Source organism: Streptomyces piniterrae (assembly GCF_005048155.1).
GTDB classification, from domain to species: Bacteria; Actinomycetota; Actinomycetes; order Streptomycetales; family Streptomycetaceae; genus Streptomyces; species Streptomyces piniterrae.
The window spans coordinates 1-57,671 of record NZ_SUMB01000003.1 but is presented as its reverse complement, the minus strand read 5'-3'; the positions used below and the strand labels follow the sequence as shown (position 1 = coordinate 57,671).

Below are 57,671 nucleotides of genomic sequence, written 5' to 3'. Positions count from 1 at the left end.
TGGACGCGCCCGACGGCGTACTGGCCTTCCGCCGCCCCGGCGGCCTGATCTGCACGGTCAACACGACCGACGCCCCGGCCCGGCTGGACCGGGTCTACGGGCGGCTGCTCCTCGCCTCCCGCGAACTGCCGCTCGCCGAGGGCGAGTTCACCCTTCCCGCGGACACCGCCGTCTGGTGGGAGGCGTGACCCTGCCCGCTTCCCGCACCACCCCGCGGCTGGCCGACATCGCCGGTCAGGCGCGGGTCAGCGAGGCGACCGCCAGCCGCGTCCTGAACGGCAAGGCGGGCGTCGCGGCGAGCACCCGGCAGCGGGTGCTCGCCGCCCTCGACGTCCTCGGCTACGAGCGCCCGGTACGGCTGCGGCGGCGCAGCGCGGGACTGGTCGGGCTGGTCATTCCCGAACTGACCAATCCGATCTTCCCCGCCTTCGCCCAGATCATCGAGCAGTCGCTGGCCGGACACGGCTACACCCCGGTCCTGTGCACCCAGATGCCGGGCGGCGCGACCGAGGACGAGCTCGTCGAGCAGCTGGAGGAGCGCGGTGTCACCGGCATCGTCTTCCTGTCCGGGCTGCACGCCGACACCGGCGCCGACCCGGCCCGCTACGCCCGGCTGACTTCCCGCGGCGTCCCTTTAGTGCTCATCAACGGCTACAACGAGCACATCGCCGCGCCCTTCGTCTCGCCCGACGACGGGGCGGCGGCCCGGATGGCCGTACGCCATCTGGCCGAGCTGGGCCATGAGCGGATCGGCCTCGCCGTCGGGCCGGCCCGCTACGTGCCCTCGCGCCGCAAGGCCGAGGGGTTCATGGCGGCACTGGGCGAGTCGTTCGGCCTGTCGAGGGGGCAGGCCGAACGGCGTGTCCGGCACACCCTGTTCAGCGTCGAGGGCGGCCATGCGGCGGCCGCCACTCTCCTCGACGAGGGCTGTACCGGCATCGTCTGCGGCAGCGATCTGATGGCGCTGGGCGTGGTGCGCGCGGCCCGGCAGCGCGGTCTCGGCGTACCGGACCAGGTGTCGGTCGTCGGCTTCGACGACTCCCAGCTGATCGCCTTCACCGACCCGCCCCTGACGACGGTGCGGCAGCCGGTCCAGGCCATGGCCTCCGCGGCCGTCGGCGCCCTGATCGAGGAGATCCGCGGCCGCGCGGAAGGGTCGACGGCGCCCGTGCAGCACACCGAGTTCGTCTTCCAGCCGGAGCTGGTCGTCCGCGGCTCCACGGGGCCCGCCCCGGGGTGACCGCCGCCTCGATGACGGCATGAGGCGGGGGAGTGGAGGCCGGTCCGGCCGGCCGGGCGCGTGGGGTCCGGCGGATGGTGCGCGAACCCATCGGCCGGCCGGACCGGTTCGGATCGAACGTAACACCGTTGCAATGTCTTGCGTAAGGTCTTGCAAGGAGGAATTCGGGCGACTAGAACGATCAACGGCCCCCAGAGCAAGGCGCGTTGCCGGGCCATGCCACTCCGTCCCCCGTCTCAGGAGGAGCCATGTCCCCGACCGCACACCGGACGCGCAGACGCGCGGCCGCCGCACTCGCCCTGATCGCGGGCGCGGCCGGCCTGCTCGTCCCGCCACAGCAGCGGGCCCAGGCGGCCCCGCCGGGACCGGCCAAGGCCGCGGCGCAGTGGATCGACCGCGACACCGTCGTCTGGAAGGGCGCCGAACACGCCCCCGCCCAGCTGGAGTTCGGAACGGGAGGCGGCCGCATCCGCCTCGCGCCCGGCTCCCTCAGCCCGTCCGAGCAGGCCGCCTATCCGCACCTCAAGGACTTCCCGGCCTTCACCGTCGACCCGCGCGACCGGGACCTGGCCCGCACGGCCCTACGGGAGCCACTGCTCGCCACCCAGCGCGCGGCGGACGGCCACCGCGCCACGACCGGAGTGCAGATACCCGGCGTACTCGACGATCTCTACGCCCCGGCCGCCCGCAAGGCATCCCTCGGACCGGTCTTCCACAACGGCCTCCCCACGCTCTCCGTCTGGGCGCCCACCGCCCGCACCGTCGCGCTGGAACTCGACGGCCGCAGGGTCGCCATGCGGCGGGACGACGCCAGCGGGGTGTGGCGCGTCCGCGGCACCCGCGACTGGGCCGGAAAGCCGTACCGGTACCTGGTGACCGTATGGGCGCCCAGCATCCGCAAGACCGTCACCAACAAGGTCACCGACCCCTACTCCACCGCGCTGACCGCGAACTCAGGACGCAGCCTGCTCGTCGACCTCGCCGACCCGAAGCTCGCCCCGAAGGGCTGGGACCGGCTCCGCAAGCCCGCCCCGGTGCCTCTCCGCGACGCCCGCATCCAGGAACTGCACCTCCGCGACTTCTCGATCGCCGACCGCACCGCCCAGCACCCCGGGCAGTACCTGGCCTTCACCGAACGCGGCTCGGCGGGCATGAAACACCTGGCCTCGCTGGCCCGCAGCGGCACCTCGTACGTCCATCTGCTGCCGGCCTTCGACCTCGGCACCGTCCCCGAGCGCCGGGACCAGCAGGCGGAACCGGACTGCGACCTCGCCTCGTACCCTGCCGACTCCGAGCGGCAGCAGGAGTGCCTGGCCAAGACCGCCGCGAAGGACGGCTTCAACTGGGGCTACGACCCGCTCCACTACACCGTCCCCGAGGGCTCCTACGCCTCCGACCCGGACGGCCCCGCCCGCACCGTCGAGTTCCGCCGCATGGTGCAGGGCCTCAACCGCACCGGCCTGCGCACCGTCATGGACGTCGTCTACAACCACACCGTCGCCGGCGGCCAGGACCCGCGGTCCGTCCTCGACCGCATCGTCCCCGGCTACTACCAGCGGCTCCTGGACGACGGCGGCATCGCCACCTCGACCTGCTGCGCCAACACCGCGCCCGAACACACCATGATGGGCAAACTCGTCGTCGACTCCCTGGTCACCTGGGCCCGCGACTACAAGGTCGACGGCTTCCGCTTCGACCTCATGGGCCACCACCCGAAGGCCAACATCCTCGCCGTGCGCAAGGCCCTGGACGCCCTCACCCCGGAAAAGGACGGCGTCGACGGCAAGTCGATCGTCCTCTACGGCGAGGGCTGGAACTTCGGCGAGGTCGCGAACGACGCGCGTTTCCCCCAGGCCACCCAGAAGAACATGGCCGGCACCGGCATCGCCACCTTCGACGACCGCTCGCGCGACGCGATCCGCGGCGGCGGCCCCTTCGACCCCGACCCCCGCGTCCAGGGCTTCGCCTCCGGCCTCTACACCGACCCCAACTCCTCACCGGACAACGGAAGTTCCGCTGCGCAGCGGTCCCGTCTTCTCCACTACCAGGACCTCATCAAGGTCGGCCTGAGCGGCGGCCTCGCCGACTACACCTTCACCGACACCAGCGGCCGCACCGTCAAGGGCTCCCAGGTCGACTACAACGGTGCGCCCGCCGGATACGCCGCCGCCCCCGGCGAAGCGCTCTCGTACGCCGACGCGCACGACAACGAAACCCTCTACGACGCACTGGCCTTCAAGCTGCCGCAGCGCACCAGCGCCCCCGACCGCGCCCGTATGCAGGTGCTGGCGCTGGCGACCGCCACCCTCACCCAGGGCCCCGCGCTCTCCCAGTCCGGCACCGACCTGCTGCGCTCCAAGTCCCTGGACCGCAACTCCTTCAACAGCGGCGACTGGTTCAACGCGCTGCACTGGGACTGCGCGGACGGCAACGGCTTCGGCCGCGGCCTGCCGCCGGCCGCCGACAACAAGGACAAGTGGCCCTACGCCCGCCCGCTGCTCGCCGACCCGGCACTGCGCCCCGGCTGCACCGAGACCACCCGCGCCTCCGCCGCGTACCGGGACCTCACCCGCATCCGCGCCACCGAACCGGACTTCGGCCTGGCCACCACGGCCGAGGTGCAGCGCGCACTGTCCTTCCCGCTGTCCGGCCCGGACGAGACCCCCGGCGTGATCACCATGCGCCTGGGCCGCCTGGTCGTGGTCTTCAACGCGACGCCGCACCAACAGCACCAGACCGTCGGCACCGTGGCCGGCGAGCGCTTCACCCTGCACCCGATCCAGGCCCACGGCGCGGACCCGGTCACCGCGACCGCCTCGTACGCCCGGGAGTCGGGCACGTTCACCGTCCCGGCACGCACGGTCGCGGTCTTCGAGCGGTACTGACACCGGCCCGTGGGGGCGTGCGCGGCCGCGCTCCCACGGGCTACCCGGCCAGCCGCTTCTCCAGGAGGGTGACGGCGTACGGACTGCCGCCACCGTCCTTCTTGTCGGACCGCTCCCCGACGACGGTGTATCCGGCACCCTCGTAGTACGTACGCAACCGGGGATTGGCCGCGATGCAGTCCAGCCGGGACCAGGCCCTGCCGACCTCCGCGATCCGCCGCTCGGCGTGCGCCAGCATCGCCCGCCCGGTCCCGGCCGGCGCATGGGCCCGGTCCACCATCAGCCGGTGCACATACCCCGCCTCCGGCGGCTGCGGCCCCCACGCGGGCTCGTCCTCCCACCACAGCTCGAAGGCCCCCGCTATGCGCCCGCCGGCCTCCGCCAGCCAGACCTCGCCCTCCTTCATCCGCCGCCGGAAGTGCTCCGCACCCTTTCCGCCGGGCTTCCACTGATCGATGCCGGACGCCTCCATCCAGCGCGCCGCACCGTCGTACAGGGCGACCAGGGCGGGCAGATCGTGTGCGTCGTCGGCGAGCCGGAAGGTGATCACGTTCATGGCGGGAATTGTCCTACAGGAGGCCCGTCCACCGGGCAGAGCGCAGCGGATCCGGCTACGCCCGCACCGGGGGAAGCGCCATCAACCGGCCCACGAGATCCGCGAACATTCCGTCCTCGGGTTCGTCCGCCAGCATCCGGCGGACCACCGCCGCCATTTCCTCGTCGTACGCCGCGCTCACCGCGGCCAGCGCCACGAAGTCGTGGACGAGCTGCCGTTCCAACTCCGCGCGCGGAACCCGCTCGGCGCGCAGAACCGCCTCGGCGCGGGGGACCCCCCGCCCGTCCAGCCAGAGCAACGCCGTCGTCTCGGCCAGGGAGATCCACGAGCGGACCACCAACTCCAGCCGCGCGGCGGGCCGCGGGACGTCGAGATGCGCGAGGATCTGCTCGTAGGCGGCCTGGCGCACGTCGTCGATCATCGCGCCGGTGCGGCCAGCGGAGCCCACCGCCGGGCCGCCCCGCATCAGCGCGGAGAAGCCGGGGCCGTGTTCGTCCACGAAGTCGAAGAACCGCTCCATGACGCGCAGCAGCCGGGCGCCCAGCGGGCCCTCGTGCGGTTCGACGAAGCGGGTGGTGAGCTCCTCGGCGGCGCGTCGCAGTGCGGCCTCGTAGAGCTGCTGCTTGCCCGGGAAGTAGTGGTAGACCAGCGGCCGGGAGATCCCGGCCGCCTCGGCTATCTCGTCTATCGACACATCCTCGGGGGAACGGTGGCTGAAGAGGTCGAGTGCGACGGCGATGAGTTGCTCGCGTCGTTCCTCGACGCCCATCCTGCGGCGCGCCCCGGTCGTCATGCGCACCACCCTAACGACCTGGGGCGCCCCACGGAACCGAAGAAATTACGGCCGACGGGCAGAACGGGCGGACGGGGTCACAGGTCGAGGACGAGCCGGTCGCCGCGCGCCCGTGAGACGCAGATCAGCAGCGAGTCGTCGCGCTCGGCGTCCGTCAGCAGGTCGTCGCGGTGGTCCACCTCACCGGCCAGCACCCGCTGTTGGCAGGTTCCGCAGAAGCCCTGTTCACAGGAGTACGGCAGGTCCGGCAGCGCCTGGTCACGGATCGCCCGCAGCACGCTGGTGTCCGACGGCACGCTGACCGTACGGCCGGTGCGCCGCAGTTCCACCTCGAACGGCGCACTGCCGCCGGCCGGCGCCGGCGCGGCCGGCGCGAACCGCTCCGTGTGCAGGGTCGGTGCGTCCGGTCCGTCGGGCAGCAGCGCGGCCACCGCGTCCATCAGCGGTTCGGGCCCGCAGCAGTAGACGGCGGCATACGGGGGCGCCCCGGCGAGTACCGCGGCGAGGTCGGGCCGGCCGTCCTCGTCCTCGGCGACCACCGTGACCCGGTCCGTGCCGGCCCCCGCCAGCTTCTCGATCTCCGCCAGGAACGGCATGGAGGCCCGCGACCTGCCGCCGTACAGCAGCCGCCATGGCACCCCCTCCCGCTCGGCCTGCCGCAGCATCGGCAGGATCGGGGTGATGCCGATACCGCCCGCGATGAAGACATAGGCGTGGCTGTCCCCGAGGGGGAAGCGGTTGCGCGGGCCGCGGACCTCGACCACGGTCCCCTCGTGCAGCTGCTCGTGCACCTCGCGCGAGCCGCCCCTGCCGTCCTCGATCAGCCGGGTCGCGATGGTGTACGAGCCGGGCGTCGCCGGCTCCCCGCACAGCGAGTACTGGCGTACCGTCCCCGACGGCAGCACCAGGTCGATATGCGCGCCCGGTTCCCAGGACGGGAGTTCCGTGCCCTCCAGGCGCAGCCGCACCACGCCCTCGGCCTCCTCCGTGCGCTCCGTGACCGTCAGTTGCCGCGCCTGAGAGCCCTTGCGGCCGCGCCCCGAGGTGGGGTTCTCCAGTGCGGGCATCGGCCACAGCGGGGAGGCCGCGACCCGGCTGCGCAGCGCCCGCCGGGCGAGCAGGGCGGCACCGGCGACCACGAGGAAGGTACGCATACGGGGCATCTCAGGCACCTCCGGCCGTACGGGCCTCGGCCGCGGTCGCGGCGGGGGATCCGGCGAGATAGGCGACGGCCTGCTCGGTGCTGCCGTGCTGGGAGGGGTGGTAGGTACGGCTGAGGTACTGCGGGATCGAGCGGGCCATGGCTCCGGTGGTCGGCAGCACCCCCTGCCGTCCGGCGCGGAAGAACTCCCGGAAGCTGGCTTTCCCGTCGACCAGCGACGGGTCGTGCGTCATGAAGAACCGGACGCCGCGCTGCCAGAGGAAGACCAGGGCGGTGAAGGCGACCGCCCAGGTGCGTGCCCGCCGCCGGTAGCCGCCGTCCAGGTGCATGAAGAGGTCGAAGGCCACCGAGCGGTGCTCGACCTCCTCCGCGCCGTGCCAGCGCAGCAGATCGAGCATCGTCGGGTCGGCGCCCTTGGCGTCCAGTACCTCGGCGTTCAGCACCCAGTCGCCCAGGAACGCGGTGTAGTGCTCGATCGCGGCGATCGTCGCGACCCGCTCCAACAGCCACCACTTACGGGCCCGGCCGGGCGGCAGCGTCCGGTCGCCGAGCAGCTTCTCGAAGAACCAGTCGACCTGCGCGGTGTACGGCGTCGGGTCGAGGCCCTGCTCCTTGAGGTGCGGCAGGACGTCGTCGTGCGCCTTGGAGTGCATCGCCTCCTGGCCGATGAACCCGATCACGTCCTCGCGCAACCGGGCATCGCGGATATGCGGCAGCACCTGCTTGTAGACGTGCACGAACCAGCGCTCGCCGGCCGGCAGCAGCAGGTGCAGCACATTGATCGTGTGGGTGGTGGACGGGTCGCCGGGGATCCAGTGCAGCGGGGTGTCGGCCCAGTCGAAGTCGACGTTGCGGGCCTTCAGCGGTATGTGTTCGGACGCGACCGGCTGGGGCCGCAACGAGGCCGTGTTAGACATGGCGTCAATGTACTGACGGGTAAGGAATGCCGATACCCCTCGTGCAAGGAAATCGGGTGAGGAATCCGGGGAGGCGGGGGCGGGAGGCCAAAAGAGCCTGCCGCAGCTCCTACCGCAGCGCCTCCACCCTGCCGCCGTCCGCCAGCCGTCCCACCAGCTCCGCCCGGTCACCCGCGGCCGCCCGGACCGCCAGCAGCCGACCCGACGCCTCGCCGCGCACCCCGCCGGTCGCCCTGATCGAGGTGATCTGCTCGCTGCCCGCAGCCAGCAGCCACCACTGCCCGTCCGAGGCCTTCCACAGCACCCCGGCCAGCGCCTCCGGCGCACGCGGCCCGCAGGCCGCACCGCCCTCGGCACGCGCCGCCACCGCCCCCGGCGCGTACGGCTGCCCGGCCGGCGGCGGCGCCTGGAACAACGCCATCGTCCGGCTGCCGGACCCGCGCCAGGTCTCGGCGCGGGTACACACCCACTCCGCGCTGCCCGCGCCCCCGGGCAGCGGCTGGTCCGCGAACTCCCAGGAGTTCACCTCCCGCACGCCCTGCCCGCGCACCGCCGGCAGCTGGCAGGCCGCCCGCGCCCACGCCGCCCTGCCCTGCGGGCCGTCCACCTCGCCCCCCTGGCTCCCCTCGCGCGGCGCGCCGTACGCCAGCCGCGCCGGAGCCAGCTCGCCGAGATCGGTCAGCAACTCGCCGCCCAGCCGCAGCGCCGGCCACGCCGTGCACTTCCGCTCGGGGCGCGGCGACGGCACGGGGGAGGTCACACCGTTCGCGCCGATGTGCAGCTCCTGCCCCGCGGCCGCGGGCTTCAGCAGATCGACCAGCCGCGCCGACTTCACCCAGGGAGCCGTCAGATACCGGACGTTGCCCGTCGTACGGCCCACCACCAGCGCACCCGCCGACGCCTCCGACGCCCCGTCCGTACGCGCGAAGTCCAGCGCCGCGCCGGAGCCGTCCTCCTGGCCCTCGCCGTCCGCGGACTCCGCGTACCGCACCACCCGCAGACCGTCGTGGAACAGCACCACCACGGAGTGGTCGACGACGCCCGCGAACAGCAGCTGCGGCGGTCCCGCCGCGGGTCCGGTCGCGGTGCCGGGGGTCGCCGTGACGGCCACCTTCGCCCCCGGCCGGGCCCACACCGCCAGTGCCCGGCGCAGCAGCGCCTTGTCACCGACCCGGTCGCCGCGCGCCGGCCAGGCCGCGAAGTCCGCGCGGGCCGCGCGCTTCCAGGCGCTCGCCGGCGTCAACGTCAACTTGCCAGGATCCAGGGCCGCTTCGGCCGCCTGGTTCTTCGCGTACGGCGGTGCGGCCGCGCCGTCCGGGCCCCAGCCGCCGTCCGGCAGCGCCAGCATCGTCCCGCACACCAGCGCCGCCGCGGTCGCCGCCAGCGCCGCCCGTACGTGCTGCCGCCGCCGGATCAGATCCGTCGGCCGGGCCTGCAACGCGCACGGGTCGAACTCCGCCGACTCCAGCAGCGACCGGTCCCGGCTGCCGGCCGGCGCCGCCGCCCGGCCCGCCTCGTCCAGCGCCTCCCGGGCGCCCTCCACCCCGGCGGCCTCCAGCACCCGCCGTGCCTCCTGCGCCGTCAGCCGCTCCAGATCGCGCAGCACGTAGGCCGCACGACCCGGCCCCGACAGCGCCGACAGCGCCTGGTCCAGGGCGAGTTCATCGGCACCGCCGGACCGGGGGAACAGCCGCAGCCCCCACACCTGGGGCAGCGGCGGCGGCAGTGCGGGCAGCCGCCGCGGCCGCCCCGCGGCCAGCGCGGCCCGCAGGACCCGCAGCCGCAGGAAGGCATAGGCGGGATCGGTGGACGCGTCCGCGCCGCGGCGCCGGTCGGGCAGACCGAGATCGCGGGTGGCGGTGCGCTGGCGCGGCAGCGACCGCTGTGTCACCGCGTGTGCGGTCAGCACCCGCCGGTTGCGGCCCATGCCGGGCGGAAGGACGAGATAGGCCAGTCGAACCAGCCGGGGATAGTGCTCGACCAGCGCCGCCTCGGCCTGGTCGACGTCGATGCCGTCGCCCTCATCGGGGCTGCCGGCGCCGACGGCGCCGTCAACAAAGGTGCGGTCCGGACGCGGGGTTGTCGCCTGCTGCTGCTCCACGTTCGGTGAAACGAGTGAATACTGTGATGGTCACCCGCAGCACACAAGTACGCCACGGGTGACCGATCAGGCCGTCAGGGCGTCTGCCCCTGCAGGTCGAACTCGCCGTCCCGCGCGCCCTTGACGAAGGCGTCCCACTCCGCCTCCGTGTAGCGCAGCACCACCTCAGGGTCCTTGGAGTTGCGCATCGCCACCGCGCCGCGCTCCAGGAAGGCGATCTCCACCGCCTCCTCGGCCTTGCCGGGCGCCCGCTTCCAGGTGGCGCCGGAGATGTCGAGGGCGTAGAGCCACTCCTTGTCAGCTGCGGCACTCATACCGTGATCCCCTCGCTCGTGATCCGTTCCCGGTCAGCGTACGCCGCGGCTCAGGTGACCTTCCAGCGGTCGAACTCGGCCGTGCCCCGCTCACCGGCGTTCCCCGTACCGGAGTTGGCCGCCGAGTGGTGCAGCCCGGCGTCCTGTCGGGCGGTGGCGCCGGGGACGGTGACGGTGGCGATGTCGCGCCAGGTGCCGCCGCCGTCGGTGGAGCAGGCGCCGGTGTACGTGGCGGACCCGGTGCCGCCGGACCGGGTGCTGTCCTGGCCGCGGGTCAGCCGGAGCAGGACCGGTGCGGTGATGCCGGTGAGCCGGCGGTAGGTGTCCAGGGCGCCGTCGCCGTCGGAGTCGTAGGACAGCACGACCCCGTTGCCGGGCGTCACCGAGAGGTTGACGAAGCCCAGCGCGTCCGGCGAGTCGGGCGCGGGGGCCGCGAGCCGGTTGCGGACGATCAGGCCGGCGCGGGCCCAGGGGCCGGTCGGGTCCAGCCGCTTCACCCCGACCGTCATCGATCCGCCCGGGGCGAGCGCGTCCGGGCGGTAGACGGTGCCGAACTCGGCGGTGGTCCGCCACAGGTCCCGGCCCGCGCCGTTGATCGCGAAGCGGTCGGCCAACTGGCCGAAAACCGCGGCGTTGTTGGTGGCTGTCTTCAGGCCCGGGTCGAGCGGACCGGCGAGGTACAGGGTGCCGTGCCGGACCGTGCGGACCCGCGGCTCGCCCTTCGGGCCGTACTCGACCGTGAGGTCGTACGGCAGCGGCCGCAGCGGTGACGTCGGCGGGGCGCCGGGGGCCTGGACCCGCCACCGGGCCTCGCCGGTGCCACCGGGCGGCAGGGACGGCAGCGACACCGGCCCGTTGGCGGTCGCGTCGACGCCGCCCAGCGCGAAGTCGACGCGCCCTGTGGCACGCAGCCCGTTGACGTTGCGCAGCGCCGCGGTCACCTCGGCGCGGCCGCCCGGCGGCATCGCCGACGGCACCGCGGTGACCTTGACGGTGCCCTGGTAGGGGGCCTTGGCGAGGGTGTCGTGGACCCGTTGCGCGGTGCGGTACGGATCGGCCGTCGGGCGCAGCGGATAGTCGTTGCGCGCCCGTGTCCAGGGCTCCTCCAGGGCGAACCAGTCGAACGGCTTGGGCGCCCTGCCCGCCGCCAGTGCGTCCGTCAGCTCGTCCAAGTACGCCTGCCACTGCGGGAGATGGACATCGCCGATCAGGCCGTGCCAGTCGCGGTTGGCGTAGTTGGCGAGCGAGCCGCCGTCGGCGGTGGACCGGTCCGCCCAGGTGGTGATCAGTGCGCGGGCGCTGTGCTCCAGCCGCGCCTCCTCCTCGGCGCCGGACGCCCCCGCCCTGGCGTCCGCCAGCCACGGCCCGAGCAGAAACCGCCGGTGCGTACCGGTGACCTCGTCGCTCAGCCGCATCAGCCGCAGCCACAGCCCGGACAGCGCGCGGAACGTCGCCAGGTCCTGCCGCCGGTACGCGTCGTAGAGCTGGGGGAGCAGCTGCCAGGACCGGTTGGCGAGGGACTGCCGGGCGGCGTCCGTCAGGTCGTGGCGGTAGGCGTCGCTGCCGCGCAGCGCCGGGCGGACGGTGAGCAGCGCGGCGAAGGCGGTGTCGAAGGCGGCCGGGTCGAAGGCCGGGGTCTGGGTGGCGTAGGTGGTGCCGGAGCGGGCGGTCAGGCTGGGGCGGGCGGCGAACAGCGAGTCGTGCGGCCGGCCGTCCTCGCTGCTGATCTCGTACGCGCTGGTGCGCAGCGCGTCGAAGGCGGCGCGGGCGCCCTCGTCGCGGGCGCCGTACCGGGCGTCGGCATAGCGCTCGAACCATGTGGTGCGGTTCACCGGCCGGTCCCGCCAGGCCAGTTCGCTGAACAGCTCGAAGGCGGCCGGGTCGCGTTCGGCGGCCTCCGGCATATACGCGGTCCCGGCGAGCCTGCTGCCCGGTTTGTCGCGCCAGGTGGCGAAGCGCCCGGCCCACATATGCGTCTTGGCGCCGATGGTGGTGCGGCCGCCGAAGTTGGGGATGCTGCCGAAGGCGTAGGGCACCCCGCCCCAGTCCTTCTCCCGGTCGGTGACGGTGTCCAGGTCGCTGAGCCCGTCCACGATCAGCATCCGGTCGTGGTCGACGGCCTCCAGGAGGTCGCGCCGCGGATTGCGCTGCCAGCCGAGGATCACCCAGGTGGCGTCCGGGTGGGCGGTGCGCAGGGCCTTCTCGACGGCGCGGGCGGCGTCCGGCACCGGCACATCGCCCGGTTTGCCGCCCTCGTGCAGCAGATCCATCTTGAAGAGACCGGCCGGGCCCAGCAGCCGGCGCTGGTGGCGGTAGAACGCGGCGGCGACATCGGCGAACACCGCCGTGCGCGGATCGAGCCAGTCGGGGCGCTTGAGACCCGACCAGTTGCCCTGCGGCACCGTCCTGGCTCCGGGGTTGCGGTCGGCGAACCCGTCGGGGACGGTGCCGAAGTAGCCGGGCAGCACCGGGCGCATGCCCAGGGAACGCAGCCGTTCGGTGATCCTGCGCCCCAACTCGGCCCGCTGCTCGATGAGTTCGGTGCTGGTCGGGCCGTCGTAGCCGCTCATGTTCTGCAGCAGCCACCACGGCTGGTGCGAGGGCGCCGGGATCCAGGCGCGGGCCTCGGCGTCGGAGTAGCCGAAGTCGGTCAGCAGCCGGTGATAGACCGCCTCGGACCCGGGCGTGACCAGCACCTCGTTCATCCCGTGCAGCGCGAGGACGTCGATCAGCCGCTCCCAGCGGGCCCAGTCGGCGTACGGGGCGGTGTAGCCGTCGTGGGTGTCGTTGAGGGCGAAGCGGTGCGGGAGCGCGGTGGCGCGTTCGAGGGGCGCGGCCGGTGCGGGCAGCCGGGCGGGCAGCTCCAGCTGGTCGCCGGCCCAGGACAGATGGGCCCGGCAGGTGTACTTGAGATACCAGTGGACGCCGGTGAGCAGAGTGGCGGGGGTGGTGGCGGCCACCGTGATGCGGCCGCGCGCGCCGTCGACCCGGAAACGGTCGCCGGTGCCGTCCCCGGCGAGCGGCACCAGGCGGAACTGGTCGGCGTGCCGGGGCAGCAGCCGGTCGAGCGCCGCCCGCGCGGGCCCGGTGTCGTACGGCGCCGCCCGCGCGCGCCGCAGGACGGGCGCCCCGGCCGCGGCGGCCCCGCCCAGCGCGGCCCTGGCACCGATCGCCCCGGCGGTTCCCAACAGCGCGCGCCTGCTGCGGTTGCGCTCACGCTCTGCGGCCACGGTGTGCCTCCGTCCGTTTTCGGCTGTCCCGTCGTTGTGGTCGTTCGCCGTTGCGCCTGCGGCGGGCGTGGTTTTGTCGGGTGCGGGGACTGCCCTCACGACTCCGTCCTGATGGCAGTCCCCTCCCGTGGGTGGGTGGAAACTGAGTGGGGGTGCGTGTTGAGTGTCCGGTTCCCACGCTGTCGGGTCCACTGGGCGCGCCTGATCGATTACGCCGACCCGCACCCTCTGATTCCCCACTCAACGGGAGGGGCCGGGCCTCCGGACGGAGTCCTGAGGCCCGGAACCGCACCCGACAGCCCCGCGCAGCGGCAACAGCCCGCCGCATGGGGGCACCTCCCACGCCCTTTAGGCAGTGGGGGAGCAACGGCGAGAAGCCCTCACGGCCGGGCGGCCGAAAACGGCGAGCAACCAAGCCGGCCCAAGCCAAACGCAGTGTTCGGCGGAGCCTCACCCGTTCGCCCCCTCCGCTTCACGCGCACGGGCGGCGGGCACGGGAACAGTCTGCCGAGTAGAGAAGGCCAGGTCATTGGGTTCCGCACCCCCGGCCGGGGGTGTCCCAGTACCACCTCCCCACTCCCCATGGAGGGCTCTCATGAGCATGGCACCGACCGCGTCCGCCGCCGTTCACGGCAGCCGCAGCGCTCCTCCCACCACCGATCCGGCGGCCGCCCCCGGCTACACCGCCGTGATCGCCGACACCGAAGAGCAGATCCGCGCCGCGCAGCGGCTGCGCCACCAGGTCTTCGGCGAGGAGATGGGCGCGACCCTGCACTCCCCGCTGGCCGGCCATGACGTCGACGCCGTCGACGACCTCGCCGACCACCTCGTCGTCACCCACACCGCGACCGGCGACGTCGTCGGCACCTACCGGCTGCTGCCGCCCGGCCGCAGCACCCGGCTCTACTCCGACGGCGAGTTCGACCTCACCGCCCTGGACGCGCTGCGCCCCTCCCTCATCGAGGCCGGCCGCTCCTGCGTCCACCCCGACCACCGCGGCGGCGCGGTCATCAACCAGATGTGGGCCGCCCTCGCCCGCTACACCCTGCTCTCCGGCCACCGCTACCTCGCCGGCTGCGCCTCCGTCCCGCTCGCCGACGGCGGCACCGCGGCCGCCCACGCCTGGGCACTGGGCACCACCCGCTACGCCGCACCGCCCGAGCTCCAGGTCACCCCGCACCACCCCTGGCGCCCCACCGTCCCCGTCCCGGACCGCGCCAGCGCCGCCCAGCTCCCCCCGCTGCTCCGCGGCTATCTGCGGATCGGTGCCTGGATCTGCGGCGCGCCCGCCCACGACCCCGAGTTCGACGTCGCGGACTTCTTCGTCGTCCTGGACATGGAACGCCTCGGCGACCGCTACCGCCGTTTCTTCCTGGGGGAGCGGTGAACGGTCCCTGGGACGTCTGGTCCGCCTGTACGCCGGACTGCGCCGGCCACGCCGTGCCGCGGGTACGGGCCACCGAAACCGCCCTGCGCTGCGCCGCGTTCGCCCACGCGGTGCGCCGCGCCCTGACGGACGGCGAGCGGATGGCCGATCCGGTACGGCTGCGCTCGCACGCCCGCGCGCTGCTCACGGCGCTCGGCATACGCAGGGAGGGCGACGCGCGGAGCCTGGCCGCGCCGCTGTCCCCCGGCGGCCCCGGCACCCTGATCGTCGTCAACCACATCTCCTGGCTCGACATCCCCGCGCTGCTCGCCATCGAACCGATGACCCTGCTCGCCAAGCGCGAGGTGGCCGGCTGGCCGGTGGTCGGCGGCCTGGCCCGCCGCGCCGGCACGCACTTCATCGACCGCACCAACCCCCGCCAACTCCCGTACTCCATAAGGGAATTGACCGACCTGCTGGCCTCCGGCCGGTCGGTGGCGGTCTTTCCGCAGGCCACCACGTGGTGCACCGCCGACCAGGGCACCTTCCGTCGCGCCACCTTCCAGGCCGCCATCGACGCGGGCGCCCCCGTCCGCCCGGTGACCATCGGCTACACCCAGCACGGCCTCCCCAGTACGGTCGCCGCGTTCTGCGGCGAGGACACCTTCGCGGCCTCGCTGCGCCGGGTGCTCACCGCCCGCGCGCTGACCATCCGCGTCACCGCACATCCCACGCTGGACGCGGACGGCGACGGGCTCGACCGGCGGTGGCTGGCGGCCCGCGCGGAGACCGCCGTACTGGGCGGACGGATCCGGACCGAGACCGCCGGCGGTGCGCCGGCCCGGGGCCTGCCGGCTCCGCGGCGGGTGCGGGAACCGGTGGCCGGCCGGCATGTTTGAGCAGCTCGACCGGCTCATCGAGCCACTGCTGGGCATGCTGGACTCGCCCTGGCTGTGGCTGATCGTCCTGCTGGTGTCCGCCCTGGACGCGTTGCTGCCGTTCATGCCGAGCGAGAGCACCGTCGTCCTGGTCGCCGTGCTCATCGGCCCCGACCTGCCGCTGCTCGCCCTGCTGGTGGGGGTCGCGGCGGCCGGGGCGCTGGCCGGCGACTGCCTCGGGTACGCCGTCGGGCGGTACGCGGGCCCGCGCGCCACCGCCCGGCTGGTGCGCGGCGAACGCGGCCGGGCCCGTCACGCCCGCGCCCGCGCGATGGTCGAACGGCATGCCGCGCTGCTCGTCGTCGCCGGCCGCTTCGTGCCCGGCGGGCGGGTGGTCTCCGCGCTGTCCACCGGCAGCGTCCACTACCCGCTGCGCCGCTTCGTTGCACTGGACGCGGTGGGCGCGGGGCTGTGGGCGCTGTTCAGCTGCGCGCTCGGCGGTCTCGGCGGTGCGGCCCTCACCGACTCCCCGGCCGAGGGGCTGCTGCTGGTTTCCGGGATCGGGCTGGTGGTGGCGGGCGGTGTGGCCGGTCTGCACCGGCGGGGCGAGCCGGCACGAGGGGGCTCCGGCGGGGGAGCGGCCCCGGGCCGGGCGGCGGACCGCGTCCCCGCCCGGCCGGAGCACTAGGGCCTGTCCGAGATGCGGCTTCGCCCTCGGCCTTCGTCAGGCGCTCGGCACGTACTTGTAGCCGACCCGCCGCACCGTCACGATCGACGCCCGGTGCTCGGCGCCCAACTTGCGGCGCAGCCGGGCCACATGGACATCGACGGTACGGCCGTCGCCGACATGCCCGTACCCCCACACCGTGGTCACCAGCTGGTCGCGGGTGTGCACCCGGTGCGGGTTGCCGACCAGATGGGCCAGCAGCTCGAATTCGAGGTACGTCAGATCCAGCGGCCGGCCCTGGACCTGGACGGTCCGGCGCTCGGGGTCGATCCGCACAATCTCGTCACCGGCCGTCGCTGCTGCTGTCGTTGTCGCCGGCGCCGGGGGCGCCGTCGGCTCGGCGGCCGGCTGTGCGGCGGCGGTCTGTTCGGCCGGTACGAGCACCAGGTAGCCGACCATCGGCGGCTGGCCGGGCAGGGCGGGCAGGCTGTGCGCCGGCGCGGGCAGCCAGGTCGCGCCGGAGTTCAGCAGCTCGGAGACGGGCGGCACCTCGTCGGGAGATACGGCACGCAGTCGGTGGCGGTGCGGGGCCGGAATCTTGGGCGGGACTGCGGTGGCCGTCGCGGAAGGGGCAGGGAGCGTACGGAGGTTCGTCATCAGGGTCAGCTCTTTCGCGCAGTGGGGCGTCGGTCGGGGACGTCGTGCGCGCGGGCAGGGCTGGAGACGCCGGTCAGCGGCGTCGGTGAGGCATGTGCGGGCCCGCGCTCAGTGCGCGCGGCAACACAGACGGTCGAATGCGTGCGCCTGCCGGGACGGCCAGAAAGGCTCGAGGTCGCTGCGACCTGTCGCGGTATCGGTGAGGCTGGCCATGCCCCTATTGAACCAGACAGTCGCTGACCAGGGGAACGGAGTTGCGCGCGTCACTCGTTCCGGCAGCCGGCCGCGACCCCTCCCGGCGCCCCTCACCGTGCCCGTCCCGCCCTCGCCACGCGCGATCCCGCTCCTATCGCGACGCCGAGTGCGAGCGCCGTCACATGGCCCGCGTCGGTGAACGTCCGCCCGGGGCGCAGCACCGGCCGGATGCCCAGCGCCAGCAGCCCGGCCGTCGCCGCGGCCCGCGCGCCGCGGTGCGGGACCGTCGAGGCCAACGCGCCGAGCGTGGCGTAGAAGCCGTAGCTGGCCCCGACGTCGACGGCCCGCGCCGTCGCGTCCGGTGGGCTGTCCCGCACAGCCCTGAGGGCAGGGGAGGCGCTCTTGTGCATCCGGCCGCGCAGGCCCGCGTAGACCAGCAGGCTCGCGCCTATGTGCCCGGCCGCGAACACCCCGGCGGCGCGCCCCGGGCCCCAGCGCACCTCGGCCGTACCCAGCGCGGCGAGCAGTGCGGCGCCGTACGGCAGCGACAGCGGCTCCTCGACGAATGCCGCGCTGGTGACCAGCGTGTGCCATCTGCCGGCCCGCAGACTCTCGACGTTGGTGGAGTTCGCGCGCAGCAGCTCCGTGCGCCGCGCGCGGGGCAGCCGTGCGGTGGCGAGGGCACCCGCCTGCACGGCGCCGACATACAGCGGCGCGACCCAGGGGATCCGGCGTGAAAGGGCGCCGAAGCGGGCGCTCCCGGGGGACTTCGGCGGCATGTCAGGCTCCCGTCGGCAGTCGCTTGCGCCAGTCCAGCGGCGTGATCTCGATGACCTTGTTCGGGTCGCCCTCCCACCGCGCCGGCAGGCCCGCGCCGGTCAGCGCGGCCACCACCGTCCGTCCGACCTCGGCCCACTCCTCGTCGGAGCCGTCATAGGCGCCGTACCGGACCGAGAGGCCGTGGCCGGCGGCGGCCGCCTCGGTGTCCTGGTAGTGGAAGAAGGCGAAGCCCCGGTCGCTGTCGGCGCGCTCGCCGTGGATCTCGGCCAGCCCGCAGCCGCTGCAACAGGTGAAGTTCATCCGCGCCGTCAGCCCTTGGGCGTCGAGGGCGGCGAACGCCTGGGCCACCCGGTCCGCGTCCGTCACCTCGGGCCACTCCGCCTGCTCGGCGAGCCGCTCCTCCCACAGCGGTGCGACGATCCGCCGGGCCTCCTCCATGGTGACCGGGGTTTCGTCCGGATCGAAGGCGTCGCTCACCCCCTGGGCGACCTTGTGGAAGTCCCAGAACCCGGACCGTATTTCCTTACGGGCTGTCTCCTCGGCCCGCGCACGGGTCTCCGGATCCAGACCCGGGGTCGATGTCAGATCCGCCGGCTGCCAGTCGAGCGCCGTACGCCAGGAATCCGCGCCCCGGGCCCAGGCCAGGAACACCTCCACGACCTGCCCGGCATCGGCGGTCTCCGCGCTGAAGTGCCGGTCGGGGCCGCCGTCGCGGTACTCCACCGCGAACGCTCCCGTGCCCTCGCGCCAGGTCTGCACGAACCTGTGGTCCTCTTCGGGGGTCCGCTCGACGACCACGAAATGGTCGTCGTCGGCGCCGATCCGCCGGAGCAGGGCGGTCAACTCGGCTGCGGTCGGACGCGAAAGAACCGGCCCGGTCTCGGTCTTGACGGTGATCGGAAGCATGCCCACAGCGTGCCACCCGCCACTGACAATCGGCGTCGGGCCGGCGTGGTCCGTGCACGCGAAGGGGCCGGACCACACCGGCCCGGCCCCACTCACGCTCTACAACGGAAGGTCTCCGTCTCAGACCTGGCCGCGCCGCTCCAGCTCCGTGCAGCAGGTGTCCACGATCAGCCGGGTGACCACGTACGGGTCGACGTTGGCGTTCGGCCGCCGGTCCTCGATGTAGCCCTTCTTCTCCACCTCGACCTGCCAGGGGATACGCACCGAGGCGCCGCGGTCCGAGGCACCGTAGGAGTACTGGTCCCAGGGGGCGGTCTCGTGCGCGCCGGTCAGCCGGTCCTCGATGCCGGTGCCGTACTGGCGCACGTGCTCCAGCGGCTTGTCGCCCTCGCCCAGCGCCTCGCAGGCCGTGATGATGGCGTCGTAGCCCTCGCGCATCGACCTGGTCGAGAAGTTGGTGTGCGCGCCCGCGCCGTTCCAGTCGCCCTTGGCCGGCTTGGCGTCCAGCGACGCGCTGACGCCGAACTCCTCCGCCGTACGGTGCAGCAGCCAGCGCGCCACCCACATGTGGTCGGAGACCTCCAGCGGCGCCAGCGCGCCCACCTGGAACTCCCACTGGCCGGGCATGACCTCGGCGTTGATGCCGGACAGGCCCAGACCGGCGGCCAGGCACAGGTCGAGGTGCTTCTCGACGATCTCCCGGCCGAAGATCGCGTCGGCGCCCACACCGCAGTAGTAGTCGGCCTGCGGGGCCGGGTAGCCGCCGCCCTCGGGGAAGCCGAGCGGACGGTCGCCCTTGAGGAAGGTGTACTCCTGCTCGATGCCGAAGATCGGCTCCTGGCCGGCGAACTTCTCCGCCACCGGGCGCAGCAGCGCACGGGTGTTGGAGGCGTGCGGGGTGAGGTCGGTGTTCAGCACCTCACACAGGACCAGGACGTGGTCGCCGCCACGGATCGGGTCGGGGCAGCTGAACACCGGCTCCAGGACGAGGTCCGAGGAGTGGCCTTCGGCCTGGTTGGTGCTGGATCCGTCGAAGCCCCATCGGGGCAGCTCGGCGCCGTCCGCGAGGATCTTGGTCTTGGAGCGGAGCTTGGCGGTCGGCTCGGTGCCGTCGATCCAGATGTACTCGGCCTTGAAGGTCACGGGGTCCTCTTACTACGGGTAGGTGCGGGCACGCGTGCGGACGTGCAGCCGCACTCTCGCAACCGGCCGTTTCTCGTCCGTTGCCCGTATGTGAACCGCAGGTTACTCAGTCGGACATGCCCGGTTTGCGCATCTGTTCGACCCTCTATGCCCCGTTAAATCTCCCTGTGACGTTCCCCTGTCCCTCCTGTGACGCTCCTCTCCGCCCGCCCCGTGCCCGCCCCCGTACACGGACCGGCGGCCCGGACCGCGGCGGGGCAGCCCGTCCCCCACTCATGCCTCAACAGCCATGGCTTCATGGCGATTTTGGTCGTGGAAGGCATGAGTGAACCGCTCTAGCGTCAGGGCCATGACCGAGCCGCACGGCAGAACCGACCCGCACCCGCCGCACACCGAACCGCTGTATGTCGACACCCTGCTCACCGCCCTCGCCCGCGATCCGGCCCACCCCGCCGTGATCACCCCGGACGGCGAGACCGTCACCGCCGAGGCCCTGCACGCCACCGTCCACCGCATGGCCGCCGAACTCGCCGAACGAGGCATCGGCCGCGGCCGCACCGTCTCCCTCCTCAGCGGCAACCGCCCCGAAGTCCTCGCCGCGCGCTATGCCGTCAACCTCCTCGGCGCACGCGTCGTCTTCCTCTACGACGGCATGGCCCCCGAGACCCTGGCGCGGGTCGCGGAGAGCGTGGAGACCGCCCTGCTCCTCGTCGACCCCGCCCTGCACGACACCGCCACGGCCCTCCTCGCCCACCTCCCCGGCCCGCGCCCGGAGGTGCTGACCCTCGGGCCGGTAGCGGACGACGAGGTGTCCGCCCTCGGCCCCGACCTGTCGGCCGCCAGCGCCGCCCGCCCGGCCATCCCCGTCCCGAACGCCGCCCGCCCCGAGGACGACTGGTGCATCCGGCACACCGGTGGGACGACCGGTATCCCCAAGGGGATCCGGATGGCGCACGCCCCGTACGCCCGCCTGCTGCGCACCCAGACCCTGGAAGCCGCCGGGGGCCCGCCCCGCTTCCTCGCCTGCACCCCGCTCGCCCACCTGGCCGGGATCATCGCCGACTTCACGCTCGCGGCCGGTGGAACCGTCGTCCTGCACCGCGGCTTCGACCCCGCCGCCGTGCTCGCCGCCATCGCCCGGCAGCGCATCACCCACCTCTGGCTGCTGCCGCCGCTCCTCCACCGTCTCCTCGACCATCCCGACCTCGCCGGCACCGATCTCGGCTCCCTCACCCGCATCACCTACGGCGGCTGCCCGGCCGCACCGGACCGGCTGCGGCAGGCCATGGAGGTCTTCGGCCCGGTGCTGTACGGGTGGTACGGCCAGTCCGAGGCGATGTCGATCACCGAGGCGCGCCCGTCCGACCACACCGCGGCCGGCCCCGGCGGCCGGATCTCCGTCGGCCGCCCGCTGCCCGGAGTGGAGCTCGCCATCCGGGACCCGGACGGGCGGACGCTGCCACCGGGGGAGCGGGGCGAGATCCATGTACGTTCCGCCGGCGTGATGACCGGCTACTGGAAGCAGCCCGAGCGCACCGCCGAAGTGCTGTCCGACGGCTGGCTGCGCACCGGCGACGTCGGTTTCCTGGACGCGGACGGCCGGCTCCACCTCGTCGACCGGCTCAAGGACGTGATCATCGTCGTCGGCGGGCATGTCCCTCCGGCGGAGGTCGAAGACCTGCTGCACACCCACCCGGCGGTCGCGCACTGCGCCGTCTACGGGGTGCGTACGGCGGACGAGACCGAGGAGGTGCACGCCGCCCTCGTCCCCGCCCCGGGGCACCGCGTCGACGCCGCCGAGATCCGCGCGTTCGTCACCCGCCGCAAGGGGGCGATGTACGCGCCGGCCGTGGTCCGGATCCTCGACGACATCCCCCTCACCGCCGTGGGCAAGCCCGACAAGACCCGGCTCCGGGCCGCTGCGGCGGCCTCCTGAAACCGGGCCGCCACGGGGCGGTACCCGACTCGGCGGGCGGGGTCGCCGGAAGGCTTTGCTTCGGGCCCCAAATACCGCCTGGCCAGGGGCTTTTGTCAGTGGTGGCCAGTAGAATGGGAACCAGTCAGTGAGGGTTCACCGTTGCTACAGGAGGTTGCCGATGGCCGCTGCCACACTCATGACGAAACCTCTCCCGACCCACCCGCTGCCCAAGAAGCCACTGCCCGCCGGATGGCCCCGCGAGCGGTACGAATCCCACAACCGCCGGCTGAAGGCCATGCGCCTGGCCATAGCCCTGATGGACACCGGCTGCTACCGCCCCGAGCAGGCGCACAACCGTAAGATCCGGGCCACCGCGGCCGAAATAGGGGTACATGTCCCGTCCGACACCACCTGCCGCCTGGTCCGGGCCCTGATCTACGACAACTGCTGACGGCGCGTCAGCGTTCGTTGAAACGGACCGGCCGGCTCCGGGGGCTTCCCCGGGGCCGGCCGAGGCCGTAGCGCCACTTGAGCCGCACCAGCGCTCGGGCCGGGCCGACGCGTGCCACCGCTCAGGCGGAGGCGTCCCCCGGCGCGTCCGGGCCCCCCGTATCGGCCCCTTCCGCCACCTCGGCCACCTCGGCCGCGCCCACCTCGGCCACTTCCGCCAGTGCCTCCGCCAGCCACTCCACCCAGAACGTCTCCAGGCTGATCCCGGCCCGGAGCACCAGCCGCCGCAGCCGGTCGTCGGCCGATGCCGGGGCCGCGAAATCACGCCGCTCGATCTCGGTGTACTCCGCCAACTGCCGCTGGTGCAGGGCGAGATGCCGTCGCAGCTCGTCATCGAGCCCCTCGCACCCGACCACCGCCGCCGCGCGCAGCCGCAGCAGCAACGCGTCCCGTTGCGGTTTGGGGTCGTGCCTGCCCGACGCCCACTGCGTCAGCTCCGCGCGTCCCGCGGGCAGCACCTCGAACTCCTTCTTCTGCCCGCGGGCCGGCTGATCGCTGGGCAGCGCGCGGATGAACCCGGCCTGCTCCAGTTTGCCCAGCTCGCGATAGATCTGCTGATGCGTGGCGGACCAGAAGTAGCCGATCGACCGGTCGAACCGGCGGGTCAGCTCCAGCCCCGACGACGGCTTTTCGAGCAGGGCGGTCAGGATCGCGTGCGGCAGGGACATAGCTGAATCCTAGGCACGCCGCTCACTCACCGGACGTGCCAGGTCATCCGATGCCGCAGGTCACCCGACGTGCCGGCGCCCCCCGGCGCCGGGTCACAGGGTGGCCGCCAGCTCCGTGCCCTGCTGGATGGCGCGCTTGGCGTCCAGCTCCGCCGCGACATCCGCACCACCGATCAGATGCACGGCCTGCCCGGCGGCAAGCAGCGTCTCGTACAGGTCGCGACGCGGCTCCTGCCCGGCGCACAGCACCACCGTGTCGACCTCGATGACCTCGCGCGTGCCGTCGACCGTCACATGCAGCCCGGCGTCGTCGATCAGGTGGTACTCGGCGCCGGCGACCATGGTGACCCCACGGTGCCGGAGCTCGGTCCGGTGGATCCAGCCGGTGGTCTTGCCCAGCCCGGCGCCGACCTTGGTCGGCTTGCGCTGGAGCAGATGGACGGTACGGGGCGGGGCCTTCCGGCTCGGCGCCTGGAGCCCGCCCGGCGCTCCGTAACCGGTGTCCACGCCCCACTGCCGGAAGAACGCCTCCGGATCCAGGCTCGCCGCCTCCCCGTCATCCGTCAGGAACTCCGCGACGTCGAACCCGATCCCGCCGGCCCCGATGATCGCGACCCGCTCGCCGACCGGCGCCCCGTCCCGCAGGACGTCCAGGTAGCTCACGACCTTGGGATGGTCGGTCCCCGGGATCTGCGGGCTCCTCGGCGTGACACCGGTCGCGAGCACCGTCTCGTCGAAACCGCAGGCCGTCAGCGTCTCGGCGGTGACCGCGGTGCCCAGCCGGACGTCGATCTTCCAGTGGTCGAGCCGGTTGCGGAAGTAGCGCAGCGTCTCGTTGAACTCCTCCTTGCCCGGCACCTTCCGGGCGATGTTGAGCTGCCCGCCGATCCGGTCCGCCGCGTCGAACAGTGTCACCTCGTGCCCGCGCTCGGCCGCGGCCACGGCGCACGCCAGCCCCGCCGGCCCGGCGCCGACCACTCCGACGCGCTTGCGCCGCCGGGTCGGCGCGAGCACCAGCTCGGTCTCGTGGCAGGCGCGCGGGTTGACCAGGCAGGAGGTGATCTTCCCGCTGAAGGTGTGGTCCAGGCAGGCCTGGTTGCAGCCGATGCATGTGTTGATGGCGTCGGCGCGGCCGTCCGCGGCCTTGGCGACGAACTCCGGGTCGGCGAGGAACGGGCGGGCCATGGACACCATGTCCGCGTACCCCTCGGCGAGCAACTCCTCCGCCTTCTCGGGTGTGTTGATGCGGTTGGTGGTCACCAGCGGGACGGTGACCGCGCCCATCACCTGCTTCGTCACCCAGGCCCAGGCGCCGCGCGGCACCGAGGTCGCGATGGTGGGGATCCGGGCCTCGTGCCAGCCGATGCCGGTGTTGATGATCGTCGCACCGGCCGCCTCGATCTCCTTGGCGAGCGTGACCACCTCGGGCAGGGAGGAGCCGCCCGGCACCAGGTCGAGCATCGACAGCCGGTAGATCAGGATGAAGTCCGGGCCGACCCGCTCCCGGACACGGCGGACGATCTCGACGGGGAAGCGGATCCGGTTCTCGTACGAGCCGCCCCAGCGGTCGGTGCGGTGATTGGTCGCAGCGGCGATGAACTCGTTGATCAGATAGCCCTCGGAGCCCATGATCTCGACACCGTCGTAGCCGGCCAGCTTCGCCAGCCCGGCGGCCCGTACGAAGTCCTCGATGGTCTGCTCGACCTCGGCATCGCTCAGGGCGTTCGGCACAAAGGGGCTGATGGGGGCCTTGATGGCGCTCGGGGCGACCAGGTCCTCGTGGTACGCGTACCGGCCGAAGTGCAGGATCTGCATCGCGATCTTGCCGCCCTCGCGGTGCACCGCGGCGGTCACCGCCCGGTGCTGCTCGGCCTCGGCCTCGGTGGTCAGCGCGGCGCCGCCGGACCAGGGGCGGCCGGTCTCGTTCGGGGCGATGCCGCCGGTGACGATCAGGCCGACGCCGCCACGGGCGCGCTCGGCGTAGAACGCGGCCATCCGCGCGAAGCCGTTCTCGGCCTCTTCGAGCCCGATGTGCATGGATCCCATGAGCACACGGTTCGGCAGCGTCGTGAAGCCCAGGTCGAGGGGGCTCGTCAGGTGCGGGTACGGGCTCATCCGGGGGCCTCCTTGCGCGGCGGTCGTCAGGGAAGGTTCTAGACCACCCGGCCGCCATTCTGCAACTAGTTGCATAAGGACGTCGCCGGTCGCGACGAAGGTCACATCGCCGGGGTGCGGGCAGGGGGCGCGGGCGCGGGGTGCGGGCGGGACGCGGGGAGCGGTCGCGGCGGGGAGCGCCGGGGAGACCGGATCCGCTCCGGGCCTGGCAGCGCCGTCGCCACTTGACCACTCCGCGGCCCGACTATGCCGCCCGGCCGGGTGTGACGTATCACAGACAACACGTCACCGCTATGGGAGCTTCAACTGTGCTTCAACTGTGGTTGCCGGTAAGGGAGTTACCGGCGGTCGGTCCGGTACGTGGAGAGGAACGAATGAGCACCCTGGAAGCCCTGACGCTTGATCACGTGGTGGACACGGATCGGTACCCCCTGTCGGCACTCGACGGCGCCGAAGGACAGGCGGTGATCACCCGCGCCCGGCGCGAGCTGTCGACACTCGGCTGCACCGTCCTCCCGGACTTCATCCGCCCGTCGCTCCGCGATGTCCTGCGGCAGGAGTGCTCGGCGATCGCCCCGCGCGCACACTTCGACGTCGAGACCGTAAATGTCTACAACATCGCGGTGGACGAAAATCTGCCCCAGGACCACCCGGGCCGGCTGCCCTTCGAACGCGGCAACGCATTCGTCGCGCGGGACCGCATCCCCGCGAACTCCCTCATCAGCCAGCTCTACTCCGCCGAGGTGTTCCAGCGCTTCATCGCCCGCTGCTTCGCTCTCCCGCAGCTGCACGAACTGGCGGACCCGCTCTCCGGCCTGGTCCTCAACGTCGTCGAGCCGGGCAAGGAACACCCCTGGCACTTCGACACCAACGAGTTCACCGTCAGCATGCTCACCCAGGAGCCGCAGGACGGCGGCGACTTCGAGTACTGCCCCAACATCAGGTCAGCACAGGACGAGAACTTCGCCGACGTACGGGACGTACTGGCCGGCCGCGGCGACCGGCTGGTCCGGCGCCTTCCCCTCCGCCCCGGTGATCTGCAACTGTTCAAGGGCCGCTACTCGTTGCACCGGGTGAGCCCGGTACGGGGCGAGGCCGCGCGCCACTCGGCGATCTTCGCCTACAGCGAGCGCCCCGGCGTCATCGGCAGCGTGGCCAGGACCCACCAGCTGTTCGGCCGCGTACTCCCCGAACACCTGGCGGCCGAGGGCCGTTCCGTACGGGGTGACCAACTGCTGGATTAGCGACACCGGCCACGAGCCATCCACACCTACAGGGCCCTGTGCCTCCAGGACCCTGTGCCTCCAGGGCCGCACGGCCACGCCCCCAAGAGCCAACCCACACATCCCGCCCACATCCCGCACCCAGCCGAATCGAGACCGTACGTGAACAACGCCCAGGGATCAGCGCCCACGGCCACCGACCCCACGTCCTCCGGCCCCACCTTCAGCCACGAGAACACCCTCCCGCGCGTCCCCCTGCCCACCCTGGAGGCGAGCTGCGAGCGGTTCCTCGCCTGGTGCGCGCCGCTGCTGACGGCCGACGAGCGGGCGGCCACCGAGGCGGAGGTGGCCGCCTTCCTCCGCCCCGACGGCGCCGGCCGGATGCTCCAGGCCGCGCTGGAGGCGTACGACGCCACCGACGGCGTGCACAGCTGGCTCGACACCTTCTGGCCGTACCGCTACCTGGGCCGCCGCGACCGGATCGCCCTCAACGCCAACTTCTTCTTCCTCTTCCAGGACTCCGGCCAGTCGCAGCTGGAGCGGGCGGCCGGCCTCGTCGCCGGCGCCGTCCACTACAAGAAGCAGCTCGACCAGGAACTCATCCCCCCTGTCGTGCAGCGCGGCCGGCCCCAGACCATGGAGCAGAACAAGTACCTCTTCTCCACCACCCGCATTCCCGGCCCGCAACAGGACACCGTCCGCGCGCCCTACACCGAGGAGCAGCCCGGCCCGTCCGACGCCCGCCACATCGTCGTCTTCTTCCGCGGCGCCATGCACAAGCTCGACGTCCTGGGCACGGACGGCGTACCGCACAGCCTGGACGACCTGGAGGCGGGCCTGAACGCGGTCATCAAGGCCGGCGCCGAGCCCGCCGACGCGGCGTCCTCCGTCGGCCACCTCACCACCATGGCAAGGGCGGAGTGGGCAGCCACCCGCGAGTCCCTCCGCACGTACGACCCCCGCAACGCCACCACCCTCGACGACATCGAAACCGCCCTCTTCTGCGTCTGTCTGGAGGACTTCGCCCCCGCCGACACCCAGGAGGCGTGCGACAACCTCCTGCACGGCGACCGGGGCAACCGCTGGTTCGACAAGGCCGTGTCCTTCATCGTCTTCGCCGACGGCCGCGCGGGCATCAACGTCGAACACTGCGAACTGGACGGCACCACCGTCCTCAGCTTCGTCGACGCCCTCCTGGGCACCCCGGCACCGGAGCACTCCCGCCTGTCCGGAGCCCGCTCCCAGGGCCTGCCCGCCCTGGAACCCCTCACCTTCACCCTGGACGACGACCTCCGCGCCCAGGTCCGCTCCGCCGCCGAAGCCTTCGCCGCATACGGGGAGGCCACCGCCACCACCACCGTCTCCTTCGACGACTTCGGCGCCAACACCGCCAAGGCACTCCGCGTCTCCCCGGACGCCTTCGTCCAGCTCGCCTACCAACTCGCCCACCAGCGCGCCAAGGGACACCTGGGCGCCACATACGAATCGATCGCCACCCGCCAGTGGCGCCGCGGCCGCACCGAGGCCATGCGCGTCGTCACCCCCGAGATCCAGGCGTTCGTGGCCGCGATGGAGGACCCGGCGGCCGACCCCGACACCCGCCGCACCACCTTCCGCGCCGCCGCCGAAAAGCACGTCGCCCGCGCCAAGGAATGCCAGGCCGGTGACGCCCCCGAACAGCACCTCTGGGAACTGGAACTCATCCAGCGCCGCCGCGGCGCCGAACTGGGCGTCACCGAACAACCGGCCCTCTACCGCACCCCGGGCTGGCTGACCATGCGCGACGACTACCTGAGCACCAGCTCCGCCCCCTCGGCCCACATCCAGTACTTCGGCTTCGGCTCCACCAGCAGCCGCTGCATCGGCGTCGCCTACGTACTCCTCCCCGAACGCTTCAACGTCTACCTGAGCACCCCCCTCCCGGTAGCCGCCCCAATGCACACCTTCGCCGACCACCTCCGCGCCGCGGTGACCGAACTCCGCGAACTCCTGGCATGAGCAACGAGCCCCGTCACCGCCGCAGGGGCGGTGACGGGGCTCGCGGCCGGGCAGCCACAGACGTTGGGGCCTTGGCCCCTGTCAGGCGAGGCTTTCCAGGCCGAGCTTGGCCAGTCGCGAACGGATGGCGTTGGGCTTCCGGCCGAAGTGCTTCCCGAGGGTGTCGAAGTCCCGCTCCCCATCCTGGTAGAGCGCCAGGAGACGAGCGTCGTCCTCCGGTGACCAGGGATGCCCCATCCGCGGATAGCGCGCACGCAGCTCTTCCGGCGACGCCCGCCTCCTGCCGGGCTCGCCCTGAGGGCAGACGGACTCGATGATGTCCAGCGGGAACTCTCCGACGTGGGTGCCCGCGAGCCAGAGGTTCAGGTGGTCGTCGTCGAACGTGATCCGGTCGGCCTGGACAGTGGCCGCCCGTCGAAGGACGTCGTTGTCGTTCGGGTCCTGGTGATAGTCGGTGAACGTCAGACGGAACGTGGTGCGCACAGTGGAATCCCCCATAGCACCATCCTGACGCGACCGTTGCCTACCCGGAAGATCGTTTTTCGCCGTGCCCGCCGCGGCAGCGCGGCATCAGGACCGCCCGACCACAACACGACGGCGACGGCGGAGAGACGCCGGCCGCAGCCCGACCCGCCCCACAGAAAAGGCCGTCGGCCGCGCCTTCCGAGAGCGGAAGAACACGGCCGACGGCCCAGAGCCTGCCAGGAGAGCGAAAACCCGCTCTGACCTGTGGGGTTCTTAGATGTCGAAGTATGGCTAGAGGAAAGCGTTGACCTGGGCAGATGCATATTGATCGACCAGGCCGGTGCACAACCGGTGCACACCGCGGTGAGTGGGCGCCAGGGCCAGGGTACAGACGACCTCGCCTGGTTCAAGTTCAAGAGCAGCTACAGCATGGGTTACGGGGTGATGGCGTCGCGGGCGCCGGGAGCGCCGGCTCGGTCCACGTCCGGGACGCAAAGGACACCCAGCGGGAAGGATGGGTGCTACGCCTCGCGGCCTGGTCGAGTTCGTAGGGTTCGCTCGCCACGGATAGTGCCACCGCATGGGCCAAGTCATGTGCCTGCGGTCCACTTGCGATGGACTGCGGGACGCCGATGTCAGGACCCGGACAGCATGGCCGCGGCCTGGTGGCGGATCCACTGGTCCACGCCGGAGCGCAGCGCGGTGTTGTCGGCCAGGATGTGCTCGAACTCCGGCCAGAGTGCCCGTGTGCGTTCCACGGTCTGCGCGGCGATGGAAGGGAGGTCCGCATGGGTGTACCCCATGTGGTGGTCCAGGCGGGACTGGAGCCGTTTGAATGTACTGACCCCTACGTCTTCGAAGCGCTTGCTGCCGCCGAACTTCAGGCCGAGGTCCTCGGGTTCGTCGGCGGGGGCGTAGGGGACCGTGGACACGAGGTCGTAGACGGGGGAGAGGGCCGGCACTCGGCGGTCAGCGTAAATCAGTGACCAGTTCTTCAGGTGGGCGTCGCCGTTCCCGACGGCCGTCGAGAAGGCGATGCGTCGGACGGCCTCGCGCAGGCCCGCGGAATCCTGGCCACGGTAGGCGAGAGCGGCGATGCTCTCGAAGGTGCCCTCGTACTTGGCCTGTGGGTACTTGTCCCGGATCTGGGCGAAGTCCTCAATGTGGACCGGGGTTCGGTGTGCGTCGGGCAGTCGGTCGAAGCGGCGTACCGCGTATGCCCACTCCTCGTCGTTGGGCCACATGCGCGGTGGCACTCCGTCGAGCTCGTCACGATGTATGAGGCGTACGTCGGGGGCGTCGACGCCCACGGCCCGGGCCAGGGACATAATGGCGAACTCGTTGCGCGGCACGTCGGGATGGCGGTAGTCGGGGAACTTGACTAGCCAGTCGCCGTGCTGACCGGCGGCGGGCACGGTGAGGCGGTCGCCCTGGGCCAGCATGGAGAACTTGAGCGCGACGCCGGCCAGGGAGAAACGCCAGGGTGAGTCGGAAGGAAGGGAGTAGGCCCCGCTGCCGCTGCCCTCGCTTTCGACCCACTCCCAGTCCTCGTCCGGACCGTCGGCCAGCATGACCTGGACCGCGCCCGGAAGGTCGTGGCCGACCTGGACGAGTAGCTCCATTTCCCGGTCGAGTGACACCCCGCGGTCGTGGGCGATCCACTCGCGTAGCGGGCCCTCGGGGAGCAGGTTGGAGAACCACTTCGGCAGGCGGAGGGCGGAGGCGTACGGCTTGGTCAGTCCCTCCTCGAAGCGCAGGCCGAGTACGGGCCGCAGCGGGGAGTCCAGGTACGACTCGCTGAGGACGAAGCGCGTGTGGTCGCCCTTCTGGCAGAGGGTGCCGATGCGGCGCCCGTGCAGGAGGACCGCGAAGAACTTCTCCGGCAGTGGTGTCATTCGGCCAAGTCGTCCAGTTCGTCCAGGTCGAGAGAGTCCAGGGAGGGGGTGTCCTCGTAATTCCACTCGGCCATGCGGTTCAGGAATTCCTGCAGATGCTTGGTGATCGACTCCTGACGCTTAGTCAGGAAACTGTTCCGGTTGTCGTTCAGTATGTCGTCGATCATGGAGTCGTCGAGGCAGTGGGAGGCCAGGACCGCGTTCCACGTCCTGTCGTCCAGATCAATCGGCCTCTGCCCGAGCAGTATCGGAATCTCGTCGACGGGATCGGTGGAAGTGGGCAGGAACAGTCGGTTGGAGGCGAGGAGCTGCTGCTGCGGTGTGAGGCCGCGAGGGTAGATCCGGTGGGCGGCCATGGCGGCGGTCGATTGGTCGCCGAGCAGGGTAGCGAGGTCCTGCGCGTCGAACCGTTGGCCGGTGACCAGAGAACGTGGACCGAGCGACCACCATGCGCTGAGTACCACCTTCGCGGTGGCTTCGTTGGTCTTGAAACGTACGGCGTTGGGCGGAGAGGTGGGGGCGTCGGCCATCGCTGCGATGAGTCCATGGATGGAACCGCGCTCGTCGCCCTGCTTGATTCGGGCCGAAAGCACCCGGCCGACCTGGGTGAAGCTGCCCTTGAACACAGCCGGGCCGGCCACCGCCACACGCCAGTACAGCCGGCGCAGAAGGCGCAGGGTGTTCTCCTGCGGTTCGGGGAAGTGGGCGAAGAAGCGGGTGAGGACGACGAGGAGGGCCCGATAGGCGAGGAGTGAGAGGTGCGGCACGCCGGCGTGCGTCTGCAGGAAGCCGACGGCGCGGACGAGAGCCTCCTCCCCCTCGGCATACGCGGTGTCCCGCTCCTCGCCGGGGAACTCTCGCACCGCACGCCGCCCACTTTCCTCGAACTCGTTGCGGATGTCCCGGGCCGGGTCGGGCGCCCGCCGGGCGAGGATCGAGGCGAGCACCGTGTCGTCGTCGATCGTGCCGAAGCCGGTGCGGTCGGCGACGCGGTCGGCGATGCGGGAGAGAGACAGGCGGTTCTGGTGACCTTCCTCGGGACCGGCGAAGAGAGCGGAAAAGATCTCGGCCCGGCTCAGCCGCTTTCCGTAGTTGTTCATCCGGTCAAAGATGTCGGTCAGGATCTTCTCGTCGTCCTGCCGGACTAGGTACGCCGGAACCTTGAACTGCCGCAGGATCTTGGCCACCCGTTCGGCCTCGTCGAAGTACTCGAAGGCGGCCTGTCCCTCGCCGCGGAACCAGCCGATGAGGACCTTGAGGTCAAAAAGGACGGGGAGCGGGATGTGCTGCGGCTCAAGAGTCTTGGGCTGGGGTACGAACTCCTTCGCCGCGAGGTCGTAGTACACGGAGAACGGGGTGTGTGGGTTGCCCTGCGGGGACAGGGCGTTGGCCAGACTGGTGATGCGCTGCTGGCCGTCGACCACCCAGAGTGTCTCCTCCGAAGCGGGGGCTTCGATCTTGAGCCGGCCAAGGGTCAGGGTGTCCGCGGGCGAGCGCCTGACCCAGAGGAGGAGGCTGCCGATCGGATAGCCCTTGATGATGCTGTCGAAGAGCCGGATGACGTCCTGTGTCCCCCAGCGGAAGTCCCGCTGGAAATGCGGAACGCGGATTTTTCCGCTCCAGGCGTGAGTGATCAAGTCTTCGAGGTCGTACGTCGTCGCGCTGGGCTGTGTTTCGAGACCCGCGGTGCCCATGCTCATCGCCCCTCCGGCTAACTGTGTGTCATTAGCGTGACCGAACTACCCATGATCGGCAATCGAGTTGGCGTTATTGATCCAGTTCCGGGGGGCGTGGGCGCAGGGGAAGCAGGCCGGGCCCGGCCATGTGGTCCCGCAGATAGGGGGCCGCCGATGTACTCCGTCGCTGGCCACGGCTGCAGGGCCCTCCGGATCGGCATCCAGGAACGCGGCGATTTGCGGCCCCCAGATCGTCTTCAGGGCTCTCCGTCTCCTGCGCCAATCGCAGACGGCTCTCGGAGTCTCGGAGTGACGGCTTGATCACCTTCACGACGCTCGACCCGCCGCCCCGCGACTCCCCGGAAGACACCTGGTGGGTCCCGCCATGACCGATCCTGTCGAGCAGTTCGACGTCGCTGAGCTCAGTCGGATTCTCGGGGCTCAGCAGGGCCACTTTCACGTGAGTAATGTCCCTTCGGTCAGATCGGCCACATGTTTCTGACTGAACGGTAGTAGGCCGAAGGCCCATGCATGCCTGTTCCAGCATGACGGGGTCTGACGTGTCCGTCGGCGCCTACGCGGAAGCGATGAGCCGGTCACGCCCTTGTCCGCAGCTGCCGGCACTCCCCACCAACAGGCGCGCCCGGGGCTTCTCCCCGTGGCCGCCGGGGGACGCGTGCGGTGAGGTTGGGTACGCGCGGGGCCGAGCCCACTCCTCAGCCTCCTGCCTTTCGTCGCGGGGGAGGCCGCCGGGTACTCGCTTCCACAGGAGTGCCTCGGCATCGCACGCGGACGGCAGAAGCATGGTGCCGCGATCAGCCCGCGTTACAGTCACCTGTGCCGAGCTGAGCGCGTCGTGGACAGCCACCCGCCTTTTGCTCCAACCGGGGGAGCGGCTCACGGAGAACCTCGTCCGCCATGTCGGATTCCAGGGTCAGCTTCAAGCCCTGACTCTCTGGCTGTGCTTGTGCCACACCAAGAAGGGCGCTATTGAGCTGACTCTCCTGGAAGCTGCTTGCCAACACATGGGCTACGCGCGCTTCTAGACGGCGCTGGTGGGGGGTTGGGGAGTCCTCGACAGAGGACGCAAGAAGACCACCGCCAGCGCCTTTCATCGCTACCTCAGCGGCAGGCAACAAGTCTCGCTTGACGGCTGGAAGGAGGCGCGCCTCCCTGTTGGGTAACGCGCGACAACACCGGATCCAGCCGCTGCTGGCACGGTGGTCGGTGGTTGTGCCTACAGTGCTTGTTACAGCTGAGAGAGTTCCGGGGGTTTTTGTGCCGCGTGTGGTGGGGGTGCACGGGATTGGCAAGCAACTGTTAGGTGAGGGCACGCTGTTGAAGGAGTGGCAGCCTGCTATGGCCGATGGGTTGCGCCGCGCGGGGGTCGGCGACGCCGTGTCCGAGTTGGATTTGGCGATGGCGTTCTATGGGGACTTGTTCCGACCGGCTGGGCAGTATCTCGCGGTTGGGGATCCTCGCTTCACGGCCGCCGATGTGGACGAGGGTTTCGAGCAGGAGCTGCTGCTGGCTTGGTGGCGTGCGGCGGCCGAGACCGACCCCGGCGTGGTGCCTCCTGGTGCGGACACTCTCGTTGCGACGCCACGCTCGGTGCAGGCTGCGTTGCGGGCCCTGTCGGGGTCGCGGTTCTTCGCCGGTCTCGCCCTGCGCTCCATGGTCTTCGACTTGAAACAGGTCCACCGTTACCTCCTCGACGCCGAGTTGCGGACCCAAGCCCGTACTCGGGTGATCGATGCCATCGGGGAGGACACCCGGGTGGTGGTGGCGCACTCCCTGGGCTCGGTGGTCGCCTATGAGGCGCTGTGCGCCCTGCCCGGCCATCGGGTGCGGGCCTTGGTGACCCTGGGGTCTCCGCTGGGCATCCCGAACTTGATTTTCCATCGGCTGGAGCCCCGGCCGGTCGAGTTGGGCCGCGCGGCGCAGGGGGTGTGGCCGGGTGGGCAGGGCCTGGTGTGGACGAACATCGCTGATGAGGGCGATGTGGTCGCGCTGGTGAAGGAGCTGCGTCCGGCGTTCGGTGAGGGCCTGCGTTCGGCGCGGGTGCACAACGGTTCCCACGCGCATGATGCGACCATTTATCTGACCGATGAGTTGTGCGGGCGCGCGATCGCGGAAGGGCTGGCATGACCGCTCTGCACAGCGACGGTGCGGGTACGGAGGAGCCGCGCCGGTTCCTGATCGCCACCGCCGTCTCCCGGTACCCCAATTCCCCTGATTTGGACCGGCGGGAGCTGGTCGACGCCCGTGAGCGCGTCATCGAGCTGTTCACGGGCGAGCTGGGCTACCAGCACTACACCGGCCTCGGGCTGGACCCCACCGGCACCCAGCTGACCGGCCAGTTGAACGCGTTCTGCGCGTCTCCGGACCGTCGCGAGGACGACGTGATCGTGGTCTACCTGGCATGCCATGGCGAGGTCCTCGACGAGGGCGGCGAGTACGTCTTGTTGACCGCCGAGAGCGACGGGGACAATATCGCCGGTACCTCATTGCCCGCCGTAGAGCTGGCCCGCAAAATGCTGGTCGGAACGAAGGTACGGCGGCTGATGCTGTTGCTGGACACCTGCTACTCCGGGCAGGGAGGCAACGAACTGGCCGCAGCCGCCCTGGGGCGCATAGGCGCGAAGTGGGGACAGACCACCGGTTCGGGGCTGGTGGTGGTCTCCTCCGCCCAGCCGCACCAGCAGGCCAAGGCCGGCGCCTTCCCCCACCTGCTCACCGAGGCCGTGGCCAGCCAGGCCACCGCCGGGCACGGCCCGGATACGTTGTCGGTGTCCGCTGTGGTGCAGCAGATGAACGACCACCGTGACCGGCCCACGTACCAGCGCATCGGCCTGGCCCTGATCGGGCTGACCGGGGAGCCGCCCGCCTTCCTGCCCAACCCGCGTCACAGCACCCGGCTAACCGACGTGGACCTGGCCGTCCAGCAGGCCGCCGAGTTCGACGAACAGGCCCGGCGGCGCGCCACCGAATTCACCACCCGCCTGCTGGTGCGCGCCATGGGCTACCACGGCGATGCCTCCCAGGGCTGGTGGTTCTGCGGCCGCCACGCAGCCCTGGACCACCTCGCGAACTGGCTCCGATCGCCCGGCACCGGCAGCGAATCGACGTGCCGGGTCGTCACCGCGGGCCCCGGCTCGGGCAAGACCGCCGTACTCGGCCTGATCGCCGCCCTGGCCCATCCCGAACGCCGCCGCACCGTCCCCATCGACTCCCTCAACCTCGCCCCCCAGTTGATCCCCGAGGAAGGCGCGCTCGACGTCTCCGTCTACGCCCAGAACCTCACCGACACCGACGTGCTGCACGCACTGGCCGCCGCGGCCCACGTGCATGCCGACACCGTCGGCGAACTGCTCGAAGCCCTGGGCGCACGACAGGGCGAGCGGCCGTTCACCGTCCTCATCGACGCCCTGGACGAGGCCGCCACACCCGACACCCTGTGCTCACAGATCTTGCGCCCCCTGATCGACCACTCGGACGGCCGCATGCGCCTCCTGCTCGGCACCCGCCCGCACCTCCTGGACCGCCTCGGCGTCACCCTCAAGCACCACTCCACCAGCGAGCAGGTCGTCGACCTCGACGACCCCCGCTACGCCGACCCCGAGGCGCTGCAGGCCTACACCGTCTACAACCTGCTCGAAGCCCACCGCACCTCTCCCTACAGCCGGCACCCCGAAGCAGCAGCTCCGGTCGCCCAAGCGGTCGCCGCTGCCGCCGGAACGTCGTTCCTCGTCGCCCGCATCGCCGCCGGCACCCTCGCCGCAGCCGACGACGTCATCGCCGACCCGTCGGACCAGCAGTGGCAGAACAGCCTGCCTCGCCTGCCTGGACAGGCCATGCACGACGACCTCACGCACCGCCTGGGCCCGGACGCGCAACGGGCCGCGGACCTCCTGCGCCCCCTGGCCTTCGCCGAAGGCCAGGGTGTGCCGTGGGAAGACATCTGGGCCCCGCTGGCCTCCGCGATCTCCGGCCGCACCTACACCGACGAAGACCTCCTGTGGCTGCGCGACACGGCCGGTTCCTACGCCGTGGAAGCCACTGAATCCGGCCGCTCCGCCTACAGGCTCTACCACCAGGCCCTGGCCGAGCATCTGCGCGACGGCATCGACCCGCAAGCCGTGCACGCGGCGTTCACCGACGTCCTGACCGACCGCGTGCCCTACCGCGCCGACTCGACCCGCGACTGGTCCCGCGCACACCCCTACACCCTCAACTACCTTGCCACCCACGGGGCCGCAGCCGGACGCCTCGACGAGACCGTCACCGACACCGAATACCTCGTCCACGCCACCCCCCGCGGCCTCACCCCACACTTGCACCACGCCCGCACCGAGCGTGCCCGGCTGACGGCAGCGGTCTACCGCGCCTCCATCAGCATCCACGGAACCGCCACCGCGGCTGTCCGCAGACAGGTACTCGCCCTGGACGCCGCGCGGGCAGGTGCCAACTCCTTGCAGCAGCAGTTGGCCGACCACATCCCGGAGGGGAACTGGGCGCCCCGGTGGGCCACGGGAAGCAACTTTTCCCCGGCGTTGCGCGACACCCTGACCGGCCACGAGGACAGGGTGAGAGCGGTGGCGTGTACCAGCCTGGGCAGCAGGCCGGTCGCGGTGACCGGCGGCGACGACGGGACGCTGCGGGTGTGGGACCTGGCCGCGGGTACGGCTGTCGGCCAGCCCCTGACCGGCCATGAGGGCAAGGTGCTCGCGGTGGCATGCACGAAGCTCGACCAAACCCCCGCCGCCGTGACGGGCGGCGATGATGGAACGGTGCGCATATGGGACTTGGTTTCCGGCACCGCCCTGGGGCGCCCCCTGACCGGCCACGACGGCAAGGTGTTGGCGGTCGCGTGTACGTACCGGGAGGGCGCGCCCATCGCGGTGACCGGCGGCACTGACGGCACCGTACGGGTGTGGGATCTGGCCTCCGGTACGCCCCTCGGCGATCCCCTGACCGGCCACAGAGGCGAGGTGTTGGCGGTCGCGTGTACATACCGGGAGGGCGCGCCCATCGCGGTGACCGGCGGCACTGACGGCACGGTACGCGCGTGGGATCTGGCCTCCGGAACACGGCTCGGTTCCCTAAGAAGCCTCGGTGCCCCGACCGGTCACGACGGCAGGGTGTACACGGTGGCTTGCACGATCGTGAACGGCAGGCCCGTTGCGTTGACCGGCGGCGAGGACCACAAGGTCCGCGTGTGGAATCTGGCCTCCGGTACCTCTCTCGGCAAACCCCTGACCGGCCACGACGACTGGGTGCGAGCAGTGGCGTGGTCGGGCAATTCGGTCGCGGTGACCGGCAGCAACAGGACGGTACGCCTGTGGGATCTGCCCTCTCGTACCCGCATCGGACAGCCAATGGTCGGCCACAACGACTGGGTGAACGCGGTGGCCTGTACGAGGCTGGACGACACCCCTGTAGCCGTAACCGGCGGCGGCGAGGGCAAGGGGACGGTCCGGGTATGGGACCTCACCTCCAGCACTCCTCTGGGCAATCCACTCACCGGCCACGAGGACTGGGTGTACGCCGTGGCGTGCACAAGCCTGAACAACAGACAGGTCGCGGTGACCGGCAGCAGTGACGCGACCGTACGGGTGTGGGACCTGACCTCCGGTACCCCTGTCGGCAGGCCCATGACCGGGCACGACGGAACGGTGTACGCGGTGGCGTGCACGAGCCTGAATGGCAAGCAGGTCGCGTTGACCGGCGGCGAGGACCACAAGGTGCGCGTGTGGGATCTGGCCTCCGGTACCCCCCTCGGCAAAACCCTGACCGGCCACGACGATTGGGTGCGCGCGGTGGCGTGCGCGTGCTGGCAGGGAAGGCCGCTCGCGGTGACCGGCGGACAAGACGGGACGGTGCGAGGTTGGGATCTGGCCTCCCGTACGTCCCTCGGTCCTCCCATGAAAGGTCACGAGGGCTGGGTGCGCGCGGTGGCGTGCGCGAGCTGGCAGGGAAGGCCGCTCGCGGTGACCGGCGGGGGCGACGGGAGGGTGCGCTTATGGGATCTTCCCTCCGGCAAGCCCATCGCCTCGCCCCTGGAAGGACACGACGGCGGAGTGTTCGCGGTGGCGTGTACGAGCCTGGACGGCATGCCGGTCGCGGTAACCGGCGGCGGTGACGGGAAGGTGCTGGCTTGGGACCTGCTCTCCGGCAAGCCCCTCGGCCAGCCCTTGATCGGTCACAACGGCCCGGTGGTCGCGGTGGCGTGCACCGTCCGGCACGGCACCCCGATCGCGGTTTCAAGCGGCGGTGAGCTCGATGGGACGGTACGGGCGTGGAACCTTCGTACAGGCGAGCCCACCGGGCTCCTGGCAGCGAGCAGTCCTCAGGCCGTCGCCCTTACGGCCGAAGGGGATCTCGTACTGAGCATGGGCGCCGATGTAGCGGTCTTTGGGCGGCGTCCGCCACGTGAGCCGCGCTAATTCGGGTGCGCTCTTCTTCCGCAATGGTGGCGCACGGCCCCCGGGCAGCAATCGCCAAGGCACGCGAGATCGTGAGCATCCTGCGGCAGTAGTGCCGCCTTTCACTTCAGTCTTGCGAATCCACCTCAACACGCCGAGGTTGCCCACCAGGCTGACAGCGCAGCAGTCCGCAAGACACCCGATCAAGACCGTCGCCACCAATCGTCAAAAGACCAGGTCAGCGACCCCACAGGATCATGCAAGTGAGGGCCGCCATCTCCTCGGAGATGGCGGCCCTCACTCTCGCATCTGATTGCCAGTCAGGCTTCCGGAGCCTGGCCCCAGGTCACCCGACCCCCTCTTTAGATGTCGAAGTACAGCTCGAACTCGTGCGGGTGCGGCCGCAGCTGGATCGGCGCGATTTCGTTGGTGCGCTTGTAGTCGATCCAGGTCTCGATCAGGTCGGAGGTGAAGACGCCGCCCTGCTGGAGGTACTCGTTGTCGTCCTCGAGGGCGTCGAGGACGGCCGGGAGGGAGGTGGGGACCTGGGGGACGCCCGCGTGCTCCTCGGGGGCGAGCTCGTAGAGGTCCTTGTCGATCGGCTCGGCCGGCTCGATCTTGTTCTTGACGCCGTCCAGGCCCGCGAGGAGCAGGGCGGAGAAGGCGAGGTAGGGGTTCGAGGACGGGTCCGGGGCGCGGAACTCGACGCGCTTGGCCTTCGGGTTGGAGCCCGTGATCGGGATGCGCATGGCCGCGGAGCGGTTGCGCTGCGAGTAGACCAGGTTGACCGGGGCCTCGAAGCCGGGGACCAGGCGGTGGTACGAGTTCACCGTCGGGTTCGTGAAGGCGAGGAGGGAGGGGGCGTGCTTGAGGATGCCGCCGATGTAGTAGCGGGCGGTGTCCGAGAGGCCCGCGTAGCCCTGCTCGTCGTAGAAGAGGGGCGCGCCGCCCTGCCACAGGGACTGGTGGACGTGCATGCCGGAGCCGTTGTCACCGAAGATCGGCTTGGGCATGAAGGTCGCGGTCTTGCCGTTGCGCCAGGCGACGTTCTTCACGATGTACTTGAAGAGCATCAGGTCGTCGGCGGCGGCGAGCAGCGTGTTGAACTTGTAGTTGATCTCGGCCTGGCCGGCGGTGCCGACCTCGTGGTGCTGGCGCTCGACCTGGAGGCCGGACGCCTCCAGCTCCAGGGAGATCTCGGCGCGCAGGTCGGCGAAGTGGTCGACCGGCGGGGCCGGGAAGTAGCCGCCCTTGTAGCGGACCTTGTAGCCGCGGTTGTCCTCGAGGGCGCCGGTGTTCCAGGCGCCGGCCTCGGAGTCGATGTGGTAGAAGGACTCGTTCGACTTCGTCTCGAAGCGCACGCTGTCGAACACGTAGAACTCGGCCTCGGGGCCGAAGTACGCGGTGTCCGCGATGCCGGTGGAGGCGAGGTAGGCCTCGGCCTTCTTGGCGATGTTGCGCGGGTCACGGCTGTACTGCTCGCCCGTGATCGGGTCGTGGATGAAGAAGTTGATGTTGACGGTCTTGTCGCGGCGGAACGGGTCCACGCGAGCCGTCGACAGGTCGGCGCGCAGGGCCATGTCGGACTCGTGAATGGCCTGGAAGCCGCGGATCGAGGAGCCGTCGAACGCGAGCTCCTCGGCCGGGTCGAACGCCGTTGCCGGGATCGTGAAGTGCTGCATCACACCGGGCAGGTCGCAGAACCTGACGTCGACGAACTTGACGTCCTCGTCCGCGATGAACTTCTTGGCCTCGTCGGCGTTCTGGAACATCCAACTCCTCCTAGCCCGGTCACCGGTCGGCGGACGCGGGATTGCTACTCGGAACGCGACCATGTGCGGTGGCGCGCTCGCCCGACCATAGGCAGGCGGGATTTCCCAAGCATGACCCATTTGTTTCGGTGAGGTTAACCGGCGCGCGGCCGTCCTCACCCCCCAGTGTGCGCCTCCGTGAGCCGTTCCGACCCCCTCACGCGGCCCCTCGGAAAGCGAACGTATGCGGTCGCAGTACCGTGGACGGGTGGACAACAGGCAAGCAATCGGATCGTGGATCTCCGGGCCCCGCGCGGCAGCCGAGGACATGGGCGTCGAATTCGGGCATCGAGGGCAGCGGCTCGGACTGCCCGAAGAGGGGCCGGGCTCGATCGCGCGTCCGGGTCGCCGCTTCGCCGCGCTCTTCATCGACTGGGCGCTGTGCATGATCATCGCATACGGACTGCTCAGCGGCGGCCGGCCGGAGCAGGCGAGCAACTGGGCGCTGGTCGTCTTCGCCGTGCTCAGCATCCTGACGGTCGGCACGGTCGGCTTCACGCCGGGCAAGCGGCTGCTGGGCCTGCGGGTGATCGCCGAGGACGGCGCCCGGATCTCGCTGCCGCGGGTGATGCTGCGCACGGTCCTGCTCGTCGTCGTCATCCCGGCCGTCATCTGGGACCGCGACGGACGCGGACTGCACGACCGCCTCTCCCGCTCGGTGCAGGTCCGGATCTGACGGGATCCGGCCGGGTGCCGGACCGGCACGGCTCGGATCGTAGACAAGCCGCAGACAAGCCGCAGACAAGCGGCCCAGTCGGGTGCCGGGTGGCCCCGGGTGCCGGGGGGAACGGTCCCATTTCACGCGGCTCGTCCCACCCCATACAGAACGCCCCGGAGCACAGCAGCTCCGGGGCGTTGTGGTCGGTCGGGTCGTCGGTCGGCTGAGCGGCGGCCCGGCCGGTCAGCGCGTCTTGCCGCCGCCCTTGGGCATCCGCATGCCCTTCGGCATCGGGCCCTTCGGCACCGGCATGTTGCTCATCAGGTCGCCCAGCGCGCGCAGCCGGTCGTTGACGGCCGTCACCTGGGCGCCGGGCAGCACCCGCGGCAGCTTCAGCAGGGTCGTACGGAGCTTCTTCAGCGGCACCTGGTCCTCGCCGTCGCCCACCACGATGTCGTGGACCGGGGCGTCGGCGACGGTGCGCGCCATCCGCTTCTTCTCGGCGGCCAGCAGACCGCGGAGCCGGTTCGGGTTGCCCTCGCCGACCAGCACGATGCCGGCCTTGCCGACGGCGCGGTGCACCACGTCCTGGCTGCGGTTCATCGCCACCGCCGGAGTGACCGTCCAGCCGCGGCCGACGTTCTCCAGTACGGCGGCCGCCGCACCGGGCTGGCCCTCCATCTGCCCGAAGGCAGCTCGCTCGGCGCGCCGTCCGAAGACGATCGCCATCGCGAGGAAGGCCAGTACAAAGCCCAGGATGCCCGCGTAGATGGGATGGCCGATCGCGAAGCCGATGGCAAGGAGAACGCCGAATACGACGATGCCTACGCCAGCGACGACAAGACCGACCTTGGAGTCGACCCGACGGGTCATCTTGTAGGTCAGGGCGATCTGCTTCAGCCGCCCGGGGTTCTCAGCGCCGGCAGTGCCGGAAGCGCTGCCAGTGTTTGCCTTCCTCGCCATACAGCGAAGTTTACGTGGCCTGTGGCCGCCCGGTCGCCGCGGCCTCCAGTACGTGCTGAGCCTCGTACCGGTCCTTGGCCCGGCGGCGGTCCTCCAGGACCGATGTCCAGGCGTTGCGCCGGGCGGTGCGCTGTCCGCCGCGCAGCAGAACGGCCTCGACGGCACGGAGGGCACCGGTGACGGAGGGGAGGGTGAGGGCGGTGGCGCGGAGCGGCGCTGCCTGCATGGTGGCGGTCTCCCTAAAGCAGAGGGTCGGCGGAGCGGGAGGGGGGTGAGCGGTGCGTGCATCCATCGTCACCGAATGGTGTTACCAACGGATGACCTGCCGGTCAAACACCTATGAAACGTTGACGCGGCCCCCACGCCCCCCGACATGGGGGAGTGCGGGCCGCGTCCTCTCAGCATGTGCCACGATTCACAAGACGTCGCGCCGAGCCGGCTCAAACCGCCTGACTGGACGCCTCGACCTCGCGCCGCTCGATGGCCTGCTGGTAAAGGCGGCCGGCGCGGTACGAGGAGCGGACCAGCGGGCCGGACATCACGCCCGCGTAGCCGATCTCCTCGGCCTCCTCCTTCAGCTCCACGAACTCGGCGGGCTTGACCCAGCGCTCGATGGGGTGGTGCCGCACCGACGGACGCAGGTACTGGGTGATCGTGATCAGCTCGCAGCCCGCGTCGTGCAGGTCCTGCAGCGCCTGGCTGATCTCCTCGCGCTCCTCGCCCATGCCCAGGATGAGGTTCGACTTGGTGACCAGGCCGGCCTCACGGGCCTTGGTGATGACCTCCAGCGACCGCTCGTAGCGGAAGCCGGGGCGGATCCGCTTGAAGATGCGGGGCACCGTCTCGACGTTGTGGGCCAGGACCTCCGGACGGGAGGAGAAGACCTCGGCGAGCTGCTCGGGCACCGCGTTGAAGTCGGGGATCAGCAGCTCCACGCCGGTGTCGGGCATCGCGGCGTGGATCTGCCGGACGGTCTCCGCGTAGAGCCAGGCGCCGCCGTCCTCCAGGTCGTCGCGCGCGACGCCGGTGATCGTGGCGTACTTCAGGCCCATGGTCTGGACGGACTCGGCCACCCGGCGGGGCTCGTCGCGGTCCAGCTCCTGCGGCTTGCCGGTGTCGATCTGGCAGAAGTCGCAGCGCCGGGTGCACTGGTCGCCACCGATGAGGAAGGTCGCCTCGCGGTCCTCCCAGCATTCGTAGATGTTGGGACAGCCCGCCTCCTGGCAGACCGTGTGCAGACCCTCGCTCTTCACCAGGCCCTGGAGGTGGTTGTACTCGGGGCCCATTTTCGCCCGGGTCTTGATCCACTCGGGCTTGCGCTCGATGGGGGTCTGGCTGTTCCGGACCTCGAGACGCAACAATCGCCGGCCGTCAGGCCCTGGCACTGGCTTCCCGTCGGGTGCGACTGCGGACACGTCCGGCTCCCTACCACTTCGTTTCTTCGGCGTACACCAGGGTACGCCCGTTGATTCGCACGTCTTTACGCGCAGGGCAACCCCGTATGAAGGGGCTGCATTCCCGGCTGTCTCCTCGGGCCCGTGCGGGTGCCGTCCCGGGGCCGGCCCTAGACCGCGCGGGGCAGCAGTTCCGCGCCCTCCAGGACGTCCCGCAGATGCCGCTCGACGACGGGCAGCACCTCGGCGATGGTGACCTCCCGGCCCAGCTCGCCCGCGAGCGAGGCCACGCCCGCGTCACGGATGCCGCACGGCACGATCTTGTCGAACGAGGTGTTGTCCGGGTTCACGTTCAGCGAGAAGCCGTGCATCGTGACGCCCTTGGCGACGCGGATGCCGATCGCGGCGAGCTTGCGGTCCTCGCGACGCTGGCCGGCGTTGGACGGCGCGTACTCCGGGCCGCTCAGCCGCGGGTCGAACAGCTCGTCCGACACCCGGGGGTCGAAGTCCAGGTTCAGCCCGCCCAGGGCCGCCCGGTGCTCGGCTGCGCTCACGGCGTCTCCCAGCACCCACACCCCGCTGCGGCCCTCGACCCGGGTGCCCTCGACGCCGAATTCCGCACACACCCGGATCAGCGCGTCCTCGAGACGGCGCACATGGGCGACGACGTCGACGGGGCGCGGCAGCTTCTGGATGGGATAGCCCACCAGCTGACCGGGGCCGTGCCAGGTGATCTTGCCGCCGCGGTCCACGTCGATGACGGGGGTGCCGTCGAGCGGGCGCTCGTCATCGGAGGTGCGCCGGCCGGCGGTGTAGACGGGCAGGTGCTCCAGCAGCAGGCAGGTGTCGGGAACCTCGTCGGCGAACCGGGCGGCGTGCACCCGGCGCTGTTCCTGCCACGCCGATTCGTACTCCACGGCGTCCGCCCCGAAGCCCAGATGCACAAAGCGCAGCCCCTCGGGTGCGGGGGTCTCCCCCCGAGAGATCGCAGTCACGGCAGCTCCTCTTCGAACCTCTGTCGCTTCTCGCGGGCCCGGCCGTGATCCACCGGACGGCCCGCAGCACGTCTGCCACTGTACGGGCGCCGGTCGCGGCTCCGGGAGGCGGCCGGTGCCGGGTGCGCCCGCGGAGCGCCCGCGCCCCTGCTCACACGATCGGATGAACGCGAGGCACTGGCGGACAGAAAGGCTCCAAACGCCGTTACATTCACGCCGTCCCACAAGGGCGAGGAGCGTGCCGGAGAGGGTGAGCCGAGCCCGGCAGCCAGGCCCGGAAGGCAGGAGACCGGTAAAGCCGATGACCGAACGACCCCCGCAACACACGCCCAACCGCCAACTCGCCGCGCTCATCGCCGAGGCGGGCTTCTCCAATGCCGGGCTGGCCAGACGGGTCGATCAGCTCGGTATCGAGCACGGCCTCGACCTGCGCTACGACAAGACCTCGGTGACCCGCTGGCTGCGCGGCCAGCAGCCCAGGGGCACCACCCCCGCGCTGATCGCGGAGGTGTTCACCCGCCGGCTGGGGCGCCGGCTGTCCGCCCAGGACCTCGGCCTGGACGCCTGTGCGCCGGTCTACGCCGGGCTGGAGTTCGCCGCGACACCCACCGAGGCGGTGGACATCGTCAGCGGCCTGTGGCGCAAGGACTCCGGCAGCCACGCCGAGCTCCGGAAGATCGCCTTCACCCCGGCGGGCCTTGTGGTGCCCAGCCGCGACTGGCTGATCGGCCGCGCCGACGACCGGGTCGCCCGCGGCGACCCGGGCACCGACGGCTCGGCCCGGGTACCCGCCCAGGGCCGGATCTCGGTGCCCCGGCAGCGCCAGACCGACCGGGTCGACCGGATCCAGGGCGGCCGGGTCACCTCCGGCGACATCGCGGCGCTGCGCTCGGTCGGCGAGCTGTTCCGGGCGCTGGACCACGCCTACGGCGGCGGCCACGCCCGGCAGGCGCTGGTGCGCTATCTGGAGCACGAGTGCGAGCCGATGCTGCGCGGCACGTACGGCGAGGCGACCGGCCGGCGGCTGTTCGCGGCCGCCGCCGACCTGACCCGGCTGGCAGGCTGGACCTCGTACGACATCGCCGCGCACGGCCTGGCGCAGCGGTACTTCGTCCAGGCGCTGCGGCTGGCCCAGGCGGCCGGCGACCGGCCGTACGGCTCCTATGTGCTGGTGACGATGAGCCGGCAGGCGGTCTATCTGGGGCACGGCAGGGAGGCCGTCCAGCTGGCGCGGGTCGCACAGCAGGGCATCGGCGGCAGCGCGCCGCCCGCGGTGCAGGCGCTGCTGCACTGCGCGGAGGCGCGCGGGCACGGCCTGCTGGGCGAGGTCCGGGCCTGCACGGCGGCCCTGGCGCGCGCCGAACGGGCCCTGGAGACCGCCCGGCCCGGCGACGAAACCCCGTACTGGGCGCGGTTCTTCGACGAGGCGCAGCTCGCCGACGAGCTGGCGCACTGCCACCGCGATCTCCAGCAGTACCGCGCGGCCTCCCAGCACGCCGAGCGCTCCCTCCAGCTGCGGTCCGCCGGCTTCGCCCGCAGCCGGCTGTTCTGCCGGGTGGTGCTGGCCACCGCCCGGCTCGGCCTGGGCGAGCTGGAGCAGGCCTGCACGCTGGGCGCCGAGGCGGCGCTCCAGGCGTCCGAGATGCGGTCCGTGCGGGCCCACGAGTACGTCAGGGAGTTCGAGCGCCGGCTGGAGCCGTACCGGGACGCGGCGGCGGTGCGCGGCTACCGGGACCGGGTGGCCGCGCTGGGGTGACGGGCGCGGCGGCCCGTCAGGCCGCCGCGCGCAGGGTGTTGGGTTCGGGGCGGGCCGGCAGCCCGAAGTCCTGGAGCAGGGCGCGGGCGGCCCGGCGGCCCGAGTGCAGCGCGCCCTGGAGCGTGCTGATGTCCCGGTGATCGCCGCACACATAGAGCCCGGCCAGCACCCGCACCGGGCGCTCCGGGTCGTGCGGCGCCGGCATCGCGGGCACCGCGTACGGGTCGTGATGGGCGGTCAGCAGCCGCCAGTCGTCGGTCGTCGCGCCGTAGATCCGCTCCAGCTGCGGCCGGACCGTCTTGTCGAGGACGGACACCGGCAGCGCCGCGGCCGCGCCGAGCACGGTCGTGGTGATCAGGGAGCGGCCGGGCGGCGTACGGGACGGGTCGACCGCGCCTGCGACGTAGGTGTACGCGACCGGACCGTCCGCCGGCAGGATCAGCGCGGTGTGCCGGGACGGCGCTCCGCGGCCGCGGCCGGCTCCACCGGTGTGGTGCAGCACGGTCACCGGGTGGAAGGACGGCACCCGCAGCCCCGGCAGCAGCTCGGCGGCATCGCGGGCGCCGGTCGCCACCAGCACCGCGCGGCAGGGGATATGGCCGTGCTCCGCGGTCCTGACGCCCGTGGTGGACACGGAGACGGCGTGCACGGACGTACGGACCGTGCCGGGCGGCAGCTCCGCGGCGAGCAGCTCGGGGACGGCCGACGCGCCACCGGCCGGCAGACACAGCCGGCCCTCCGCGAAGGCACGCAGCGCCTGCGCGGCGCACCGGCTGGAACCGCGCAGCCGCGGATCGCACAGCAGCGCGCCGAGCAGCGGCCGCAGGAAGGTGTCGTGTGCCCGCGGCGGGAAGGTGGGGCGGCTCGCCAGGGCCTCACCGACCGGGCGGTCGGCGGGAGTTGACGGGGTGGCACGAGTCCCGTTCCGGTCGGTACGGCGGTCCGCCCGTCGGTCGCCGCGCCACTCCGGCCGCCGGTCCGTCCACCGGTCGCCGCGCCGTTCGGCGCGTGAGAGGGCGCGCGCCGCGGCGAGTGCGCCCCTTGTGCTCCGGGCCCCGCTGATGCGCTGCACCCGCTGGCCGTTGTGGAGCATCAGACCGGGCGCGAACGGGCGCAGCGTCAGCCCGCCGAGGCCGGGCGTGCGCCGCAGCTCGGCGGGGGAGAGGACCAGCGGCCGGCCGCCGCGGTCCAGCCGGAAGCCGTCGATCTCGTCGGTGGCGGCCCGGCCGCCGATCCGCGATGCGGCCTCCAGGACGGTGACCGACACGCCCGCGCCGGTCAGATGGCGGGCAGCGGCGAGGCCGGCCACGCCGGCTCCCACGATGACGACGTCCACTGTCGATGAGGTGCGCAGCACAAGCCCCTCCCGAGGTCTGTCCCAGCGGCGGGGCACCGGGCTGGTGCCCGGTGCCGTACCCCGCGGGAGCCGAGATGTGTGTGCGAGGACGTTAGGGAGACGGGTGCCGCGGCGGACAGGGGCGCCCGGGGGCGCGTCGTAGCGCCCCCGTCATGGTGCCCGTGTTCGGCCGTCCCTCACCGGCTGTTTCACGCCGTGGTGGGACGCGCCCGGTGGCGGCCGCGGGGCCGGCGCCGGTGTGCGCCGCCCGCTACAGGGGCGGCTGCAGTGCCGCCCGGACGGCTTCCGTGATGCGGGGGTGGGCGAAGGCGAAGCCGGAGTCCAGCAGGCGCCGCGGAATGATGCGCTGGCTGCCGACGACGTCGTCGGCGAACTCGCCGAGGGCGAGGCGCAGCACCGGCTCGGGCACCGGGAAGAGCGTGGGGCGGTGCAGGACGCGCCCCATCACCGCGGTGACCTCGCGGTTGGTGACCGGCTCGGGGGCGGTGAGATTGACCGGCCCGGACAGGGTGCCGGTGCCGATCAGATGGCGGAGTGCCGCGATGTGGTCGTGCAGGGAGATGAAGCTCCAGTACTGGCGGCCGTTGCCGAGCCGGCCGCCCAGGCCGAGGCGGAAGACCGGGAAGAGCCGGCCCCAGGCGCCGCCCGAGCGTGCCACGACCAGCCCGGTGCGGGCGAAGACGGTACGGATGCCCGCCTCCTGGGCCGGTTTCGCGGCGCCCTCCCAGTCGACGCAGACCTCCGGCAGGAACCCCTCGCCGGCCGGCCCGCTCTCGTCGGTGCGCCGGTCGCCGGTGTCGCCGTAGTAGCCGATGGCGGTGCCGCACACGAAGACCCGCGGCGGGGCGTCCATCGAGGCCAGGGCGGTGGCGATGGCCTCGGTGCCGCGTACCCGGCTGTCGCGGATCTCGCGCTTGTAGGCCGCGGTCCAGCGGTGGTCGCCGACCCCGGCGCCGGCGAGGTGCACCAGCGCGTCGCAGCCGGCCAGCCCGGCCGTGTCGACCTCCTGGCTGCGGGGGTCCCAGCGCACTTCGTCGGCGGCCCCGGGCGGGCGCCGGACGAGCCGGACGACGTCCTCGCCGTCCGCCCGCAACGACCGTACGAGCGCCGTGCCGATGAGTCCGGTCGAGCCGGTGATCGCGATCCGCATGGGGACATGGTGCCCGGTGTGCGGCGTGGGGACGGTATCCGACGGCGGTTTGTCCATGGCTCGATGTTCGACGGCTTGATGGCTCGCCTATGGCTTGAAACGATCCCAAAGGCGGGGGAAGCGCTCCGCCATGGCCTCGTCGTCGTCGAAGTCGACGTAGTCGCCGAGGGGTTCGCGGGGCTGCGCGGGCAGGCCGAGGTCCGGCATCACGGTGCCGGTCAGCTGCTCGTACGCCTCGTCGGCGGCGTAGCCCAGCTCCTCCGCGTCACCGTCCACCGCCTCGTCGAAGTCGTCCACGAGCTCGGCGAGGCCGTCCGCGTCGTGCAGCCCGCCCTCGAAGACCTCCCGGCCCTGGCCGATCAGCCAGCACCGGAAGAAGTCGAACGCGTCGTCGCTCGCACCGCTCAGCATCAGTGACGCGGCGGCCCACAGATCCCAGGCGTAGGCCCGGTTGTAGCGGGATTCGAAGTGGCGGGCGAAGTCCACGACGGCCTCCGGGTCCAGCCCGAGCAGCCGCTCGACCAGGGCGTCGGCCTGCTCCTCGGGGTCGCCGCCGGCGGCCTCGCGGGAGCCGTCGATCAGCTCCCAGAACTCCGTCTCGTCCATCACCGCTCCAGCATCGGCCCTGGCGCCGCGCCCCGCACGCGGAGTACCCCAGATGCGACGCGGTCGTTATCCGGACCGGTGACCCGCCGGATCCCGGCAGCCGGTCCGCCGGTGCGCGCGCCCCGGGATCCGGCCGGGTGACCGCCCCAGGAATCATTCGTTGGAAGGCGTGCAAAGACGGCAGATCCCCCATTTTTGAAGGGCTGTTTCAGGCCATGCCCATGGACGAACGCACCCGCGCCGATGTCGAGCGGGCAGAGGCAGCCATCGTCGAGCACTATCCACGGCTGGTCCGCCTGGCCTACCTCGTACTGCCGCCCTCGATGGGCCGTCACCGCCGGGTCCTCACCGCGCACGGCCTGGTCCAGCGGGCGCTGCCACGGGCCCGTCCGCGCCGACGCATCCGCAGGCTGCCGGCCCAGCGCGGCCCCGTGGGCGAAGCCGGCTACGGTCTCGTACGGCTGCGCACCCTGCGGCTGGCGCTGGCCTACGAGGGACGGCCGCAGCCGCCCGCCGCCCTGCCGCCTTCCGTGCCCGTCGTGTGGGGGCTGCGGCTCTTCCCCCGGGCGGGCGGCGCCGACGAACTCGCCCTGGACCAGGCGCTGTCCGCCGTCCCGGCGCCGGTGCGGGCCGCCGTCGGCCTGTGGCACATGGAGGGGCTCGACGGGGAAGCGGCGCGCGGGGTGCTGGCGGCGGCCGGGGTCGCGGACCCGGACGCGGCACAGCGGGCGGCCGGGCAGCTCGACCTGGCGGCGGGGGCGGGCGCGGCGGCGCTGCTGAACTCGGGGGAGTTCGACCCGTGCACGGTGCAGATCCGGCCGACGGATCTGCTGCGGCGACGGCAGCGGGTGCGGACGGCGGTCGCGGTGGTCGCGGGGGCCGCCGTGCTGGCCGTCGGCGCGCTGGTGGCCGGGGTGCCCGGCGGCCGCGGGGACGCACCGGGCCACGGGGCGGAGCCCACCGCCGCGCAGCAGGCACTGGACCCGGCCCGGCTGCTGCGCACCCCCAACGAGCGGTGGGCGGACACCGCACGCGTCGACTTCACCGCCTGGCCCGCCCGCGGCCGGCAGGCCGGTGACCAGGAGCTGCTGGGGCGGGCGTTGCGGGTCTGGGCGGCGCCGCCCGAGGGCACCCGGATCCTCGCGTCGGCCACCACGTCCACCCGGCCGCCGGACCAGCCGCCGCAGCTGCTGTACGCGGGCCTGATCGACAACGTCATGGTGGTGGTGTTCCACGACGGCGGCCGGCTGGTGCGCTACGCGGAGCCCGCGGACGCCACACCGACACTGCACTTCGCGCGCGTCGACGACGCGGATATGACCACCGGCGGTGCGCTGGTGATCGGGCGCGGCGCCGGGTGGATGCGCTATCTGGTCGCGCCGTGGGTCGCCACGGTCGAGACCCGGGATCTGCTCGCGCCCGACGCCCCGGCCCGGCCGCTGCGGCTCGCCCCGGACGGCGTCAGCAACCGGGTGCCGATCCCGCCCGGGGCTGGGGCCGGGTGCGGGCAGTGGCCTGCGGTCCAGTTCCATGTCTCGGAGCGGATCGCGGGGGGCGGCACCTTCCTGGTCACGGACCTCGACGATCTCGTCCCGGTCCGCCTCACCTCGTCGGGGGCGGTGGCCGGCGCCCCGGCGCTGCGCAGCTGGGCCCGGACGGCCTGCTCGCTGCGCTCGCTGCGGGGCGCGGGCGTACGGTCCGTCAACAACTGGGGGTTCGCGCGGCAGAGCCTTCCCGAGCACGGCGGCAGCGCGGACTGGGTCTGCACCCGCGCCGACACCTGGCGGGGCCCCGGCCGGGTCACGGTCCGGCTTCAGCCGCCCGCGGCGCGCCCGGCCGACCCCGGGTGGGTCGCCGGACGCGCCGCGGACACCGCCGCGTGCAGCCGCTTCGGTCGTCCGGTCGTCGGCGGCGTCCACTGGCGGGCGAAGTCCGGCACGTGGTACCTGCTCGCGGCGGGCGGCCCGGAGGTCGCCGGCATCGACACCACGGGCTCGGTACGGGCCTCCGCCGAGGCGAGCACGCTGGCCGTACGGGCGGCTCGGCCGGTAGCCGCAGCCCCGGCCGAGGTCACGGGGCGGCTGCGGAAGGGGGGCAGTGTGCGGGCGGTGCGGCCGTAGGAGGAGGCCGCAAGAGGGGGCGCGTACGGGGCAGCGGTCACACAACGAGCCAGAGTGCCGCCATCACGCCCACCGGAGTCAGGAGGCCTACCAGACCCGCCGCCAGGAGCACATTGCCGAGGAGTTTGAGCGCCCGGTGTCGCTGCGCACGGCAGGCGGCGGAGCAGGTGAGGCTGACGATGCCGCAGAGCGGCAGCGTGAAGAAGACGAAGCCCAGCGCCCACATGGCGGTCCCCCCCGATCCCCGGTTCCGGAAGATTACTCGGCGGCGGCTCAGTCCGTGCCCGCGTACACCGAGGCCGTGCGGCGGGCGGCCGCCGCGAACCGCTCGCGCAGCCCGGCGGGCGCCAGCACCTCGCCCTCCGGGCCGAGCGCCAGCAGCTGCGCATACGCGACATCGGCGGACTCCACGGCCAGGGTGACGGTTGTTCGGCCGTGGTCATCGGCCGGGCCGGCCTTCGTCAGGGCCTCCCGGGCGGCCGCCCGGTCGGTGACGTACGGCAGTTGCCCGACGCCGCGCGCGGACAGCCGGACCACGACCTCATCGCGCAGGATCGAGCGCGCGAACCGCTCGGCCCGCTCCTCCCAGAACGCCGGCAGGTCGAAGGATCCGTCACGGGCGAAGCGGTCCCGGCCCGGGGCGACGGCGGCGAACCGGTCGACCCGATAGACCCGGTGACCGCCCGCCCGCCGCTGCCTCTCCGCCCCCTCCGTCGAGCGGTTCCCGTCCGCCGGGCCCGCCCCGTCCGCCGAGCCCGCCGGCTCCGCCCCGTCCGCAGACTCGATCGCACGCGCCGCCAGATACCAGACCCCCGCCTTCAGCACCAGGCCGTACGGCTCCAACTCCCGCTCCACCTCGGTGTCCTTGCGGCGGTAGCGGACGGTCAGCCGGCGGTCGTCCCAGACCGCGTCGGCGACGGTGGGCAGCAGGGCCGGGGTCTCGGGCTCCTGATACCAGCCGGGCGCGTCGAGATGGAAGCGCTGGGCGGCGCCCGCCGCGGCATCCCGCAGCTCGGGCAGCAGCGCCGCGGACACCTTGAGGCGGGCGGCGGACGCGGCGTCCGCGAGGCCCATCTCGCGCAGCGCGGAGGGCACCCCGGACAGGAAGAGCGCCTCCGCCTCGCTGCGGCCGAGGCCGGTGAGCCGGGTGCGGTAACCGCCGACGAGGCGGTAGCCGCCGGCCCGGCCGCGATCGGCGTACACCGGAACGCCGGCCTCGGACAGGGAGAGCACATCCCGCGCGACCGTACGCTCCGAGACCTCCAGTTCGCGCGCCAGCTCGGCCGCCGTCATCGACGGCCGCGACTGGAGCAGCAACACCATCTTGATCAGCCGGGCAGCGCGCATGAATCCATCATGCCGGGGCCCACTGACAACGCCCGGGATCCTCGTGAGCGGTCAGGTAGCGGGCGGCCCCGGTGTCGGCCGGGGCCGCCCGCGGCTCACAGCCCGTACCGCTCCCGGGCCTCCTTGACCGTCTCCGCCTTGACCTCGCCACGCCGGGACAGGGCCGCCAGGGCCTGGACGACCACCGACTGCGGGTCGACGCCGAAGTGGCGGCGGGCCGCCTCGCGGGTGTCGGAGAGGCCGAAGCCGTCCGTGCCGATGGAGACCCAGTCCTGCTCCACCCAGGGGGCGATCTGGTCCGGGACCGCCCGCATCCAGTCGCTGACCGCGACGACCGGGCCGGGGGCGCCGGCCAGTGCGCGGGTGACGTACGGGATCCGGTCCTCGCCGTCGAGCCGGGCGGCGTCGCACTCCAGGGCGTCGCGGCGCAGCTCCGACCAGGACGGTGCCGACCAGACGTCCGCGGCCACGCCCCAGTCGGCGGCCAGCAACTCCTGGGCCTCCAGGGCCCAGTGGATGGCCGTGCCCGAGGCGAGGAGCTGGAGGCGCGGGGCGTCGGCGGCGTCGACGGGCGTAGCCGCCTGCGCGGCCTCCTTGAAGCGGTACAGACCGCGCAGGATGCCCTCTTCGACGCCCTCCGGCATGGCCGGCTGGGCCTTGGGCTCGTTGTAGACGGTGAGGTAGTAGAAGACGTTCGAGTCCTCGCCGGGCGCGGTCTCGCCGTACATCCGGCGCAGACCGTCCTTGACGATCACCGCGACCTCGTACGCGAACGCCGGGTCGTAGTTGAGCGACGCCGGGTTCGTGGACGCGATCAGGTGCGAGTGGCCGTCGGCGTGCTGGAGGCCCTCGCCGGTCAGGGTGGTGCGGCCGGCGGTGGCGCCGACGATGAAGCCCTTGCCGAGCTGGTCGGCGAGCTGCCACATCTGGTCGGCGGTGCGCTGCCAGCCGAACATCGAGTAGAAGATGTAGAAGGGGATCATCGGCTCGCCGTGCGTCGCGTACGACGAGGCGGCGGCGATGAAGTCGGCCATGGCGCCGGCCTCGGTGATGCCCTCGTTGAGGATCTGGCCGTCGGTGGCTTCCTTGTAGTACATCAGCTGGTCGCGGTCGACCGGCTCGTACGTCTGGCCCTTGGGCGAGTAGATGCCGACCGAGGGGAACAGCGACTCCATACCGAAGGTACGGGCCTCGTCGGGGACGATCGGCACCCAGCGCTTGCCGGTCTGCTTGTCCCGCATCAGGTCCTTGGCGAGCCGGACGAAGGCCATGGTGGTGGCCATCTCCTGCTTGCCGGAGCCCTTGAGCAGCGCCTTGAAGGCACGCTCCTCGGGCGCGGGCAGCGCCGGGACCGGGTGGCTCCGGCGGGCCGGTGCCGGGCCGCCGAGGGACGCGCGGCGCTCCTGGAGGTAGCGCACCTCGGGGGAGTCGGCGCCCGGGTGGCCGTACGGCACCAGCTCGTCGTCGAGGCGGGAGTCCGGGATCGGAAGGTCGAGCAGGTCGCGCATGGCGCGGAACTCCTTGCCCGAGAGCTTCTTCATCTGGTGGTTGGCGTTCTTGGACTCGAAGCCGGCGCCCAGGGTGTAGCCCTTGACGGTCTGCGCGAGGATCACGGTCGGCGCGCCCTTGTACTCCACGGCCGCCTTGTAGGCCGCGTACACCTTGCGGGCCTCGTGGCCGCCGCGGGAGGTGTGGAAGCACTCGGCGATCTTGGCGTCGGTCAGCAGCCTGGCCATCTCGACCAGGGCGGGCTCGGCGCCGAAGAAGTGCTCACGGATGTAGGCGACGTCGCGGGTGGCGTACGTCTGGAACTGCGCGTCCGGCACCTGGCGCAGCCGGCGGACCAGCGCACCGGTGGTGTCGAGCTGGAACAGCTCGTCCCAGGCGGAGCCCCACAGCGACTTGACGACGTTCCAGCCGGCGCCGCGGAACTGGGACTCCAGCTCCTGAACGATCTTGAAGTTGGCGCGGACCGGGCCGTCGAGGCGCTGCAGGTTGCAGTTGATGACGAAGGTCAGGTTGTCCAGGCCCTCGCGGGCCGCCAGCGCGAGCGCGGCGGTCGACTCGGGCTCGTCCATCTCGCCGTCGCCCAGGAACGCCCAGACGTGCGAGTTGGCGGTGTCCTTGATGCCGCGGCCCTGGAGGTAGCGGTTGAAGCGGGCCTGGTAGATCGCCGACAGCGGGCCGAGGCCCATGGAGACGGTCGGGAACTCCCACAGCCAGGGCAGCCGCCGCGGGTGCGGGTAGGAGGGCAGGCCCTTGCCGCCGGACTCCTGGCGGAAGTTGTCGAGGTGGTCCTCGGTGAGGCGGCCGTCGAGGAAGGCACGGGCGTAGATGCCGGGCGAGGCGTGGCCCTGGATGTAGAGCTGGTCGCCGGACCCGTCGCCCTCCTTGCCGCGGAAGAAGTGGTTGAAGCCCGTCTCGTACAGCCAGGCCGCGGACGCGAAGGTCGCGATATGGCCGCCGACGCCGAACCGGGAGCCGCGCGTGACCATCGCGGCGGCGTTCCAGCGGTTCCAGGCGGTGATCCGGGCTTCCATCGCCTCGTCGCCCGCGAAGGCGGGCTCGGCGGAGGTCGGGATGGTGTTGACGTAGTCCGTCTCCAAGGGCGCGAGCTCGGGGGCACCGTTGTGCTCCAGCGCGCGGCGCATCAGATACGCGGCACGGTACGGGCCCGCGGCCTTGGTGACGGCGTCAAGCGATTCGCGCCACTCGGCGGTCTCCTCGGGGTCCCGGTCCGGGATCTGGTCGAGCTGGCTGTACGTGGTACGTACGGGATCGGGCATGGGTGGCCCCTTTCCGGACGGTCGGTCGGGAGTGCGAGTGGGTGCTTGGCAGGCAGGGGTGTCGCGCCCCGACAGGCGACGATACGCCTCTGATCGATGATCGATCAACGCTTGGGAAGGGAATAACCGCAGGTCGGCACGGGGTGCCGTCTTTTCGGGCACCGCGTGCCACATGCGAAAGGGGGGTTCCGCGCCCTCGCGGAACCCCCCTTTCGCGCCCTGTCAGACCCTTGGTGCGCAGCTCAGCACATGTGCCTTGAGCAGGGCGCCGATCTTCGGGTCGCGGCGCCGGAACGCGTCCACGATCTCCTGGTGGTCCTGGGCGTGCGAGCGCTGTTCCGGGCTGAACCAGCGGATCGAGAGCGTCGTCCAGACCTCGATGCCCAGCGACTCCCAGGTGTGCAGCAGCACGGAGTTCCCGGCCGCCCGCACGATCTCGCGGTGGAACGCCACCGTGTGCCGCACCTGCGCCTCCCCGTCGCCCGCCAGGTCGGCCTCCCGCAGCGACGCCACCTCGCGCTCCAGGGCAGCGGTGTCCTCCGCCAGTCGGCCGGCGGCCAGCTCGGCGGCCACCTGCTCCAGCCCGGCCCGCACCGGGTAGCTCTCCTTCAGGTCGTCCGCCGTCAGGTTCCGCACCCGGACGCCCTTGTTGGGCGCCGACTCGATCAGCTGCAGCGACTCCAGCTCCCGCAGCGCCTCGCGCACCGGCGTCTGACTGACCTCCAGCTCGACCGCGATCCGCCGCTCCACGATCCGCTCGCCCGGCTGCCAGCGGCCGCTGACGATCCCCTCGAGGATGTGCTCGCGGATCTGCTCGCGCAGCGAATGGACGACGGGCGGGGTCATGAGGTGCTCCTTCAGAGCGGGCTGGCGACGTAGGGGGACGAGCGGGGGCCGCGGGGCCATTATCCGGGACGGCGACATGCGAAGGGGCCGGCCCCGGTTCGTACGCGGACGAACCGGGGCCGGCCCCTGCTACACACCTACTGCGTGGCGGCCGGGACTCAGAGACCGATCTCGGTCTCGAACTCGGCGGCCTCCAGGATCTGCTTGACCGTGGTCAGGTAGCGGGCGGCGTCGGCGCCGTCCACCAGACGGTGGTCGTAGGAGAGCGCGAGGTAGGTCATGTCGCGCACCGCGATGGTCTCGCCGAGCTCCGGGTGGTTGATGACCACCGGGCGCTTGACGGTGGCGCCGATGCCCAGGATGCCGACCTGGTTCGGCGGCACGATGACCGTGTCGAACAGGGCGCCGCGCGAGCCGGTGTTGCTGATGGTGAAGGTCGCACCGGACAGCTCGTCCGGCGTGATCTTGTTGGCCCGGACCTTGCCCGCCAGGTCCGCCGTCTTACGGGCGATACCGGCGATGTTCAGGTCGCCCGCGTCCTTGATGACCGGGGTCATCAGGCCCTTCTCCGCGTCCACCGCGATACCGACGTTCTCGGTGTCGAAGTAGGTGATGGTGCCCTCGTCCTCGTTGATCCGGGCGTTGACGACCGGGTGGGCCTTCAGCGCCTGGACGGCGGCCTTGACGAAGAACGGCATCGGGGAGAGCTTGACGCCCTCACGCTGCGCGAAGGCGTCCTTGGCCTTGTTGCGCATCCGCATGATGTTGGTGATGTCCACCTCGACCACGGAGGTCAGCTGCGCCTGGCCGTGCAGGGCCTTCATCATGTTGTCGCCGATGACCTTGCGCATCCGCGGCATCTTGACGGTCTGACCGCGCAGCGGGGAGACCTCCAGGGCCGGAGCCTTGGAGACCGCGGCAGGGGCGGCAGCCGGCGCGGCGGCGGCCTTGGCGGCCTCCGCGGCGGCGATGACGTCCTGCTTGCGGACCCGGCCGCCGACACCGGTGCCCTTGACGGTGGCGAGGTCGACACCGCTCTCCGCGGCGAGCTTGCGCACCAGCGGAGTGACGTACGCGCCCTCACCCGCGGCGGGGGCCGGGGTGACGGGGGCCGGCGCGGCCGGAGCCGGCGCGGGAGCCGGAGCCGGGGTGGGCGCCGGGGCGGGCGGGGCCACCGGAGCCGCGGGAGCGGCGGCCGG

General features: G+C 72.0%; 43 protein-coding genes and 1 pseudogene (1 of these 44 running past the window's edge). 15 read left to right on the top strand and 29 right to left on the bottom strand.

What is annotated here, in order from left to right; translation table 11 throughout:
• The 3 genes and pseudogenes from FCH28_RS08895 to pulA all read left to right on the top strand — a co-directional run.
• On the top strand, nucleotides 1–188 hold the 3' end of the coding sequence (locus tag FCH28_RS08895; RefSeq protein WP_136739231.1) for a glycoside hydrolase family 13 protein. The gene continues 1,402 nt to the left of window position 1, outside the view; the window shows 188 of its 1,590 coding nt (coding positions 1,403–1,590); its start codon lies beyond the left edge, outside the window; the stop codon is at nucleotides 186–188.
• A complete protein-coding gene (locus tag FCH28_RS08890; RefSeq protein WP_246102599.1) occupies nucleotides 185–1,240 on the top strand; it encodes a LacI family DNA-binding transcriptional regulator in 1,056 nt (351 codons plus the stop codon). Before FCH28_RS08895 ends, FCH28_RS08890 begins: the two co-directional genes overlap by 4 nt.
• Nucleotides 1,241–1,539: 299 nt before the next feature.
• Nucleotides 1,540–4,125 (top strand): annotated as a pseudogene (gene pulA / locus FCH28_RS08885) (pullulanase-type alpha-1,6-glucosidase); the annotation flags it as partial.
• Between the two features lie 40 nt (nucleotides 4,126–4,165).
• On the opposite strand, the gene FCH28_RS08880 reads toward pulA, so the two are convergent.
• The 7 genes from FCH28_RS08880 to FCH28_RS08850 form a co-directional block, all read right to left on the bottom strand.
• A complete protein-coding gene (locus FCH28_RS08880; protein ID WP_136739229.1) occupies nucleotides 4,166–4,681 on the bottom strand; it encodes a GNAT family N-acetyltransferase in 516 nt (171 codons plus the stop codon).
• 55 nt (nucleotides 4,682–4,736) lie between these two features.
• A complete protein-coding gene (locus tag FCH28_RS08875; RefSeq protein ID WP_136739228.1) occupies nucleotides 4,737–5,474 on the bottom strand; it encodes a TetR/AcrR family transcriptional regulator in 738 nt (245 codons plus the stop codon).
• 77 nt (nucleotides 5,475–5,551) lie between these two features.
• Nucleotides 5,552–6,637, bottom strand: coding sequence for a PDR/VanB family oxidoreductase (locus FCH28_RS08870; RefSeq protein WP_136739227.1), 1,086 nt, complete (start codon nucleotides 6,635–6,637; stop codon nucleotides 5,552–5,554).
• A 1-nt stretch (nucleotide 6,638) separates the two neighbouring features.
• The gene (locus FCH28_RS08865; protein ID WP_136739226.1) at nucleotides 6,639–7,553 is read right to left on the bottom strand and encodes a metal-dependent hydrolase; all 915 of its coding nucleotides are present in this window, start codon (nucleotides 7,551–7,553) and stop codon (nucleotides 6,639–6,641) included.
• A gap of 109 nt (nucleotides 7,554–7,662) precedes the next feature.
• Entirely contained in the window at nucleotides 7,663–9,654 is a 1,992-nt protein-coding gene (locus FCH28_RS08860; protein WP_136739225.1) for a hypothetical protein, read from the bottom strand.
• Between the two features lie 74 nt (nucleotides 9,655–9,728).
• Nucleotides 9,729–9,968, bottom strand: coding sequence for a DUF397 domain-containing protein (locus tag FCH28_RS08855; protein WP_136739224.1), 240 nt, complete (start codon nucleotides 9,966–9,968; stop codon nucleotides 9,729–9,731).
• A gap of 50 nt (nucleotides 9,969–10,018) precedes the next feature.
• Nucleotides 10,019–13,198 (bottom strand): alpha-N-acetylglucosaminidase, encoded by a 3,180-nt coding sequence (locus FCH28_RS08850; protein WP_169314106.1) that lies wholly within the window; start codon nucleotides 13,196–13,198, stop codon nucleotides 10,019–10,021.
• A gap of 595 nt (nucleotides 13,199–13,793) precedes the next feature.
• Here FCH28_RS08850 and FCH28_RS08845 point away from each other — a divergent pair.
• From FCH28_RS08845 to FCH28_RS08835, 3 genes are read left to right on the top strand one after another with little or no spacing between them, the layout of a single operon-like run.
• Nucleotides 13,794–14,585 carry a GNAT family N-acetyltransferase gene (locus FCH28_RS08845; RefSeq protein ID WP_136739223.1) on the top strand — a complete coding sequence of 264 codons (792 nt, stop codon included), beginning with the start codon at nucleotides 13,794–13,796 and terminating at the stop codon, nucleotides 14,583–14,585.
• The gene (locus FCH28_RS08840) at nucleotides 14,582–15,463 is read left to right on the top strand and encodes a lysophospholipid acyltransferase family protein (RefSeq protein WP_187363794.1); all 882 of its coding nucleotides are present in this window, start codon (nucleotides 14,582–14,584) and stop codon (nucleotides 15,461–15,463) included. Before FCH28_RS08845 ends, FCH28_RS08840 begins: the two co-directional genes overlap by 4 nt.
• Nucleotides 15,456–16,130 (top strand): DedA family protein, encoded by a 675-nt coding sequence (locus tag FCH28_RS08835; protein WP_136739222.1) that lies wholly within the window; start codon nucleotides 15,456–15,458, stop codon nucleotides 16,128–16,130. The genes FCH28_RS08840 and FCH28_RS08835 overlap by 8 nt, the downstream gene beginning before the upstream one ends.
• A 36-nt stretch (nucleotides 16,131–16,166) precedes the next feature.
• On the opposite strand, the gene FCH28_RS08830 is transcribed toward FCH28_RS08835, so the two are convergent.
• The 4 genes from FCH28_RS08830 to glnII form a co-directional block, all read right to left on the bottom strand.
• Nucleotides 16,167–16,766, bottom strand: coding sequence for a winged helix-turn-helix domain-containing protein (locus FCH28_RS08830; RefSeq protein WP_136739221.1), 600 nt, complete (start codon nucleotides 16,764–16,766; stop codon nucleotides 16,167–16,169).
• Between the two features lie 305 nt (nucleotides 16,767–17,071).
• Entirely contained in the window at nucleotides 17,072–17,740 is a 669-nt protein-coding gene (locus FCH28_RS08825) for a rhomboid-like protein (protein ID WP_187363793.1), read from the bottom strand.
• A 1-nt stretch (nucleotide 17,741) separates the two neighbouring features.
• Nucleotides 17,742–18,647 (bottom strand): DUF6891 domain-containing protein, encoded by a 906-nt coding sequence (locus FCH28_RS08820; protein WP_136739220.1) that lies wholly within the window; start codon nucleotides 18,645–18,647, stop codon nucleotides 17,742–17,744.
• Nucleotides 18,648–18,767: 120 nt separating this feature from the next.
• Complete coding sequence (gene glnII / locus FCH28_RS08815; RefSeq protein ID WP_136739219.1) at nucleotides 18,768–19,790, bottom strand: glutamine synthetase; 1,023 nt, start codon at nucleotides 19,788–19,790, stop codon at nucleotides 18,768–18,770.
• Between the two features lie 349 nt (nucleotides 19,791–20,139).
• On the opposite strand from glnII, the gene FCH28_RS08810 reads away from it, so the two are divergent.
• Together FCH28_RS08810 and FCH28_RS08805 are read left to right on the top strand one after the other, a co-directional pair.
• Complete coding sequence (locus tag FCH28_RS08810) at nucleotides 20,140–21,726, top strand: AMP-binding protein (RefSeq protein WP_136739218.1); 1,587 nt, start codon at nucleotides 20,140–20,142, stop codon at nucleotides 21,724–21,726.
• A gap of 160 nt (nucleotides 21,727–21,886) precedes the next feature.
• Nucleotides 21,887–22,159, top strand: a complete 273-nt coding sequence (locus FCH28_RS08805) for a hypothetical protein (RefSeq protein ID WP_136739217.1) — start codon at nucleotides 21,887–21,889, stop codon at nucleotides 22,157–22,159.
• 121 nt (nucleotides 22,160–22,280) lie between these two features.
• Here FCH28_RS08805 and FCH28_RS08800 read toward each other — a convergent pair whose 3' ends face one another.
• Nucleotides 22,281–22,886 (bottom strand): PadR family transcriptional regulator, encoded by a 606-nt coding sequence (locus FCH28_RS08800; RefSeq protein WP_136739216.1) that lies wholly within the window; start codon nucleotides 22,884–22,886, stop codon nucleotides 22,281–22,283.
• Between the two features lie 93 nt (nucleotides 22,887–22,979).
• The gene (locus FCH28_RS08795; protein WP_136739215.1) at nucleotides 22,980–25,001 is read right to left on the bottom strand and encodes an NADPH-dependent 2,4-dienoyl-CoA reductase; all 2,022 of its coding nucleotides are present in this window, start codon (nucleotides 24,999–25,001) and stop codon (nucleotides 22,980–22,982) included.
• A 374-nt stretch (nucleotides 25,002–25,375) separates the two neighbouring features.
• On the opposite strand from FCH28_RS08795, the gene FCH28_RS08790 reads away from it, so the two are divergent.
• Together FCH28_RS08790 and FCH28_RS08785 are read left to right on the top strand one after the other, a co-directional pair.
• Nucleotides 25,376–26,245, top strand: a complete 870-nt coding sequence (locus tag FCH28_RS08790; protein WP_136739214.1) for a HalD/BesD family halogenase — start codon at nucleotides 25,376–25,378, stop codon at nucleotides 26,243–26,245.
• A gap of 141 nt (nucleotides 26,246–26,386) precedes the next feature.
• Entirely contained in the window at nucleotides 26,387–28,222 is a 1,836-nt protein-coding gene (locus FCH28_RS08785) for a choline/carnitine O-acyltransferase (RefSeq protein WP_136739213.1), read from the top strand.
• A gap of 81 nt (nucleotides 28,223–28,303) precedes the next feature.
• Here the strand turns inward: FCH28_RS08785 and FCH28_RS08780 are convergent, their stop codons facing one another.
• The 3 genes from FCH28_RS08780 to FCH28_RS08770 all read right to left on the bottom strand — a co-directional run bounded on the left by FCH28_RS08780 (nucleotide 28,304) and on the right by FCH28_RS08770 (nucleotide 32,282).
• A complete protein-coding gene (locus FCH28_RS08780) occupies nucleotides 28,304–28,720 on the bottom strand; it encodes an SANT/Myb-like DNA-binding domain-containing protein (protein WP_136739212.1) in 417 nt (138 codons plus the stop codon).
• Nucleotides 28,721–29,322: 602 nt separating this feature from the next.
• Complete coding sequence (locus FCH28_RS08775; protein ID WP_136739211.1) at nucleotides 29,323–30,582, bottom strand: type II toxin-antitoxin system HipA family toxin; 1,260 nt, start codon at nucleotides 30,580–30,582, stop codon at nucleotides 29,323–29,325.
• Entirely contained in the window at nucleotides 30,579–32,282 is a 1,704-nt protein-coding gene (locus FCH28_RS08770; protein ID WP_222852405.1) for a DUF262 domain-containing protein, read from the bottom strand. Before FCH28_RS08770 ends, FCH28_RS08775 begins: the two co-directional genes overlap by 4 nt.
• Before the next feature lie 1,254 nt (nucleotides 32,283–33,536).
• On the opposite strand from FCH28_RS08770, the gene FCH28_RS08760 reads away from it, so the two are divergent.
• Both FCH28_RS08760 and FCH28_RS08755 read left to right on the top strand, forming a co-directional pair.
• Nucleotides 33,537–34,406, top strand: a complete 870-nt coding sequence (locus FCH28_RS08760) for a lipase family protein (protein ID WP_246102598.1) — start codon at nucleotides 33,537–33,539, stop codon at nucleotides 34,404–34,406.
• Nucleotides 34,403–38,704: a caspase family protein gene (locus FCH28_RS08755; protein WP_246102596.1), complete on the top strand. Its 4,302-nt coding sequence runs from the start codon at nucleotides 34,403–34,405 to the stop codon at nucleotides 38,702–38,704. The genes FCH28_RS08760 and FCH28_RS08755 overlap by 4 nt, the downstream gene beginning before the upstream one ends.
• Before the next feature lie 341 nt (nucleotides 38,705–39,045).
• Here FCH28_RS08755 and glnA read toward each other — a convergent pair whose 3' ends face one another.
• On the bottom strand, nucleotides 39,046–40,455 hold the full coding sequence (glnA, locus tag FCH28_RS08750) for a type I glutamate--ammonia ligase (protein WP_136739208.1): 1,410 nt from the start codon (nucleotides 40,453–40,455) through the stop codon (nucleotides 39,046–39,048).
• 247 nt (nucleotides 40,456–40,702) lie between these two features.
• Between glnA and FCH28_RS08745 the strand changes: the two genes are divergently transcribed.
• On the top strand, nucleotides 40,703–41,170 hold the full coding sequence (locus FCH28_RS08745; protein ID WP_169314105.1) for an RDD family protein: 468 nt from the start codon (nucleotides 40,703–40,705) through the stop codon (nucleotides 41,168–41,170).
• A 225-nt stretch (nucleotides 41,171–41,395) separates the two neighbouring features.
• On the opposite strand, the gene FCH28_RS08740 is transcribed toward FCH28_RS08745, so the two are convergent.
• The 4 genes from FCH28_RS08740 to lipB all read right to left on the bottom strand — a co-directional run bounded on the left by FCH28_RS08740 (nucleotide 41,396) and on the right by lipB (nucleotide 44,504).
• Entirely contained in the window at nucleotides 41,396–42,115 is a 720-nt protein-coding gene (locus FCH28_RS08740) for a DUF4191 domain-containing protein (protein ID WP_136739207.1), read from the bottom strand.
• Nucleotides 42,116–42,125: 10 nt separating this feature from the next.
• Nucleotides 42,126–42,341, bottom strand: a complete 216-nt coding sequence (locus FCH28_RS08735) for an SCO2195 family GlnR-regulated protein (protein ID WP_136739206.1) — start codon at nucleotides 42,339–42,341, stop codon at nucleotides 42,126–42,128.
• Nucleotides 42,342–42,555: 214 nt separating this feature from the next.
• Complete coding sequence (gene lipA, locus FCH28_RS08730; protein ID WP_246102594.1) at nucleotides 42,556–43,530, bottom strand: lipoyl synthase; 975 nt, start codon at nucleotides 43,528–43,530, stop codon at nucleotides 42,556–42,558.
• A gap of 149 nt (nucleotides 43,531–43,679) precedes the next feature.
• Nucleotides 43,680–44,504: a lipoyl(octanoyl) transferase LipB gene (gene lipB, locus FCH28_RS08725; RefSeq protein ID WP_136739205.1), complete on the bottom strand. Its 825-nt coding sequence runs from the start codon at nucleotides 44,502–44,504 to the stop codon at nucleotides 43,680–43,682.
• A gap of 301 nt (nucleotides 44,505–44,805) precedes the next feature.
• On the opposite strand from lipB, the gene FCH28_RS08720 reads away from it, so the two are divergent.
• Nucleotides 44,806–46,260 (top strand): NsdA family TPR-like regulatory protein, encoded by a 1,455-nt coding sequence (locus FCH28_RS08720; RefSeq protein WP_136739204.1) that lies wholly within the window; start codon nucleotides 44,806–44,808, stop codon nucleotides 46,258–46,260.
• A 16-nt stretch (nucleotides 46,261–46,276) separates the two neighbouring features.
• Here FCH28_RS08720 and FCH28_RS08715 read toward each other — a convergent pair whose 3' ends face one another.
• The 3 genes from FCH28_RS08715 to FCH28_RS08705 form a co-directional block, all read right to left on the bottom strand.
• Complete coding sequence (locus FCH28_RS08715) at nucleotides 46,277–47,617, bottom strand: FAD-dependent oxidoreductase (protein WP_136739203.1); 1,341 nt, start codon at nucleotides 47,615–47,617, stop codon at nucleotides 46,277–46,279.
• Between the two features lie 250 nt (nucleotides 47,618–47,867).
• Nucleotides 47,868–48,767, bottom strand: coding sequence for a TIGR01777 family oxidoreductase (locus FCH28_RS08710; RefSeq protein WP_136739202.1), 900 nt, complete (start codon nucleotides 48,765–48,767; stop codon nucleotides 47,868–47,870).
• A gap of 87 nt (nucleotides 48,768–48,854) precedes the next feature.
• On the bottom strand, nucleotides 48,855–49,373 hold the full coding sequence (locus FCH28_RS08705; RefSeq protein WP_136739201.1) for a DUF4240 domain-containing protein: 519 nt from the start codon (nucleotides 49,371–49,373) through the stop codon (nucleotides 48,855–48,857).
• Nucleotides 49,374–49,594: 221 nt separating this feature from the next.
• Between FCH28_RS08705 and FCH28_RS08700 the strand changes: the two genes are divergently transcribed.
• Entirely contained in the window at nucleotides 49,595–51,493 is a 1,899-nt protein-coding gene (locus FCH28_RS08700) for a hypothetical protein (RefSeq protein ID WP_136739200.1), read from the top strand.
• 37 nt (nucleotides 51,494–51,530) lie between these two features.
• Here FCH28_RS08700 and FCH28_RS08695 read toward each other — a convergent pair whose 3' ends face one another.
• From FCH28_RS08695 to sucB, 5 genes are all read right to left on the bottom strand, one after another.
• On the bottom strand, nucleotides 51,531–51,719 hold the full coding sequence (locus FCH28_RS08695; RefSeq protein ID WP_136739199.1) for a hypothetical protein: 189 nt from the start codon (nucleotides 51,717–51,719) through the stop codon (nucleotides 51,531–51,533).
• 47 nt (nucleotides 51,720–51,766) lie between these two features.
• Nucleotides 51,767–52,840, bottom strand: a complete 1,074-nt coding sequence (locus FCH28_RS08690; protein ID WP_136739198.1) for a helix-turn-helix transcriptional regulator — start codon at nucleotides 52,838–52,840, stop codon at nucleotides 51,767–51,769.
• Nucleotides 52,841–52,935: 95 nt separating this feature from the next.
• On the bottom strand, nucleotides 52,936–55,626 hold the full coding sequence (gene aceE, locus FCH28_RS08685) for a pyruvate dehydrogenase (acetyl-transferring), homodimeric type (protein ID WP_136739197.1): 2,691 nt from the start codon (nucleotides 55,624–55,626) through the stop codon (nucleotides 52,936–52,938).
• A gap of 222 nt (nucleotides 55,627–55,848) precedes the next feature.
• The gene (locus FCH28_RS08680; protein ID WP_136739196.1) at nucleotides 55,849–56,472 is read right to left on the bottom strand and encodes a GntR family transcriptional regulator; all 624 of its coding nucleotides are present in this window, start codon (nucleotides 56,470–56,472) and stop codon (nucleotides 55,849–55,851) included.
• Nucleotides 56,473–56,630: 158 nt separating this feature from the next.
• The coding region (gene sucB, locus FCH28_RS08675) for a 2-oxoglutarate dehydrogenase, E2 component, dihydrolipoamide succinyltransferase (protein WP_136739195.1) at nucleotides 56,631–57,671 on the bottom strand (1,041 nt) is incomplete at its 5' end.

What these genes read in the sequence shown, in the direction of transcription:
- FCH28_RS08880 (WP_136739229.1), bottom strand. Translation starts at nt 4,681, where the DNA reads ATGAACGTGATCACCTTCCGGCTCGCCGACGACGCACACGATCTGCCC.
- FCH28_RS08875 (WP_136739228.1), bottom strand. Translation starts at nt 5,474, where the DNA reads ATGACGACCGGGGCGCGCCGCAGGATGGGCGTCGAGGAACGACGCGAG.
- FCH28_RS08870 (WP_136739227.1), bottom strand. Translation starts at nt 6,637, where the DNA reads ATGCCCCGTATGCGTACCTTCCTCGTGGTCGCCGGTGCCGCCCTGCTC.
- FCH28_RS08865 (WP_136739226.1), bottom strand. Translation starts at nt 7,553, where the DNA reads ATGTCTAACACGGCCTCGTTGCGGCCCCAGCCGGTCGCGTCCGAACAC.
- FCH28_RS08855 (WP_136739224.1), bottom strand. Translation starts at nt 9,968, where the DNA reads ATGAGTGCCGCAGCTGACAAGGAGTGGCTCTACGCCCTCGACATCTCC.
- FCH28_RS08845 (WP_136739223.1), top strand. Translation starts at nt 13,794, where the DNA reads ATGAGCATGGCACCGACCGCGTCCGCCGCCGTTCACGGCAGCCGCAGC.
- FCH28_RS08835 (WP_136739222.1), top strand. Translation starts at nt 15,456, where the DNA reads ATGTTTGAGCAGCTCGACCGGCTCATCGAGCCACTGCTGGGCATGCTG.
- FCH28_RS08830 (WP_136739221.1), bottom strand. Translation starts at nt 16,766, where the DNA reads ATGACGAACCTCCGTACGCTCCCTGCCCCTTCCGCGACGGCCACCGCA.
- FCH28_RS08825 (WP_187363793.1), bottom strand. Translation starts at nt 17,740, where the DNA reads ATGCCGCCGAAGTCCCCCGGGAGCGCCCGCTTCGGCGCCCTTTCACGC.
- FCH28_RS08820 (WP_136739220.1), bottom strand. Translation starts at nt 18,647, where the DNA reads ATGCTTCCGATCACCGTCAAGACCGAGACCGGGCCGGTTCTTTCGCGT.
- FCH28_RS08810 (WP_136739218.1), top strand. Translation starts at nt 20,140, where the DNA reads ATGACCGAGCCGCACGGCAGAACCGACCCGCACCCGCCGCACACCGAA.
- FCH28_RS08805 (WP_136739217.1), top strand. Translation starts at nt 21,887, where the DNA reads ATGGCCGCTGCCACACTCATGACGAAACCTCTCCCGACCCACCCGCTG.
- FCH28_RS08800 (WP_136739216.1), bottom strand. Translation starts at nt 22,886, where the DNA reads ATGTCCCTGCCGCACGCGATCCTGACCGCCCTGCTCGAAAAGCCGTCG.
- FCH28_RS08795 (WP_136739215.1), bottom strand. Translation starts at nt 25,001, where the DNA reads ATGAGCCCGTACCCGCACCTGACGAGCCCCCTCGACCTGGGCTTCACG.
- FCH28_RS08790 (WP_136739214.1), top strand. Translation starts at nt 25,376, where the DNA reads ATGAGCACCCTGGAAGCCCTGACGCTTGATCACGTGGTGGACACGGAT.
- FCH28_RS08780 (WP_136739212.1), bottom strand. Translation starts at nt 28,720, where the DNA reads ATGGGGGATTCCACTGTGCGCACCACGTTCCGTCTGACGTTCACCGAC.
- FCH28_RS08775 (WP_136739211.1), bottom strand. Translation starts at nt 30,582, where the DNA reads ATGACACCACTGCCGGAGAAGTTCTTCGCGGTCCTCCTGCACGGGCGC.
- FCH28_RS08770 (WP_222852405.1), bottom strand. Translation starts at nt 32,282, where the DNA reads ATGAGCATGGGCACCGCGGGTCTCGAAACACAGCCCAGCGCGACGACG.
- FCH28_RS08755 (WP_246102596.1), top strand. Translation starts at nt 34,403, where the DNA reads ATGACCGCTCTGCACAGCGACGGTGCGGGTACGGAGGAGCCGCGCCGG.
- glnA (WP_136739208.1), bottom strand. Translation starts at nt 40,455, where the DNA reads ATGTTCCAGAACGCCGACGAGGCCAAGAAGTTCATCGCGGACGAGGAC.
- FCH28_RS08740 (WP_136739207.1), bottom strand. Translation starts at nt 42,115, where the DNA reads ATGGCGAGGAAGGCAAACACTGGCAGCGCTTCCGGCACTGCCGGCGCT.
- FCH28_RS08735 (WP_136739206.1), bottom strand. Translation starts at nt 42,341, where the DNA reads ATGCAGGCAGCGCCGCTCCGCGCCACCGCCCTCACCCTCCCCTCCGTC.
- FCH28_RS08720 (WP_136739204.1), top strand. Translation starts at nt 44,806, where the DNA reads ATGACCGAACGACCCCCGCAACACACGCCCAACCGCCAACTCGCCGCG.
- FCH28_RS08710 (WP_136739202.1), bottom strand. Translation starts at nt 48,767, where the DNA reads ATGCGGATCGCGATCACCGGCTCGACCGGACTCATCGGCACGGCGCTC.
- FCH28_RS08705 (WP_136739201.1), bottom strand. Translation starts at nt 49,373, where the DNA reads ATGGACGAGACGGAGTTCTGGGAGCTGATCGACGGCTCCCGCGAGGCC.
- FCH28_RS08700 (WP_136739200.1), top strand. Translation starts at nt 49,595, where the DNA reads ATGGACGAACGCACCCGCGCCGATGTCGAGCGGGCAGAGGCAGCCATC.
- FCH28_RS08695 (WP_136739199.1), bottom strand. Translation starts at nt 51,719, where the DNA reads ATGTGGGCGCTGGGCTTCGTCTTCTTCACGCTGCCGCTCTGCGGCATC.
- FCH28_RS08690 (WP_136739198.1), bottom strand. Translation starts at nt 52,840, where the DNA reads ATGCGCGCTGCCCGGCTGATCAAGATGGTGTTGCTGCTCCAGTCGCGG.
- aceE (WP_136739197.1), bottom strand. Translation starts at nt 55,626, where the DNA reads ATGCCCGATCCCGTACGTACCACGTACAGCCAGCTCGACCAGATCCCG.
- FCH28_RS08680 (WP_136739196.1), bottom strand. Translation starts at nt 56,472, where the DNA reads ATGACCCCGCCCGTCGTCCATTCGCTGCGCGAGCAGATCCGCGAGCAC.